At 61.5% G+C, this 56,586-nt stretch carries 56 protein-coding genes, 1 tRNA gene and 1 pseudogene (2 of these 58 running past the window's edge); 14 read left to right on the top strand and 44 right to left on the bottom strand.

Going from position 1 to position 56,586, the window contains the following annotated elements:
• The 4 genes in view from KTJ78_RS07720 to metG are tightly spaced (at most 33 nt apart) and all read right to left on the bottom strand, a layout consistent with a single transcriptional unit that may run on beyond the window.
• Positions 1–855 carry the 5' portion of a GHMP family kinase ATP-binding protein gene (locus KTJ78_RS07720; protein WP_217134241.1) on the bottom strand. The gene continues 102 nt to the left of window position 1, outside the view, so the window shows 855 of its 957 coding nt (coding positions 1–855); the start codon lies at positions 853–855; the stop codon falls past the left edge of the window.
• A 33-nt stretch (positions 856–888) separates the two neighbouring features.
• Entirely contained in the window at positions 889–1,767 is an 879-nt protein-coding gene (gene rsmA / locus KTJ78_RS07715) for a 16S rRNA (adenine(1518)-N(6)/adenine(1519)-N(6))-dimethyltransferase RsmA (protein WP_217134239.1), read from the bottom strand.
• The gene (locus tag KTJ78_RS07710) at positions 1,751–2,638 is read right to left on the bottom strand and encodes a TatD family hydrolase (RefSeq protein WP_217134237.1); all 888 of its coding nucleotides are present in this window, start codon (positions 2,636–2,638) and stop codon (positions 1,751–1,753) included. The genes rsmA and KTJ78_RS07710 overlap by 17 nt, the downstream gene beginning before the upstream one ends.
• Before the next feature lie 14 nt (positions 2,639–2,652).
• Positions 2,653–4,227: a methionine--tRNA ligase gene (gene metG, locus KTJ78_RS07705; RefSeq protein WP_217134235.1), complete on the bottom strand. Its 1,575-nt coding sequence runs from the start codon at positions 4,225–4,227 to the stop codon at positions 2,653–2,655.
• 65 nt (positions 4,228–4,292) lie between these two features.
• On the opposite strand from metG, the gene KTJ78_RS07700 reads away from it, so the two are divergent.
• Both KTJ78_RS07700 and KTJ78_RS07695 read left to right on the top strand, forming a co-directional pair.
• Complete coding sequence (locus tag KTJ78_RS07700) at positions 4,293–5,636, top strand: aminotransferase class III-fold pyridoxal phosphate-dependent enzyme (protein ID WP_217134233.1); 1,344 nt, start codon at positions 4,293–4,295, stop codon at positions 5,634–5,636.
• A complete protein-coding gene (locus KTJ78_RS07695) occupies positions 5,633–6,631 on the top strand; it encodes an asparaginase (protein ID WP_217134231.1) in 999 nt (332 codons plus the stop codon). Before KTJ78_RS07700 ends, KTJ78_RS07695 begins: the two co-directional genes overlap by 4 nt.
• A gap of 15 nt (positions 6,632–6,646) precedes the next feature.
• Here the strand turns inward: KTJ78_RS07695 and KTJ78_RS07690 are convergent, their stop codons facing one another.
• The 15 genes from KTJ78_RS07690 to prmC all read right to left on the bottom strand — a co-directional run bounded on the left by KTJ78_RS07690 (position 6,647) and on the right by prmC (position 19,348).
• On the bottom strand, positions 6,647–7,264 hold the full coding sequence (locus KTJ78_RS07690; protein WP_217134229.1) for a phosphoribosylanthranilate isomerase: 618 nt from the start codon (positions 7,262–7,264) through the stop codon (positions 6,647–6,649).
• A 22-nt stretch (positions 7,265–7,286) separates the two neighbouring features.
• A complete protein-coding gene (locus tag KTJ78_RS07685) occupies positions 7,287–8,147 on the bottom strand; it encodes a PP2C family protein-serine/threonine phosphatase (protein WP_217134228.1) in 861 nt (286 codons plus the stop codon).
• Positions 8,148–8,189: 42 nt separating this feature from the next.
• Positions 8,190–8,969 carry a YaaA family protein gene (locus tag KTJ78_RS07680; protein WP_217134225.1) on the bottom strand — a complete coding sequence of 260 codons (780 nt, stop codon included), beginning with the start codon at positions 8,967–8,969 and terminating at the stop codon, positions 8,190–8,192.
• Positions 8,970–8,987: 18 nt separating this feature from the next.
• On the bottom strand, positions 8,988–9,251 hold the full coding sequence (locus tag KTJ78_RS07675; RefSeq protein ID WP_217134224.1) for a F0F1 ATP synthase subunit epsilon: 264 nt from the start codon (positions 9,249–9,251) through the stop codon (positions 8,988–8,990).
• Between the two features lie 2 nt (positions 9,252–9,253).
• Entirely contained in the window at positions 9,254–10,708 is a 1,455-nt protein-coding gene (gene atpD / locus KTJ78_RS07670; protein WP_217134222.1) for a F0F1 ATP synthase subunit beta, read from the bottom strand.
• Positions 10,709–10,734: 26 nt separating this feature from the next.
• Positions 10,735–11,625 carry a F0F1 ATP synthase subunit gamma gene (locus KTJ78_RS07665; protein WP_217134220.1) on the bottom strand — a complete coding sequence of 297 codons (891 nt, stop codon included), beginning with the start codon at positions 11,623–11,625 and terminating at the stop codon, positions 10,735–10,737.
• A gap of 71 nt (positions 11,626–11,696) precedes the next feature.
• Positions 11,697–13,325, bottom strand: coding sequence for a F0F1 ATP synthase subunit alpha (gene atpA, locus KTJ78_RS07660; protein WP_217134218.1), 1,629 nt, complete (start codon positions 13,323–13,325; stop codon positions 11,697–11,699).
• 48 nt (positions 13,326–13,373) lie between these two features.
• Positions 13,374–14,150 (bottom strand): F0F1 ATP synthase subunit delta, encoded by a 777-nt coding sequence (locus KTJ78_RS07655; RefSeq protein WP_217134217.1) that lies wholly within the window; start codon positions 14,148–14,150, stop codon positions 13,374–13,376.
• A complete protein-coding gene (locus tag KTJ78_RS07650; RefSeq protein WP_217134215.1) occupies positions 14,151–14,693 on the bottom strand; it encodes a F0F1 ATP synthase subunit B in 543 nt (180 codons plus the stop codon).
• Between the two features lie 37 nt (positions 14,694–14,730).
• Positions 14,731–14,964 carry an ATP synthase F0 subunit C gene (gene atpE / locus KTJ78_RS07645; RefSeq protein WP_217134833.1) on the bottom strand — a complete coding sequence of 78 codons (234 nt, stop codon included), beginning with the start codon at positions 14,962–14,964 and terminating at the stop codon, positions 14,731–14,733.
• 42 nt (positions 14,965–15,006) lie between these two features.
• The gene (gene atpB, locus KTJ78_RS07640) at positions 15,007–15,807 is read right to left on the bottom strand and encodes a F0F1 ATP synthase subunit A (RefSeq protein ID WP_217134214.1); all 801 of its coding nucleotides are present in this window, start codon (positions 15,805–15,807) and stop codon (positions 15,007–15,009) included.
• 171 nt (positions 15,808–15,978) lie between these two features.
• Positions 15,979–16,458: a Cg1360 family ATP-synthase-associated protein gene (locus tag KTJ78_RS07635; protein ID WP_254259490.1), complete on the bottom strand. Its 480-nt coding sequence runs from the start codon at positions 16,456–16,458 to the stop codon at positions 15,979–15,981.
• Positions 16,459–16,478: 20 nt separating this feature from the next.
• The gene (locus KTJ78_RS07630) at positions 16,479–17,600 is read right to left on the bottom strand and encodes an MraY family glycosyltransferase (RefSeq protein WP_217134212.1); all 1,122 of its coding nucleotides are present in this window, start codon (positions 17,598–17,600) and stop codon (positions 16,479–16,481) included.
• 3 nt (positions 17,601–17,603) lie between these two features.
• Complete coding sequence (locus tag KTJ78_RS07625; RefSeq protein ID WP_217134210.1) at positions 17,604–18,386, bottom strand: L-threonylcarbamoyladenylate synthase; 783 nt, start codon at positions 18,384–18,386, stop codon at positions 17,604–17,606.
• Positions 18,387–18,466: 80 nt separating this feature from the next.
• A complete protein-coding gene (prmC, locus tag KTJ78_RS07620) occupies positions 18,467–19,348 on the bottom strand; it encodes a peptide chain release factor N(5)-glutamine methyltransferase (RefSeq protein ID WP_254259489.1) in 882 nt (293 codons plus the stop codon).
• Positions 19,349–19,452: 104 nt separating this feature from the next.
• Here prmC and cysK point away from each other — a divergent pair, with 104 nt between their 5' ends.
• Positions 19,453–20,391, top strand: coding sequence for a cysteine synthase A (cysK, locus tag KTJ78_RS07615; protein ID WP_217134200.1), 939 nt, complete (start codon positions 19,453–19,455; stop codon positions 20,389–20,391).
• Positions 20,392–20,401: 10 nt separating this feature from the next.
• Entirely contained in the window at positions 20,402–20,971 is a 570-nt protein-coding gene (gene epsC, locus KTJ78_RS07610; protein ID WP_217134198.1) for a serine O-acetyltransferase EpsC, read from the top strand.
• Here epsC and KTJ78_RS07605 read toward each other — a convergent pair.
• The 10 genes from KTJ78_RS07605 to argS all read right to left on the bottom strand — a co-directional run bounded on the left by KTJ78_RS07605 (position 20,968) and on the right by argS (position 34,252).
• Positions 20,968–22,371 carry an MFS transporter gene (locus KTJ78_RS07605; protein ID WP_369808030.1) on the bottom strand — a complete coding sequence of 468 codons (1,404 nt, stop codon included), beginning with the start codon at positions 22,369–22,371 and terminating at the stop codon, positions 20,968–20,970. The two genes, epsC and KTJ78_RS07605, sit on opposite strands and share 4 nt — an antisense overlap.
• Positions 22,372–22,448: 77 nt before the next feature.
• Positions 22,449–22,943: a hypothetical protein gene (locus tag KTJ78_RS07600; protein WP_217134196.1), complete on the bottom strand. Its 495-nt coding sequence runs from the start codon at positions 22,941–22,943 to the stop codon at positions 22,449–22,451.
• 33 nt (positions 22,944–22,976) lie between these two features.
• Positions 22,977–24,203, bottom strand: a complete 1,227-nt coding sequence (locus tag KTJ78_RS07595) for a pyridoxal phosphate-dependent aminotransferase (protein ID WP_369808029.1) — start codon at positions 24,201–24,203, stop codon at positions 22,977–22,979.
• Positions 24,204–24,329: 126 nt separating this feature from the next.
• Entirely contained in the window at positions 24,330–25,406 is a 1,077-nt protein-coding gene (gene prfA / locus KTJ78_RS07590; protein WP_217134192.1) for a peptide chain release factor 1, read from the bottom strand.
• A gap of 47 nt (positions 25,407–25,453) precedes the next feature.
• Positions 25,454–27,733, bottom strand: coding sequence for a transcription termination factor Rho (gene rho / locus KTJ78_RS07585; RefSeq protein WP_217134190.1), 2,280 nt, complete (start codon positions 27,731–27,733; stop codon positions 25,454–25,456).
• 166 nt (positions 27,734–27,899) lie between these two features.
• Positions 27,900–28,805 (bottom strand): homoserine kinase, encoded by a 906-nt coding sequence (gene thrB, locus KTJ78_RS07580; RefSeq protein ID WP_369808028.1) that lies wholly within the window; start codon positions 28,803–28,805, stop codon positions 27,900–27,902.
• Positions 28,806–28,907: 102 nt separating this feature from the next.
• Complete coding sequence (locus KTJ78_RS07575; RefSeq protein ID WP_217134186.1) at positions 28,908–30,230, bottom strand: homoserine dehydrogenase; 1,323 nt, start codon at positions 30,228–30,230, stop codon at positions 28,908–28,910.
• A 31-nt stretch (positions 30,231–30,261) separates the two neighbouring features.
• Positions 30,262–31,671, bottom strand: coding sequence for a diaminopimelate decarboxylase (gene lysA / locus KTJ78_RS07570; protein ID WP_369808027.1), 1,410 nt, complete (start codon positions 31,669–31,671; stop codon positions 30,262–30,264).
• 155 nt (positions 31,672–31,826) lie between these two features.
• The gene (locus tag KTJ78_RS07565; protein ID WP_217134184.1) at positions 31,827–32,591 is read right to left on the bottom strand and encodes an LmeA family phospholipid-binding protein; all 765 of its coding nucleotides are present in this window, start codon (positions 32,589–32,591) and stop codon (positions 31,827–31,829) included.
• Positions 32,591–34,252: an arginine--tRNA ligase gene (gene argS, locus KTJ78_RS07560; RefSeq protein ID WP_217134182.1), complete on the bottom strand. Its 1,662-nt coding sequence runs from the start codon at positions 34,250–34,252 to the stop codon at positions 32,591–32,593. The genes KTJ78_RS07565 and argS overlap by 1 nt, the downstream gene beginning before the upstream one ends.
• 118 nt (positions 34,253–34,370) lie before the next feature.
• Here argS and KTJ78_RS07555 point away from each other — a divergent pair.
• A tRNA-Arg gene (locus KTJ78_RS07555) sits at positions 34,371–34,443 on the top strand.
• A gap of 627 nt (positions 34,444–35,070) precedes the next feature.
• Here KTJ78_RS07555 and KTJ78_RS13925 read toward each other — a convergent pair.
• The 3 genes and pseudogenes from KTJ78_RS13925 to KTJ78_RS07535 form a co-directional block, all read right to left on the bottom strand.
• Positions 35,071–36,063, bottom strand: a pseudogene (locus tag KTJ78_RS13925) (recombinase family protein); the annotation flags it as partial.
• 332 nt (positions 36,064–36,395) lie between these two features.
• Complete coding sequence (locus KTJ78_RS07540; protein WP_369808026.1) at positions 36,396–37,046, bottom strand: hypothetical protein; 651 nt, start codon at positions 37,044–37,046, stop codon at positions 36,396–36,398.
• A 126-nt stretch (positions 37,047–37,172) separates the two neighbouring features.
• Positions 37,173–37,664 carry a single-stranded DNA-binding protein gene (locus KTJ78_RS07535; protein WP_217134180.1) on the bottom strand — a complete coding sequence of 164 codons (492 nt, stop codon included), beginning with the start codon at positions 37,662–37,664 and terminating at the stop codon, positions 37,173–37,175.
• Between the two features lie 116 nt (positions 37,665–37,780).
• On the opposite strand from KTJ78_RS07535, the gene KTJ78_RS07530 reads away from it, so the two are divergent.
• Genes KTJ78_RS07530 through KTJ78_RS07515 form a run of 4 tightly spaced genes read left to right on the top strand, consistent with a single transcriptional unit; the run spans position 37,781 to position 40,173 of the window.
• Complete coding sequence (locus KTJ78_RS07530) at positions 37,781–38,206, top strand: hypothetical protein (RefSeq protein WP_217134179.1); 426 nt, start codon at positions 37,781–37,783, stop codon at positions 38,204–38,206.
• A complete protein-coding gene (locus KTJ78_RS07525; protein WP_369808025.1) occupies positions 38,179–38,586 on the top strand; it encodes a transcriptional regulator in 408 nt (135 codons plus the stop codon). Before KTJ78_RS07530 ends, KTJ78_RS07525 begins: the two co-directional genes overlap by 28 nt.
• Positions 38,567–39,553, top strand: a complete 987-nt coding sequence (locus KTJ78_RS07520) for a GNAT family N-acetyltransferase (protein ID WP_217134175.1) — start codon at positions 38,567–38,569, stop codon at positions 39,551–39,553. The genes KTJ78_RS07525 and KTJ78_RS07520 overlap by 20 nt, the downstream gene beginning before the upstream one ends.
• A complete protein-coding gene (locus KTJ78_RS07515; RefSeq protein WP_217134166.1) occupies positions 39,550–40,173 on the top strand; it encodes a histidine phosphatase family protein in 624 nt (207 codons plus the stop codon). The genes KTJ78_RS07520 and KTJ78_RS07515 overlap by 4 nt, the downstream gene beginning before the upstream one ends.
• A 22-nt stretch (positions 40,174–40,195) precedes the next feature.
• On the opposite strand, the gene KTJ78_RS07510 is transcribed toward KTJ78_RS07515, so the two are convergent.
• From KTJ78_RS07510 to KTJ78_RS07495, 4 genes are all read right to left on the bottom strand, one after another.
• Positions 40,196–41,962 carry a TraM recognition domain-containing protein gene (locus KTJ78_RS07510; protein WP_217134165.1) on the bottom strand — a complete coding sequence of 589 codons (1,767 nt, stop codon included), beginning with the start codon at positions 41,960–41,962 and terminating at the stop codon, positions 40,196–40,198.
• 66 nt (positions 41,963–42,028) lie between these two features.
• The gene (locus KTJ78_RS07505) at positions 42,029–42,574 is read right to left on the bottom strand and encodes a hypothetical protein (protein ID WP_217134162.1); all 546 of its coding nucleotides are present in this window, start codon (positions 42,572–42,574) and stop codon (positions 42,029–42,031) included.
• Positions 42,571–43,086 (bottom strand): hypothetical protein, encoded by a 516-nt coding sequence (locus KTJ78_RS07500; RefSeq protein WP_217134160.1) that lies wholly within the window; start codon positions 43,084–43,086, stop codon positions 42,571–42,573. The genes KTJ78_RS07505 and KTJ78_RS07500 overlap by 4 nt, the downstream gene beginning before the upstream one ends.
• A gap of 2 nt (positions 43,087–43,088) precedes the next feature.
• Complete coding sequence (locus tag KTJ78_RS07495) at positions 43,089–44,606, bottom strand: putative type IV secretion/conjugal transfer ATPase (protein ID WP_217134158.1); 1,518 nt, start codon at positions 44,604–44,606, stop codon at positions 43,089–43,091.
• 131 nt (positions 44,607–44,737) lie between these two features.
• Between KTJ78_RS07495 and KTJ78_RS07490 the strand changes: the two genes are divergently transcribed.
• On the top strand, positions 44,738–45,997 hold the full coding sequence (locus tag KTJ78_RS07490; RefSeq protein ID WP_217134156.1) for an MFS transporter: 1,260 nt from the start codon (positions 44,738–44,740) through the stop codon (positions 45,995–45,997).
• Positions 45,990–46,784 carry a MerR family transcriptional regulator gene (locus tag KTJ78_RS07485; RefSeq protein ID WP_217134155.1) on the top strand — a complete coding sequence of 265 codons (795 nt, stop codon included), beginning with the start codon at positions 45,990–45,992 and terminating at the stop codon, positions 46,782–46,784. The genes KTJ78_RS07490 and KTJ78_RS07485 overlap by 8 nt, the downstream gene beginning before the upstream one ends.
• 22 nt (positions 46,785–46,806) lie before the next feature.
• Here the strand turns inward: KTJ78_RS07485 and KTJ78_RS07480 are convergent, their stop codons facing one another.
• The 4 genes from KTJ78_RS07480 to KTJ78_RS07465 form a co-directional block, all read right to left on the bottom strand.
• Entirely contained in the window at positions 46,807–48,267 is a 1,461-nt protein-coding gene (locus KTJ78_RS07480; RefSeq protein ID WP_217134153.1) for an SCO6880 family protein, read from the bottom strand.
• A 138-nt stretch (positions 48,268–48,405) separates the two neighbouring features.
• On the bottom strand, positions 48,406–49,857 hold the full coding sequence (locus tag KTJ78_RS07475) for a type IV secretion system protein (RefSeq protein ID WP_217134149.1): 1,452 nt from the start codon (positions 49,855–49,857) through the stop codon (positions 48,406–48,408).
• Positions 49,858–49,893: 36 nt separating this feature from the next.
• Positions 49,894–50,217, bottom strand: coding sequence for a DUF6112 family protein (locus tag KTJ78_RS07470; RefSeq protein ID WP_217134148.1), 324 nt, complete (start codon positions 50,215–50,217; stop codon positions 49,894–49,896).
• A gap of 104 nt (positions 50,218–50,321) precedes the next feature.
• On the bottom strand, positions 50,322–50,627 hold the full coding sequence (locus tag KTJ78_RS07465) for a DUF6112 family protein (RefSeq protein WP_217134147.1): 306 nt from the start codon (positions 50,625–50,627) through the stop codon (positions 50,322–50,324).
• A gap of 92 nt (positions 50,628–50,719) precedes the next feature.
• On the opposite strand from KTJ78_RS07465, the gene KTJ78_RS07460 reads away from it, so the two are divergent.
• The 3 genes from KTJ78_RS07460 (at position 50,720) to KTJ78_RS07450 (ending at position 53,148) form a co-directional block, all read left to right on the top strand.
• The gene (locus tag KTJ78_RS07460) at positions 50,720–51,754 is read left to right on the top strand and encodes a hypothetical protein (protein ID WP_217134146.1); all 1,035 of its coding nucleotides are present in this window, start codon (positions 50,720–50,722) and stop codon (positions 51,752–51,754) included.
• Entirely contained in the window at positions 51,735–52,574 is an 840-nt protein-coding gene (locus KTJ78_RS07455) for a TIGR02391 family protein (RefSeq protein WP_217134145.1), read from the top strand. Before KTJ78_RS07460 ends, KTJ78_RS07455 begins: the two co-directional genes overlap by 20 nt.
• Positions 52,575–52,668: 94 nt before the next feature.
• Positions 52,669–53,148: a GNAT family N-acetyltransferase gene (locus KTJ78_RS07450; RefSeq protein WP_217134144.1), complete on the top strand. Its 480-nt coding sequence runs from the start codon at positions 52,669–52,671 to the stop codon at positions 53,146–53,148.
• 32 nt (positions 53,149–53,180) lie between these two features.
• Here the strand turns inward: KTJ78_RS07450 and KTJ78_RS07445 are convergent, their stop codons facing one another.
• The 4 genes from KTJ78_RS07445 to KTJ78_RS07430 form a co-directional block, all read right to left on the bottom strand.
• Positions 53,181–54,350 (bottom strand): M23 family metallopeptidase, encoded by a 1,170-nt coding sequence (locus KTJ78_RS07445; protein WP_369808024.1) that lies wholly within the window; start codon positions 54,348–54,350, stop codon positions 53,181–53,183.
• A 17-nt stretch (positions 54,351–54,367) separates the two neighbouring features.
• Complete coding sequence (locus KTJ78_RS07440; protein WP_217134143.1) at positions 54,368–55,057, bottom strand: hypothetical protein; 690 nt, start codon at positions 55,055–55,057, stop codon at positions 54,368–54,370.
• Between the two features lie 83 nt (positions 55,058–55,140).
• Positions 55,141–56,253 (bottom strand): ParB/RepB/Spo0J family partition protein, encoded by a 1,113-nt coding sequence (locus KTJ78_RS07435; RefSeq protein WP_217134142.1) that lies wholly within the window; start codon positions 56,251–56,253, stop codon positions 55,141–55,143.
• A protein-coding gene (locus KTJ78_RS07430) for a hypothetical protein (RefSeq protein WP_217134141.1) crosses the window boundary here: on the bottom strand, positions 56,250–56,586 show its end. The gene runs 503 nt beyond the window's last position; only the last 337 of its 840 coding nucleotides appear in the window; its start codon lies beyond the right edge, outside the window; it ends in the stop codon at positions 56,250–56,252. Before KTJ78_RS07430 ends, KTJ78_RS07435 begins: the two co-directional genes overlap by 4 nt.

Here is a 56,586-nt window from a genome sequence, read left to right as displayed (position 1 = left end):
CGAGTGCAGGTGCTCCGCCGCACTGCGGTCTTCAGCGAGAAGCGCCACCGCCGAGGTCGTCGCGAGCGTGATACCCGCAAGCGCCCCATCGGCTTCGCCCATCTCCAGGTGCAGAAGTGCGTCAGACGAAAGCTTCAGCGAGGCCATCTGCAAATCGTTCTGCATGACTTCGGCAAGCTGTCGTGTACCGCCAGAGCGCACCGCGTGCAACACCGCCGTGTCAACCGTCGGGTGCTCGGTTCCCTGCCCCAGCTCGCTTCGGTGCTTATCACGGTGCTTCGTGAGCGCTGTCACGACCTCGTCTTCACGTAACCGGTCACGGCTCGGCACAATGACCCAGTGGTACGTGCCGATACTGAGTGCCTGCGTGAACTCGTCGCCGTGTCCCGTGCCCACCGCGGTGCCGCCCCCAAGGGCAAAAGCGACGTCGGCGCCGAGATCGAGCCCGATCTTCTTGAGGGTGTAGCGATCATAGCCAAGACGCCAGAGTTCGTTGCAGGCTACGAGTGCGGCAGCCGCGTCAGCCGATCCGCCGCTCATGCCAGACCCGCGCGGGATCTGCTTGTCGATCTCGAGGTGCACAGCCCCCGAATAGTTGCTCACGCGAGCCAGCAGTTTTGCGGCGCGCATGGCTAAGTTACGCTCGCCGCCGGGAATCTCATGGTGAGTGCCAAGCATCGTCAAGCTGAAGGTGTCACTCGGGTAAGCAAACACCGTGTCAAACAGTGAGACAGCCTGGTACAGCGTCGCGATGACATGTGAACCATCGGGTCGCTCTTCGCCAACCCGAAAGCAAACGTTCACCTTGCCAGGCGCACGCGCTACCACTCTGTCGCTACGTCGCGGACCGATCATATATACAAGGTACCGCGACAAGGTGTCGAATTCCTAAACGAGCACCCGGGTAATTCGCAGGTAATCACTGATCGAGAGCGATTCTGCACGAGCTTGCGGATCAAGTCCAGCCCGTTGCACGAGTTCACTCACACTCTCGGTGGTTGAGCCAGGGATCGCCGCCTGCAGCGACTGCCGAATCATTTTGCGCCTGCCCGCAAAAGCTGCATTCACGAGCGCAAAGGTGGTCGCGCGCTCAGCCTCGGTTCCAATCGGCTCTGCGTGCTTCGCGAAGCCAACGAGCACCGAATCGACACCGGGAATCGGCCAAAAAATCTTGCGGCTCACGGTTCCCGCGATACTCCAGTCGCCGTACCAGGCGGCCTTAGCCGAGGGCGAGCCGTACTCTTTCGAGCCTGGGCCCGCGGCGATCCGGTACCCTACCTCGGCCTGCACCATGACGAGACCGCTCTGCAACTCGGGAATGAGCTCGAGCAAGTGCATGAGAATGGGCACCGAGACGTTGTACGGCAGGTTTGCGACGAGCACCGTCGGAGCCGGCTGCCCCTCGAGGTGTGAGCGATCAAGGTCGAGGGCGTCGCTGAGCACCACCCGCAGCTTGGCGTTCGGCTGCATCTGCGCCTGGGTTTGCGGCAGCTGGGCGGCGAGCCTCGGGTCAATCTCAATCGCGGTAACCGAGGCCCCCACCTCGGTCAGGCCCAGCGTGAGCGAGCCGAGCCCAGGGCCGATCTCGATGACCTCATCGTGTTCGGTAACGCCAGCGAGCCGCACGATCTTGCGCACCGTGTTGGGGTCGTGAACGAAGTTTTGCCCGAGCTTCTTCGTCGGGGTCACATCGAGCCGCGCTGCGAGCTCGCGCACCTCGGCGGGGCCGAGCAGCGTGGCAACGGCGTCGCTATGCTCCTGGCTCATCGTTCTCCCATTCGCCATACACGTTCTCGGTGTTTTGCGCGAGGCGCACGCACAGCGCTTCGAGGTCAGTCTCGAGCACCTCGGCCATACGGCGCACGGTGTTCGGCATGAGGTACGGCGCGTTCGGGCGACCACGGTGCGGCTCTGGGGTGAGAAACGGTGCGTCGGTTTCGACGAGCATGCGTGATGCCGGCGTGACCGTGAGCGCCTCGCGAAGCGCCGGCGCGTTCTTGAACGTCACGGTGCCTGCAAACGAGAGGTACCAACCATTTTCGGCACAGAGTTTCGCGAATTCGGCGTCGCCAGAGAAGCAGTGGAACACGGTGCGCTCGGGCGCTCCGACACGGAGGAGCGTCTGCACGACGGCCTCGTGGGCATCGCGATCGTGAATTTGCAGCGCGAGGCCATGACTCTTGGCAATGTCAATATGCGCTTCGAACGATTCGATCTGTGCGTCACGACCTTCTTCGCCCGTGCGAAAGAAGTCGAGCCCGGTCTCGCCGATCGCGCGAACGCGCGGCTGGGCCGCAAGACGTGCGATCTCTGAGAGGTGCTCACTCAGAAGCCCGGCCTCTGCGAGGCGCGGAGCCTCGTTCGGGTGCAGCGCAACCGCGGCAAGCACGCGTTCGTCTTGCGCGGCAAACGCAGCACCCCAGCGGCTGGTTTCAAGGTCGGTGCCGACCTGCACGACTCCGCGCACCCCGACGGCCTCGGCTTTTGCGAGCGAGGTCTCGGGGTCGAGCACCTCGGTCCCGTCTTCAAACTCGAGGTGGGTGTGGTTGTCGTAGAGCGGAATGGGAAGCGGCTCGGGCTGCTCAGGCCAAGAAAGGTCTCGGCCGTCGCGCCCCGTGCGTTTTCTGATCATATTCATGAAGGGTGTTTCACCTAGTCCTGTTCAACGCGCGGAAAGAGCACCGCGAGTGAGCTCTGCGGGGTTCCCGCTGGCAACTGGCCCCACGCTCCCGCGTCACGAAGCGGCTGCTCACGCAGCTCGCCGAGCGTTTCTTTGGCCCCGAGCGCCACCCAGAGCTTCTCGGTCGCCTCAGGAATAACGGGTGAGAGCAGCACCGCCAGGGCGCGAAGGCCCTCGGTCACCGTGGCGAGAACCGTGCCAAGGCGGGCGCGCTTGGCCTCGTCTTTTGCGAGCACCCAGGGCTCCATCTCGGTGATGTAGCCATTCAGCGCATCGACAACCTCCCAGATCACCGAGAGCGCCTCGTGAATCTCGAATGCGTTCACGTGCGCGTCGGCCTCTGTCGCGGCACGCGCAACAAGATCAACGATCGCCTGGTCAGCGTCGCTGAGTTCTGCCGTCTCAGGCTGCACGCCATCGAAGTACTTGGCGTTCATCGCGAGCGTGCGGCTCGCGAGGTTGCCGAAGCCGTTTGCAAGCTCGGCGTGGTACCGGGCCGTAAGGTCTTCCCAGCTGAACGAACCGTCGTGCCCGAACGAGACGGCACGCATGAAGTAGTAGCGAAACGCGTCGGCGCCAAACACGTCGATGATCTCGTTCGGGGCAATGCCCGTGAGCTTCGACTTTGACATCTTCTCGCCGCCCACGAGAAGCCAGCCGTGGGCGAAGACATGCTTGGGCACCTCGAGCCCCGCCGCCATGAGCATCGCTGGCCAGATGACCGCGTGAAAACGCAGAATGTCTTTACCGACGATGTGAACGCCGGGCCAGCGGCGCGCGAACGTCTCAGGATCGTTCGGGTAACCGGTAGCCGTCACGTAGTTCAAAAGCGCGTCAAACCAGACATAGGTGACGTGCTCCTGGTCCCAGGGAATCGGGATGCCCCAGTCAAACGATGAGCGCGAGATCGAAAGATCTTCAAGGCCCTGCTGAACGAAGGCGACAACCTCGTTGCGAGCCGACGCTGGCTGCACGAAGTCGGGGCGTTCTTCGTAGAGCTTGAGCAGCGCGTCGCCGAATGCGCTCATCTTGAAGAAGTAGTTCTTCTCTTTGAGCAGCTCGAGCGGCTTCGAGTGGATCGAGCACACCTTCTCGCCTTCAAACGCTCCCTCGCCGTCAACGATCTCGCTCTTCGGTTTGAATTCTTCACACCCGACACAGTAGAGCGCTTCGAACTCGCCCGCATACACGTGACCGTCGTCGTAGAGCTTCTGGAGGAACGCTTGAACACCCTCTTCGTGGCGCGGCTCGGTCGTGCGAATAAAGTCGTCGTTTGACATGTTCACGGTATCGAGCAGTGGGATCCACTCATTCTTCACGAGACGATCAGCCCACTCTTTGGGCTCGGCACCGTTTGCGGTCGCGGTGCGCAGAATCTTCTGGCCGTGCTCATCGGTGCCCGTGAGCAGCCAAGTATCGTCGCCTGCCTGGCGATGCCAGCGAGCGAGCACGTCGGCGGCCACCTCGGTGTAGGCGTGACCAATGTGCGGGGCATCATTCACGTAAAAAATAGGGGTCGTGATAAAAAACGAATCGGGCTTCGGCATACGTTCTATTCTAGGAGACTTCAGCCCACCGAGTTCTCTCTGTTTCAAGGAGTAGACTTTACGACATGAGTAACCACGAATCCCATGCAACTCAGTCACTCTCGCGCAAGGTCGTTACCGAGGTTCCCGGCCCGAAATCACGCGAGCTCCACGAACGCCGCACGAAGGTGATCCCTCCCGGCGTCATGGCTCTTCTTCCCGTCTACATTGAGCACGCACACGATGCCATTCTCGTCGATGTTGACGGCAATCAGTTCATCGACTGCGGTGCCGGCATCGGCGTCACCACCGTTGGCCACACGAACGACGCGGTTGTCGAGGCTGCTCGCGAAGCCATGGGCAAGGTCACCCATACGCTCTTTACCGTGACCCCGTACGAGGGCTACGTTCAGGTCGCCGAGTACCTTGCGAAGACCGCTCCCATCTCGGGCGAGAAGCGCACGATGCTCGTGAACTCGGGCGCCGAGGCCGTTGAAAACGCCGTCAAGATCGCCCGCATGTACACGGGCCGTCCCGGCGTTGCCGTGCTCGAGTACGCCTACCACGGCCGCACGATGCTCACCTCGACGATGAACCACAAGGGCTCGCCCTACGCTACGGGCTTTGGCCCCCGCGCTGGCGACGTGTACCGCGCCCCCAACTCGTTCCCGCTGCACGACGGTCTGACCGGCGAAGAGGCTGCCAAGCGCACCATCCAGTGGCTTGAGAAAACCGCTGGCGCTGCCGACCTCGCGTGCCTCGTTGCTGAGCCCATTCAGGGTGAGGGCGGCTTCGTTGTTCCCGCCGAGGGCTACCTGCCTACGCTGGCCGCATGGTGCCGCGAAAAGGGCATTGTTTTCATCGCCGATGAGATTCAGTCGGGCATCGCCCGCTCGGGCAAGGTCTTCGCGACCGAGCACTTCGGTTTCGAGCCCGACATGGTGCTCACCGCCAAGGGTATCGCGGGCGGCCTGCCGCTCGCCGGCGTCACGGGACGTGCAGAGATCATGGATGTTGCTCCGGCCGGCGGCCTCGGCGGCACCTTCGGTGGCAACCCCGTCGCCTGTGCAGCAGCCGTTGCCGTTTTCGAACAGCTCGAAGAGGGTACCCCGCTGCGCGAGGCACAGCGTGTTGGCCGCGTGCTCGGTGCCGCTCTTGAAGATCTCAAGGCTCGTCACGAGGAGATCGCAGAGGTTCGTGGCCACGGTGCGATGCTCGCGATCGAGCTCACTGAGCCCGGCACGCTGAACCCGCTGCCAGAGCTCGTGAACCACATCACGCAAACTGCCGCTCAGAACGGCGTGCTGCTGCTCAACGCAGGCCTGCACGGCAACGTGCTGCGCTTCCTGCCCCCGGTTACCATTACCGACGAGCAGATCGCTGAGGTCGCCGAGGTCATCGACCAGGCCATCACTTCATACCAGGCATGACCAAACCCCTCGAAACGGCGTCATTCGCCGAATCGGCAGAGCTCGCGGTCGTGACTCGCGGTGATTTCATCGAGTCACGGCACGCGGGCTCTGCAGTCGTGCTCTCGCCCGAGGGTGAAACCCTCGTGGCGATGGGCGCGCCTGAAACCCCCTTCTTTACGCGATCAGCGCTGAAACCGCTTCAGTCGCTCGCGATGCACTCGGTGGGGCTCAGCCTCGCCAGTGACGAAGAGCGCGCATTGTCACTTGCAAGCCACGACGGCTTCAAACGCCACGCAGAGGTTGTGTGGCGCATGCTCAGCGCCGGTGGCCTGAGCGACAAAGCACTGCTCTGCCCTCCCTCTTGGCCGTCGAACGCAGCCGAAGCGCGTGCCCACGCAAGCCGTGGCGGATCGCGTGAGCGTATGCTGCACTGCTGCTCGGGCAAGCACGCCGCAATGCTGCGCACCTGCCAGGTCAACGGCTGGGATCTCGGGACGTACCTCTCGCCCACTCACCCACTTCAGACGACCATCAAAGAGACCGTGCAGCGCTTCACCGGCGAGGTGCCCTACGTTGCCGTCGACGGCTGCGGAGCACCAACCCACGCGGTATCACTGACCGGATTTGCGCGCGCGATGCGCCGCATGGCTACGAGCGAGCCCCAGTCGCCCTTCCCGTTGCACCGCCATGCCTATGAGCTTCTTCGCTCTGCACGGGCTGAGGGCTGGGCTGTGTGCGGCCCTGGCACGAATGACACAACGCTCATCGACCGTCTCGGGGTGTTCTCAAAACTCGGCGCCGAGGGCAGTGTCGTTGTCATCACGCCCTCTGGATACGTTGCGGTCGTAAAAACGCTCGATGGCTCGCAGCGGCCGCTGCACCTCGTTGCCGGCGAGCTCCTGACCCGGGTTGGCGCAATCTCGCAGGAGGCCTTCGAAGCGGTCAAACCAGAGTTACACCTGCGTGTCTCTGGCGGCGGGGCACCCGTCGGCGAGATTCGTGTGGCGTTCTAGGCGCACACCGCCCAGCTACTGCCTGAGCGCTGCCTTCGCGAACGCACGAATGCGTTCGATCGACTTCACCCCACGCGTCGATTCAACGCCGCTCGAAACGTCAACGCCCGTAGGCTGCAGCACGCTCATGCAATCGGCCACATTGCCGGGTGTGAGCCCGCCTGCAAGCAGCCACCAGCCCGTCGGGCGCGCGTCGCCGAGCTGAGCCGGGTCAAAGGGAATGCCTCCCCCGGGCTCGACCGCGTCGATGAGCAGCCGCTCCTCGTTCCAACGCTCCCGCTCAGCTGTGCCGAGTGCGAGATACTCGTCAATAGCGAAGGCCCTCAGGGTCTGAAAGCCAGCCTTCTGTGCGGCTACAACGTCGCTCAGCGGCTCGTACCCATGAAACTGGACCGTGGTGAGCCCCGCGGCATTTGCGGTCGCGAGCACCTCGCTCAGGGGCTGTTTGCGAAACACACCAACCGTTTCAATGCCCTCGGGAACACGCTCGATAAGCACCCGAGCACGATTTGCCGTCACGAGCCTCGGACTCGGCGCGAAGACAAAGCCGACCGCGCTCGCTCCCGCGGCAACCGCAGCGTCGACGGTCTCCTCAGTCGAGAGGCCGCAAATCTTCACGAAGGGGGTATGCATGGGTTCCATGGTACCGCCAGGCCTAAATTCGAGGAACTTCTTCGGTGTCTGAGGGATCGTTGAGCGGCAAGCGCGTGCGAGACAGGTCGCCCGTCTCTCGCATATCACCAACGGCGTGCACGTCGATGACCACGACCGTCACGTTGTCGCGCCCTGAGTTTTGGAGGGCCTGCTGCAGAAGTTCCTCTGCGGCGTCTTTCGCGGTGCGTGCCGTTGAGAGGAAGTGACGAATACCGAAATCAGTGAGCTCTTTGGTGAGCCCGTCAGAGCAAATGAGCATGCGCTGTCCAGGAATGAGCGCGAGCTCGGTGTAGTCAGGAATCGGCTCCTCGTTGAAGCCGACGGCCCTCGTAATAACATTTGCGTGCGGGTGCGTCTCGGCCTCTTCCGGGGTAATTGCCCCGGTATCAATGAGGTGCTGCACGACCGAATGATCGGTCGTCACCTGACTAAGCGAACCACGGAAGAACTGGTATACCCGTGAGTCACCAATATTGAGCACAAGCCACGAGGCACGGTCGTCATTTTTCACGAGGGCGAGCCCCGTTACCGTCGTACCAGCGCCGAGATCAGTCTCGCCGACGCGCTCTTGAATATCGAAAACCGACTCCCTGAGCACACGATCGATGTGTTCAGGAGTGAGGTCTTGGAGGTCTTGCAGTTCTGAGAGGCGTGTCGCGACCGCGTCAGAGGCAATCTCGCCTGCGGTGTGACCGCCCATGCCGTCGGCCACTGCAAAGATCGGAGGAACAACCGTGTAGCTATCTTGGTTGTTTTCACGCCTCAGTCCAGTATCGGTAATTGCGTGCCAGGACAGTTCAATGACGAGATGGTCTGACAGGGCAACGCGTTCGTATGAACCGTTACGGCCTACTTCAGTCAAGCTTCTCTCCGCTCATCGTTCCCCACCCACCCATGGTACACGCTAGCGGGCAGAGACAGCGCCGAGCGCCGTCACGAGTGTCGCGTGATGCGGTTCACCACTCTCGGTGATTTCGAGGCCCTCGTCATTCGCCCACGCCAGGAATTCGGCCTGCGACGTGATGCTCGCCTGCGAGCGGGCGAGACGCTTCACGAGGTCTCCCTTTGCTCGCTTATTGAAGTGATTGAGCGCCCGCACTCCCCCATCATCGGTTCGCTGAGCGATGTCGAGCGTAAGCCACTCGACCGTGTCAGGCAGGGGCGCGAGTGCGGCATAGTCTTTCGACCGGAGGTCAAGCATGAACGCCTCTGGCCATTCAAAGTCGGCAAACGCTTCGAGCCAGGTTTTCTTTAACGTTGCCCCGAGCTCATCGGTGAGTCGTGACGATGCTGAAAGCCGGTAAGGCGGAATCTCATCTGAGGCACTCACGAGACCGAAGAGAGCCGATTGGATGAAGACGTGGTCTGCGATCCACCCACGCGATGCTTCGTCGAGCTCATCAATGTCGATCTCGTCAAAGAGCACCCCGACGTAGCGCTCAATCGCAGCGAGTCCCTGGGCATCGCTCAGATGCAGGTTGTGCTGTAGTTCGTTGGCGGCCTTCGCGCCGAGCTTGAAGGCCTTCTGTGCGCGCTGGGTGTCGGCGCTTACCGCTACGACCGCCTCGAGAACGCGTTTCCTGGTCTCACCCAGGTCTGCTTGGAAGAGCAGTTTTTCTGCGCTAAAAATGGCGTTGCCGCCGTCAGGTCGCTTGGACTCTGACGGCGGCAACAGCACACGCATGAGAATAGTGTTTCGCCGTTAGGCGACGAGGGAAGCCTGCCCGGCAACAACCTCAACTGAGTTGCGGTTAACCGAGAAGAAACCACCCTCTGCGTTCACAACCACGACAGAGCCGTCGGTGGTGGTGATGCGAACTGCACCATCACCGAGCACTGCGAGGAGCGGTTCGTGACCGGCAAGAATACCGATCTCGCCCTCGACCGTTTTTGCGACGATCTGGGTTGCTTCGCCTGACCAGACCTGACGGTCGGCCGACACGATGTTGACGCTGAGGGTAGCCATGACTAGCTTTCCTTCTGAATGCGAGCCCAGTTTTCCTCGACGTCAGAGATACCACCGACGTTGAAGAATGCCTGCTCTGCGACGTGGTCGAGCTCGCCCTTGCAGATCGCGTCGAACGACTCGATGGTCTCCTTGAGGGGAACAGTCGAGCCCTCGACACCGGTGAACTTCTTCGCCATGTAGGTGTTCTGCGACAGGAACTGCTGGATGCGACGTGCGCGTGCAACGGTGATCTTGTCTTCTTCTGAGAGCTCGTCAACACCGAGAATCGCGATGATTTCTTGGAGTTCCTTGTTCTTCTGAAGAATCGCCTTCACGGTGGTTGCCACGCGGTAGTGGTCTTCACCCAAGTAACGCGGATCCATAATACGTGACGATGAGGTCAGCGGATCAATTGCCGGGTACAGACCCTGTGATGCAATCTCACGTGAGAGCTCGGTCGTCGCGTCAAGGTGCGCGAAGGTCGTTGCCGGGGCCGGGTCGGTGTAGTCATCGGCAGGAACGTAAATAGCCTGCAGTGACGTAATCGAGTGGCCGCGCGTTGACGTAATGCGCTCCTGGAGGATACCCATTTCGTCGGCGAGGTTCGGCTGGTAGCCCACGGCTGAAGGCATACGGCCGAGCAGGGTTGAAACCTCTGAACCAGCCTGCGTGAAGCGGAAGATGTTGTCGATGAAGAGCAGCACGTCCTGCTTCTGCACGTCACGGAAGTACTCAGCCATGGTGAGGGCTGAGAGCGCGACGCGAAGACGGGTCCCGGGTGGCTCATCCATCTGGCCGAAGACCAGTGCGGTCTTGTCGAACACACCAGCTTCATCCATCTCGTGAATGAGGTCGTTACCCTCACGGGTACGCTCGCCAACACCGGCGAACACCGACACACCACCGTGATCCTGCGCAACACGCTGGATCATCTCTTGAATCAGAACGGTCTTACCAACACCGGCACCACCGAAGAGGCCGATCTTACCGCCCTGTACGTAGGGGGTCAGAAGGTCAATTGACTTGATGCCCGTTTCGAAGAGCTGAGTCTTCGACTCGAGCTGATCGAATGCGGGAGGCGTGCGGTGGATGCTCCAGCGCTCGTTGACCTCGATGGTCTCGCCCTCGGGAAGGTTGAGCACGTTGCCGGCTACGTCGAACACCTTGCCCTTGGTGATGTCACCAACGGGAACGGTGATCGAATCGCCAGTGTCGATGACTTCCTGGCCACGAACGAGGCCGTCAGTCGGCTTCAGCGCGATGGCACGAACAAGGTTGTCACCGAGGTGCTGGGCGACCTCGAGCACGAGGGTGAAGGCTTCGCTCTCTTCACCAAAGTTGACACGGGTTTCGAGTGCGTTGTACACGGCCGGAATGGCATCGTGCGGGAACTCGATGTCGACAACAGGGCCGGTGACTCGGGCGATACGCCCGACAACCTTGGCCTCAGTCGCCTGAACAGCGGTTTCGGTCATTGCTTTCTCTTTCTCTGTTGCGTGTGTTAGCCGGCAAGCGCGTCAGCGCCGCCCACAATCTCTGAAATCTGCTGGGTAATCTCAGCCTGGCGCGCGTTGTTCGCGAGGCGCGTGTAGTCGTTGATCAACTTATCTGCGTTGTCACTTGCCGACTTCATGGCCTTCTGCGTTGCGGCGTGCTTTGCGGCCGCCGACTGCAGCATCGCGTTGAAGATACGTGACTCGATGTATGCGGGAAGCACGGTGTCGAGTACGTTCTCTGGGCTGGGCTCAAACTCATACAGCGGCTCGATGTCGCTCGTCGGTGCAGCAACACCCTCGACGATCTCGAGTGGCAGCAGGCGGTTCACCTGAGCAACCTGGCTGACCATGCTCACGAGGCGGTTGTACACGAGGTGAATCTCTTGTACACCACCCTCGGCAGATTCACGGCTGAATCGCTCGAGCAAGACATCACTGATCTCTTTTGCCGTCGAGAACTCTGGTGCCTCGGTACCACCGATCCACGAGCGTTCTGCTGCACGGTTTCTGAAGTTGAAGTAGCCCTGAGCCTTGCGGCCAATGAGGTAGTAAACGACCTCTTTGCCCTCGCCACGAAGGTGCTCGCTCAGCTGCTCGGCTTCACGAAGAACCTGTGAGTTAAAGGCACCGGCAAGGCCACGGTCTGAGGTAAAGACCACAACCGCTGCTCGATCAACCGTCTCAGCCTCGGTAATGAGGGGGTGGCTGATGTTCGAGTAGTTTGCGACGGCTGAAACAGCACGCGTGAGGGCACGGGTATACGGATCAGATGCTTCAACCCGAGCCTTTGCCTTCTGAATGCGTGATGCCGCAATCAGCTCCATCGCACGGGTGATCTTCTTGGTCGTCTGGGCAGACTTAATTTTCTGCCGGTAGACCCGAAGTTGCGCTCCCATGTCTCTCCTGTGTCTAGAGGTACTGATCGAGAAGTGTGGTGCGGGGCAGCCTCGGCTACCCCGCTGACCAACTACTTCTTGTTAACGACCAGCTGCTCCTGGTTGATGTCTTCGTCTGCGAGTGCGTCAAACTGCTCGTTGAGCGCCTTGCCCTCTGAAGTGCGGAACTCAAGCTTGAACTTCTCGATGAGAGCCGTCAGCGTTGCAACGGTTTCGTCATCGAGCACGTTCGTCTCACGAAGGGTCGTGAGTGCCTGCGAGTTGTTCGCAACGTAGTCGAGGAACTCACGCTCGAAGCGCAGAACGTCTACAACTGGAACATCGTCGAAGTAACCCTTGGTACCAGCCCAGATCGACACGGTCTGATCTTCAACCGGGTACGGGGTGTACTGAGGCTGCTTGAGCAGCTCGGTGAGGCGTGCACCACGGTCAAGCTGACGGCGGCTTGCAGCGTCGAGGTCTGATGCGAACATCGAGAATGCCTCAAGCGCACGGTACTGAGCGAGCTCAAGCTTCAACGTACCTGAGACCTTCTTGATCGACTTCACCTGGGCGTCGCCACCAACACGTGAAACCGAGATACCAACGTCAACCGCTGGGCGCTGGTTTGCGTTGAAGAGGTCTGACTGCAGGAAGATCTGACCATCGGTAATCGAGATTACGTTGGTCGGAATGTATGCCGAGACGTCGTTCGCCTTGGTCTCAATGATCGGAAGACCGGTCATCGAGCCTGCGCCGAGGTCGTCAGAAAGCTTTGCACAACGCTCGAGCAGGCGTGAGTGCAAGTAGAAAACGTCACCGGGGTATGCCTCGCGGCCCGGTGGGCGACGCAGCAAGAGTGACACGGCACGGTAGGCTTCAGCCTGCTTCGAGAGGTCATCGAACACGATGAGTACGTGCTTGCCATCGTACATCCAGTGCTGGCCGATAGCCGAACCGGTGTACGGCGCAAGGTACTTGAAGCCTGCGGGGTCTGAAGCTGGTGAAGCAACGATGGTGGTGTACTCCATCGCGCCTGCGTCTTCGAGTGCACCCTTCACCGAGGCGATGGTTGAACCCTTCTGACCGATTGCGACGTAGATGCAACGAACCTGCTTCGTGGGGTCACCCGACTCCCAGTTTGCACGCTGGTTGATGATCGTATCGATCGCGAGAGCGGTCTTACCGGTCTGGCGGTCGCCAATGATGAGCTGACGCTGGCCACGGCCAACGGGGATCATCGCGTCGATTGCCTTCATACCGGTCTGCAGCGGCTCGTGAACCGATTTACGCTGCATAACGCCGGGAGCCTGGAGCTCGAGTGCACGACGACCCTCGATACCGGTGATTTCACCGAGTCCGTCGATGGGCTTGCCGAGTGGGTCAACCACGCGACCAAGGTAGCCCTCGCCAACCGGAACCGAGAGCACCTCACCGGTGCGGGTTACTGGCTGTCCCTCTGCGATCTCGGTGAACTCACCGAGCACAACGACACCAATTTCGTTCTCTTCAAGGTTCTGGGCGAGGCCCAGGGTGCCATCGGCAAAGCGAACAAGCTCGTTAGCCATAACGCCGGGAAGGCCCTCGACGTGTGCAATACCGTCGGCTGCGTCAATAACCGTTCCAACTTCGGTGCTCTCAGCACCAGCGGGCTCGTACGAGGCCGCAAAATCCTTCAAGGCGCCGCGAATTTCATCGGGGCTGATGGTGATTTCTGCCATTGTTTTTCCTCTAGTCAACCGGCCAAGCCGGAAAAGATGTAGTACCCGCTAGCCTGCGAGCTGGAGTCGAAGATCGTCGAGACGTGCTTTGACGCTGCCGTCAATCACGTTGTCGCCAATCTGAATTCGCACACCGCCCACGAGAGACGGATCGATGACGGTCGTCAGCTTCACCGCACGACCCGACTGGGCCGAGAGTAGTGTCTGCAGGCGCTCGAGACGAGCTGCATCAAGGGGTGCGGCGAGCGTTACCGTAGCAAGTTCGGCGCCTCCCTGGTCTGCGATGATCTTTGCGAAGTCACGAAGAACACGACCAATGCGACGGCCACGCGGCTGAGCCACGGTGTGCTCAACAACCTCAAGTGCGGTTGCCGAGACCTTGCCGTTGAACAGTTCGTGAACGACCTTGACCTTCTGCTCAGCTACACCCAGCTTGCTTCCGAGTGTGAGCTCAAGCTCGTGGTTTCCGCTGATCACTGTTTCGATGGCGAGAAGCTCTTCATCAAGACCGGGCTGAACCGAAGCAGCAGCACGAATTCCGAGCTCTTCAACACCTGCAACGAACTCGTCGGTGTTCGACCAGCGTTCGCCAGCTGCGGCGTTCAGTACGGCCTGAGTGCCCGCACCCGCCTCGGCGAAGACCTTTGCAACGAGTTCTTTTTTACTCTGCGCATCACCCGCGGGGTCGGTGAGCCCACCGACCAGGGCTGGCGAGCCCTCGAGCACAGCCGAGGCCTGCAGTAGCTCGCTACCGAGCCCTGCCTGCGACTGTGAGTCGAGAACGCTGCGAGCCGCCGCTAGAGCGCTCCGTGAAGCACTGCCCATTTAGCCCACTGCCTTCGTGTTCTCAAGGTCCGCGATAAAGCGGTCGACGAGGGCGGTAGCCTTTGCGTCTTCGCTGAGTGATTCACCAACGACGCCTGAGGCGAGGTCAATTGCGAGAGTGCCAACTTCCTTCTGGAGTGACACATACGCGGTCTGACGCTCGGCTTCGATCTGTGCCTGAGCCGACTGAACAATGCGAGCCTGTTCGGTCGTTGCGTCTTCCTTCGCCTTGGCAACAATCTTGGTTGCATCCTGACGAGCTGAATCGCGAATCTCAGCTGCTTCCTCGCGGGCGCCAGCAAGCTGGGCGTTGTATTCCTGCAGAGCGGCTTCGGCCTTGGCCTGAGCTTCGTCAGCCTTTGCAATGTTTCCCTCAATGGCCTCGGCGCGAGCGTCGAGCATTGCGGTGAACTTAGGAAGGAAGACCTTCCAGAATGCAATAAGGATGATGACGAAGATGATTGCCGACCAGAAGATGTCGTAATCCGCAGGAAGCAGTGGGTTTGGTTTACCCTCTGCAGCAGCAAGTACTGCGTTATTCATCGAGCCTCCCTTTCGAGACTAGGAAAAGTTGGAAGACTTACTGGAAGATGAAGTGGGTTGCGATACCGATGAGCGCGAGCGCCTCGGTAAACGCGATACCGATCCACATGAGCACCTGGAGGCGGCCTGCGAGCTCTGGCTGGCGAGCAACGCCTTCAATGGTCTTGCCAACAACGATGCCAAGGCCAATTGCGGGGCCGATTGCAGCGAGGCCGTAGCCTACGGTTGAGATGCTGCCCGAGATTTCTGCGAGAACAGTCACGTGAGTGATTTCCTTCCTTGAAGAGAACTACGCCGGTTGACGTAGCCCGAATTAGTGTTCTTCAGCCAGCGCGAGCTGGATGTAGACGCCAGTGAGAATGGTGAAGATGTATGCCTGGAGGAATGCCACCAGGATTTCGAAGAGGGTGAAAGCAAAGCCCACGACGAAAGTGCCAACACCGAAGAGCTTCATGAAGCCATCAGCGTTGAAGATGAAGAAGTTCGTTGCCGAGAAGAACAGCACGAGCAGCAAGTGGCCTACGAGCATGTTCATGAGCAGACGCAGCGTGAGCGTTGCTGGGCGAAGAACGAAGGTCGAGAAGAACTCGATCGGGGTAACAATGATGTACAGGGGCTTGGGAACGCCTGCCGGGAAGAGCGAGTTCTTGAAGAAGTTCTTCGGGCTCTTCTTAACACCCGCGTAAATGAAGGTGATGTAGGTCACAACCGCAAGCACGAGCGGAACGCCGATCACCGACGAGACACCAATGTTGAGGAACGGAATGATGCCGGTGATGTTGAAGGCCAGAATCATGAAGAAGATCGAGGCGAGAATAGGCATGAAGCGCTTTGCATCGGCTTTACCGAGCAGGTCTTCAGCAATGTTCACGCGTACGAAGTCGAGTGCCATCTCAGTGATCGACTGACCACGGGTCGGGATCACGCGCATGTTGCGGGTACCGAGCCAGAAGAGAACGAGCAGAACGACCATCATGAGAACACGAATCATCATGATGCGGTTCATCGCGAAGATGGTGCCTTCGAAGAGTACGACGTCTGGGAAGAACTCGTCGATCGTCGGCGGGTGGAAGCCTCCCTCAAAGGGAAGAGCTGCCAAGGTCACGAGGTGCATAGCGGTTGCGGACAGCGCCAGTCTCCTGTTTCTCGGTGCGAGTACCTACTCACACAACTGCGATCATGGGACGAGATTCTTCATACCTGCTGATAATGCGCACACTTGAAGAACCTCGCCCATACTATCAACTTCTCGCCGCGAGCGAAACCTGTACGGGTAATAGGTTGTCTAGCGGCCAGAAACGAGTGGAATTCTTGATTTCAAGACAACAAAAGCGTCGATTGCCAGCGAGACAAGCACGCCGACAATGACGGCGATGAACAAGATCGTTGGGTCAAGCCACGGCTGAGATTTGAGCAGTAGAGCCGCAACAATGAAGAGAACGAACTTCAACAGCCAGCCCCCAACCACGATGCCAAAGAACATTGGCACGTACAGGTCGCTCTCAACAAAGCGGTTGGCAAATGCGATACTACCGAGCGTCAGCGCAAAGAAGACCCCTGCCCCAGCTGCGCCGAGCACCCCACCGATGAGCCCGCGCTCCTCGCTCACCAGCCAGCCGATAAGTCCAAACACGATGATCATGAGCACGGTCGCGACGACTGACCATTTGAGGGCCTTAACGAATACAGGCTGCGAGACCGGCATTTCGCGCTCGATCGGTTCTGGTTCTGGCTGCGGCATGGCGTTTGGCGTGGGTTCAGTCATGTCGGGGTTCCTCTCAGGGGTTACGAGTGCAACCGTAGCAATGTCTTTGCCCGCGATGCTGGCACGAGGGTGACAACAAGGCACAGCCCACAGCCAATCACGAGAACAAGAATGGGAATCGTATACCCCTCGAGCGTAAAGGTAAGCAGGCATGCGAGTGAGATCACGAGGGTCCACAGGTGAAAAATCATTGCCGCCTGCGTGTGCGAGTGCCCAAGGTCGATGAGCTTGTGGTGCAGGTGATGTCTATCGGCACTGAATGGGCTCTTCCCTGCCCTCAGCCGGCGTGCAACAGCCAGCAACAGATCAGCGAGAGGCAACGCAAGCACAGCGAAGGGCAGGATGATCGGAATCCACGAGGCAATCACCACGTCGGTACTGAGCGAAGCGGGGTTCAGCTGACCGGTGACCATGATCGTTGACGTCGCCATGAGCAGCCCGATCATCAAGGCGCCCGCATCGCCCATGAACATTTTTGCGCGGTGCCAATTGAACGGCAAGAAGCCGACGCACACCCCCACGAGCAGCGCCGCGATGAGACTTGCGAAGCTCACCGATTCAGCGCTCCCAAGATCGCGCGCCAGCAACATCGTGTAGACAAAGAATGTCAGGTTTGCAATCAGGGCAACACCCGCGACGAGCCCGTCAAGCCCATCGATGAAGTTCATCGCGTTCATCACCGTCACCATAAGAAAAACGGTGAGCACCATGTTGATATATGGCGAGGCAACGATGAGCGTGTTGCCAAGTGGCAGCGAAAGAATCTGTACACCCTGCCATGCGAGCAAACCGGCGGCGACCAGTTGAGCTCCGAGCTTCAGCATCCAGTCAAGGTCGATGAGGTCATCGATAACGCCTACGACAACGATAATCGTGACGGCAATGAGTAGCGCCCACAGTTGGCTTGTATTTTGCAAGACAACCGCGAAGTCATTGCCCCCGAACCACACAACACCGAGCATTCCGGCGAGCAGCCCGATATACATCGCGACCCCACCAAGGCGTGGCGTCGGGTTCTGATGCATATCGCGTTCGCGAACCTCCGGGGCAAGCTGGTATTTGCGGCTCACCCACAGCACCGCGATCGAGGCCACCGCGGTTACCGCCGCCGCAAGCGCACCCACCCATAGATACGGAATCACGAATTAGTTGCCCGTTGCCTCGGCTGCCGGCGCTTCCTCGGTCGGCTGAGCTTCGGTTGGCTGAGCTTCAGTCGGCTCTGCTTCGGCCGCCCCTGGCTCTGGCGCTGCTGGCACGGCGGGGCGTTTCGGGGCGACACTAACTTCGAGTTCGGGGCACACTTCAACGAGGTCTGCGATGCTGACGGGGCCCTGCCTCAGAATACGAAGCTTGCCCTCGCTCACGCGAGTTGCGTCAACAATGGTCGACGATTCACCCGTGGGCACCTCGCCCGCGTCGAGCACTGCGGCAACCGAATCGCCGAGCATCTCGTCTGCTTCGGCCGCGTTCTTTGCCGCGGGAACGCCGTGCTTATTGGCGCTCGAGACCGCGAGCGGGCCTGTTTCCCGGAGAATCTCAAGGGTGACGTCTTGCGCGGGAATGCGCAACGCGACGGTTCCCCCGGTATCACCGAGATCCCAGCTCAGCGAGGGTTGCGCCGGCAAAACAATCGTGAGTGGCCCAGGCCAGAACGCAGCCGCGAGTCGTTCCACACACTCGGGAACGCTCTCTGCGAGGGCTCCAACCGCTGCCATATCGGCAACCATGACGGGAGGCGGTGACTGCCTGCCCCGCCCCTTCGCTTCGAGAAGTTTCGTCACGGCCTGTGGGCTAAAAGCGTCGGCCGCAACACCGTAAACGGTGTCGGTTGGTAGCACGATAAGCTCGCCGCGCCCAATCGCCTGGCGCGCCGTACGGGCGCCGATGAGCAGCTGTGAGGCATCTGAGCAGTCATAGAGTTCGGCCATGGGTCAAGAGTTTACTCCCAGTGCCTGAACTCAAGCTTTTGATGCGTGGGCGCGTTGCCGTCACGCAGGCGGCTGTGCGCTCACGCCCTCGCGGTTGTCGCCCGGTCACGAAAGGTAAGATCACGGTGGGTCGCCGCCGAGTTCCATCCGTCGGCAGCCAAAATATCGCGCACCGCGCTGCCCTGCATCTCAGCGTGTTCAATGACGATGAGCCCTCCAGGCCGCAGGTACTCGCGGTAGGTTCGGCTGATCACGCGAATGAGCGAGAGCCCGTCTTCGCCGCTATAGAGAGCCAGCTGCGGATCATGATCACGCACCTCTGGATCTCGCGGAATAGCCCCGGAAGGAACGTAGGGAGGGTTTGTCGCGATGACCGACAGCCTACCCTTGAGCTGTTGGATCTCGGCTGGTGGCGAAGTGACATCGCCCGCCAGAAGCGTCACTCTTCCGTCACCCAGACGCGCAACGTTGCGTTCTGCCCACGCCCTGGCGTGGTCGTCTTTCTCCACGGCCCACACTCGACTTCGCTGCACCTCGCTTGCCATCGCGAGTGCAATAGCGCCGCTGCCCGTACACAGGTCAAGCGCGAGCGGCTCAGGCGCCATGTCGGCCTGCAACTCATCAATGGCAAATTGCACAACCGTTTCGGTTTCTGGCCTGGGAACAAAAACGCCTGGCCCCACGTCAAGCTCAAAATGACGAAAAGGAGCCTTGCCCGTGAGGTGCTGCAGGGGCACCCGTTGCGCACGCTCACTCGCAAGCGATTCAATACGCTCTCGCTGTGCAGGCTCGAGTGTCCCTCCCATAATCGCGAGCGACTGCACCCTTCCCCGGCTTTCACCCAGCACAGACCCTACGATGAGCTCAGCATCTGTCTGGGGATCGGGAATACCAGCGGTCTCGAACGCGTTGCTCAGTGACAGGAGCGTTTCATGAATGAGAAGCGAGTGTTCAGATGACAATATGTGACACCATCCATAAGTTTACATTTGGCCTTCAATAACATTTCGCTATGATGGTTTCGTGCCATTCGGCGCTCAATGTATCGCACAACGAAAGGTAACCCATGTCGCGGGTATACAACAATATTACCGAGGCCTTCGGTAACACTCCCCTCGTGAAGCTCAATCGCGTCGCTGAAGACGCGGGAGCAGAGATCTACGCGAAGCTCGAATTTTATAACCCCGCCGGCAGCGTCAAAGACCGTATCGGCATCGCCATCATCGACGCCGCTGAGCAGTCAGGTGCACTGAAGCCCGGCGGCACCATCGTTGAGGGCACGAGCGGCAACACCGGCATCGCACTCGCTTTTGTCGGCGCCGCACGCGGTTACCGCGTCATTCTCACCATGCCCGAGACCATGAGCATCGAGCGCCGTAAGCTCCTTCGCGCATACGGCGCAGAGATTGTGCTTACTGAGGGACCACTCGGCATGAAGGGCGCCGTCGCTAAGGCCGAAGAGATCGTCGCCGAGACCGAAGGTGCTGTGCTCGCCAACCAGTTCGGCAATGCGGCGAACCCCGCGATCCACCGCTCAACCACCGGCCCCGAGATTTGGAACGACACCGACGGCAGCGTCGATATTTTTATCGCTGGCATCGGCACAGGCGGAACCATCACCGGCGCAGGCGGCTACCTGAAAGAGCAGAACCCCGAAGTCAAGGTCATCGCAGTTGAGCCGATCGACTCGCCACTGCTCAGTGAGGGCAAAGCAGGGCCGCACAAGATTCAGGGCCTCGGCGCGAATTTCGTTCCCGAGGTGCTCGACCGAGAGGTTTATGACGAGGTATTCGACGTGACCCTCGACGACTCGATCCGCACCGCTCGCGCGCTCGGCGCATCAGAGGGCGTTCTTGCCGGCATCTCGGGCGGCGCCGCGGTCTATGCGGCGACCGAGGTCGCAAAACGCCCCGAGAACCAGGGCAAGAAGATCGTCGTGGTTATTCCCGACTTCGGTGAGCGGTACTTCTCGACCGTATTGTTTGAGGATCTCAACCAGGAGTAAGACAGTAAACGTGGGTATGTTCAGTCGCATTCGCGAGGATATTACAGCGGCCAAACAGCATGACCCGGCGGCCCGAGGAAGCGTAGAAATCTTCTGCGTCTACTCGGGCCTTCATGCCGTTTGGTGGCACCGCGCTGCCAACGCGCTCTGGCGCAGAGGCATGCGTTTTGTGCCGCGCGTCATCTCGCAAATCGTGCGATGGTTCACGGGCATCGAAATTCACCCGGGAGCCACCATCGGTCGACGTCTCTTCATTGACCACGGCATGGGCGTGGTCATTGGCGAAACGGCCGTGGTCGGCGACGATGTGCACCTGTACCACCAGGTCACCCTGGGCGGCACCGGTCATGAGAAGGGCAAGCGTCACCCGACCATTGGCGACCGGGTCACGATCGGCGCTGGCGCAAAGGTACTCGGCAATATCAGCATCGGTCACGATAGCGCCATTGGCAGTAACGCCGTTGTCGTGCACGATAGCGAACCTTGGACAACGCTCGTGGGCATTCCCGCGAAGCCGAGGCCGCGCCGGGGTGCACCCCTTGCAGAGATGCCAGACACGGCCGACTTTTACGTCATCTAGCGGCCCGAGCCGCGGTTCTTTTCGTTCCACCGAAGCGTTTTGCGCAGCTCAATGACGAGCAGGCAGAGCGCCGGGATCCACACCAGGTACTGTGTCGCGAATGCCCAGCGGAAGGCATCCATCGTGAAGGTCTCGGGCGACCCCGCACCCTGCGCGTCGAGCACAATGCCAACGAGCAGCATCGCTATGAGCGCCGCAATAAAGCCGCCCATGTTCGCTGTGCCCGTCGAGAGCCCGATGAAGCGTCGCGGGGAGTGTGACCGCACGATCTCGAAAGCGATCATTGAGGCGGCGCCGCCCATCGAGGTAATCGTCGTCACTGTCAACACAAGCCACAGCGGCGGGGTACCTGGCCACAGCAACAGCACACCCCACGCAACGGCGATGACGCACATGACGCTCATCGCGATGTGCACACGATGCTCGAGGTACCGAGAGGTGGCCCGGCCAAGGACGAGGCCCGCGAGACCGCCCGTAATCGCCATGCCGAACAGAACCGTCGATGCTGCGGTCGGGGTCATACCGATGCCGTATACGAGCAACGGAGTGCCCCAGAGCAGCAGCATCAAGTGCTGTGAAAAGGGCGTCGAAAAGTGCACCCAGAACGCGAGACGCACCCCTGGAATGCCGAGCACAACGCGCATGTTTGCAAAGAACCGCTTGAACGCGTTCGCTCCAGGGGCAACCGGAAGGGCGATGAGCCCGGTATTCGAAGGCAGTGAGGCGAGACCAATGCTGCCGTCGGCGAGCAAGAGTTCGGCGCGCTCAGACAGGTTGCCCCGCTTGCCACGGATTCGCTCGACCGTCGTGGGCTCACCCGGCGTATCGCGTAGCGTCATCGCACCGACGAGCACGACGAACAGGCAGGCAACCGCGATTCCGGTAAAGCCTGCAGCCCAGCCGAACACCCCAACAGCGAGCGAGAGTGGAAAGAGCGAGACAACCTGGCCAAGCGTGCCAAGCATGCCCGTCAGCTGGCCGAGCATTGGCAGCTTGCGAGCCGGGAACCAATCGGGCAGAAGTCTCATGAGACTCGTAAAGATAAACGCGTCGCCGGCGCCGACAAGCATCCGGGCGACAATCGCGATCCACACTTCTCCTGCAAATGCCATGCCAAACTGGCCGATAGCCATCAGCAAGCCGCCCGAGAGCACCACGCGGGTCACGCCAAAACGGTCGAGCAAGAGGCCTACCGGGATTTGCATTACCGCGTACACGACGAGCTGCAGCACAGCGAAAATCGAGAGGGTCGCAGCACCGATCGAAAACTGATCTTGCGCCGTCGGGCCTAGGGCCGAGAGCGAGGTGCGATTGATGATCGCGATGATGTACATGAGCTCTGCGACGCCCCACACGAGCCAGGGGAGAAACCTTGGGGCGGTATCTTTACGGCGACTCACAGTATTGAGTCTAACTCTCGACACGTGCCGCTCTGTGCAGGCGCGGCGATACGGTCCCGAGATTTTCGGTCAAACCGTCACTCACGAGTGTTTAGAACGCTTGTTCCCCGCACTCCGCCGACGACAAAAGCCTCGGCATCGTCAACCGCGCTCACGCTCAGGCTCACGAGGCCGATCGCTTCGGTGGCCTCGTCGAGTTCGATGGTCTTTTGCGTCCCATCGCACGCAATCTCAACCGGCCCATTCGACACGGTAGAGCCGTCGGCGTCGACCAAGGAGAGCACAAACTCGGCGTTCCCTTTACCGAAGCATGCAACGACGCCCTGCGTTGGCCACACCTTTGCGTCGAGGGTCACGTTAAAGTTCGCGTCGTCGTCTTCAGGAGCGGTATTCGACGTAACCCTGGACGAAAATGACCCCAGATTATCTTCGTCAGCAGAGAGTTCTTGCATGAAAGCTTCGGCCTTTGCTTCCGCCTCAGGCAGGGTGTCCTGGTGCGGCTGAGCACAGCCCGTAAGCACCGCAGCGGCGCCGAGCATCGTGCAGGTCATCATCATCATTCGAGTGCCCATGCTATGAAGCCTAGTGCGAGTCCCGCTCGAGATCTAGTGGTCGACGCGCACCGTATCGAGGTACCCGGCAATGCGCGAAATGGCTTCGGTGAGCACAACAGTGTCGGGCAGCGTCACAAAGCGTACGTGATCTGGCGTCGGGTAGTTGAAGCCGCGACCGTTCGTGATGAGCACGTTCGTTGCCCGCAACAAATCGATGACAAACGCGCGGTCGTCTTCAATGAGATACCGCTCTGGGTCGAGCTTGGGAAAGAGATAGAGGGCACCATCTGGTTTCACGCACGTCACACCCGGAATCTCGGTGAGCAGCTGGTGCGCGAGCTCCGACTGCTCAAGCAGTCGCCCGCCTGGAGCCGTGAGGGCGCGGATCGAACTATCGTCGCTGAGGGCCGCGGGAATCGCGTACTGCGCGGGAACGTTGGCACACATACGCATGTTGGAAAGCAGCGTGATGCCCTCGATCAGCTCCTGCGCCCGCTCCTGATTGCCTGAAAGCACCATCCAGCCGCTTCGGAAGCCTGCGATGAGGTATGCCTTCGAGAGGCCACCAAAGGTGATGCAGAGCGTCGATTCGACAAACTTCGCGGCGTGCACGTGCTGCGCCCCGCGGTAGAGGATCTTCTCGTAGATCTCGTCAGCGAGTAGCACGAGGCCGTACCGCTCGGCCAGCTGGGCAAACTTGCGCACCAGCTCTTCTGAGTAGACGGCGCCGGTGGGGTTGTTCGGGTTGATGAGCACGAGTGCCCGAGTCTTCGGAGTAATGAGCGACTCAATCTCTTCGAGATTGGGCTGCCAGTTATCAGCCTCATCGCACACGTAGTGCACGGCACGGCCACCTGAGAGCGTTACCTGCGCTGTCCACAACGGATAGTCGGGCGCAGGAATGAGCACTTCATCGCCGGGGCCCAGCATAGCCTGGAGCACGATCGAGATGAGTTCGCTCACGCCATTACCGATAAACACGTCATCAGGCGAGACGCTCGTGAGCCCCTCACCCGCCATGAACTCGGCGACCGCTTCGCGGGCCGCAGGAATGCCGCGTGAGTCGCTGTAGCCCTCGGCGATCGAGAGCGCATTCGTCACCGCATCACGCACCGCCTCAGGCGCTTCGAAACCGAAGGGTGCCGGGTTACCGATGTTGAGCCGAAGCACTTTCTCGCCGGCGCGTTCAAGACGCTCAGCCTCTTGCAGAATCGGGCCACGAACGTCGTAGCGAACACCTCGAAGTTTCGGCGACTGGCCGATGCGCTGCTCATTCACACAGGCCATTCTAGCCCGCGGTGCTCCGGGTGGCGATTCAGCTCGTTTTTTGGCAAAGAAAAGGGCACCGGAGGTATTCCCTCAGGCGCCCTTTCGCTCCCAGAGATAAGCCTGGGTGTTAACGTTCTAGTCGTTGCCGAGCTCTGCGAGTCGCGACTCTTCGTCGGCTCGAATACACGAATCGACCACAGCATCGAGCGCACCATTCATCACGTGATCAAGGTTGTAGGCCTTGAAACCCGTGCGGTGATCGGCAATACGGTTCTCAGGAAAGTTATATGTACGAATGCGCTCTGAACGATCCATCGTACGAATCTGGCCAGCACGGTAGGCACTTGCCTCGGCAGCGGCTTCTTCCTGCTTGCGAGCGAGCAGTCGTGCGCGAAGCACACGCATGCCCGCCTCACGGTTTTGCAGCTGGCTTTTCTCGTTCTGCATTGCAACGACGATGCCGGTCGGAATGTGCGTGATGCGCACGGCCGAGTCAGTCGTGTTCACCGACTGACCGCCAGGGCCTGATGAGCGGTACACATCGATTTTCAGGTCGTTCTGCTGAATGTCGACCTCTTCAGGTTCATCAACCTCGGGGTACACGAGCACGCCCGTCGTTGAGGTGTGAATGCGGCCCTGCGACTCGGTCACGGGAACGCGCTGCACGCGGTGCACGCCACCCTCGTACTTGAGGTGTGCCCACACCCCCTGCGAGGGGTCTTGAGCGTTGCCCTTGATGGCAACCTGCACGTTCTTGTAACCGCCGAGATCGTTCTCGTCTTTCTCAAGAATCTCGGTCTTCCAGCCCTTCGACTCTGCGTAGTGCATGTACATGCGCAGCAGATCGGCACCGAAGAGCGCCGACTCAGCGCCGCCCTCACCACCTTTGATCTCAAGAATGACATCGCGAGCGTCGTCGGGGTCACGCGGAATCAGCAGGCGACGAACCTTCTCCTGAGCCACCGCGAGCTGCTCTTCGAGCACGGGCACCTCTTCGGCGAACATGTCGTCTTCTTTCGCAAGTTCGCGAGCCGCTTCGAGATCGTCACCGAGCTGTTGCCACTGTTCATAGGCTGCCTTAATTTTCGACAGCTCTGCGTAGCGACGGTTCACGCGCTTGGCGCGCGCCTGGTCGCTGTGCAGCTCTGGGTCAGCGAGCTGCGTTTGCAGGTCTTGGTGCTCTTCGAGAAGCGTATGCACCTGATCAAACATGATTCTCCTTGAATTCTCTCTCGGTGTGCTGTCGGGGCGGGCCTACGCTACAGCGCACCCTGCGACTTCTGCAGCAGTGTGAGAAACTCAGCGTTTGACTGGGTCTTCTGCATGTTCGAGAGAATGGCCTCGCTCGCCTGGCTCTCTGGCTGCGCGCCGAGCGCACGGCGAAGCTTCCAGGTCGCATCAACCTCCTGGCTGGTCAGGAGCGTCTCCTCGTGACGCGTCGCCGAACCGTTGAGGTTCAGTGCGGGGTACATGCGACGCTCAGCGAGCTCGCGCGAGAGGCGAAGTTCGCTGTTTGCCGCGGTGCGCAGTTCCTCGCAAATGACCTCGTCGGCACGTGAGCCGGTCTCGGTCAGTACCGTCGCGATAATCGTGAGCGATCCGCCGTGTTCGACGTTGCGTGCTGAACCGAAGAGCTTTTTTGGTGCTGCGAGCTGTGAAGCGTCGATGTGGTTCGAGTGGCCGCGGCCCGAGCTCTGCGTCGAAGCGTTGTAGGCGCGGCTCAGTCGCGTGAGTGAGTCGAGCAGCACGACCACGTCGTGGCCAAGCTCAACGAGACGCTTTGCTCGTTCGATGGCGAGTTCGGCGACCGTGGTGTGGTCGTCAGCGGCACGGTCGAAGGTCGAGGCGATGACCTCACCCTTCACCGTGCGCTGCATCTCGGTGATCTCTTCGGGGCGCTCGTCAACGAGCACCATCATGAGGTGGGCATCGGGGTGGTTCGCCGACACCGAAGCCGCGATCTCTTGCAGTGCGACCGACTTGCCAGAGCGCTGTGCGCCAGCAACCAAAACACGCTGGCCCTTGCCGATCGGTGCCACGAGGTCGATGACTCTCGGGGTGACCTTGTCAGCGGTGGTCTCGAGACGCAGGCGGTCGACAGGGTGCAGCGGCGTGAGCTCGGCGAAGTCAATACGCTGCATGTCTTCGGTCAGGGCCGCACCGTTCACCGAGTCAATCTTGACGATTGCGTTGTACTTCTGGCGCCCGCCGTTGTCATTCTCGGCTGGTTTGCGGATCGAGCCAACGATCGCGTCACCTTTGCGCAGGCCGTAGCGCTTCACCTGACCGAGCGAGACGTACACGTCTGAGGGCCCAGGTAGGTAACCCGAGGTGCGCACGAAAGCGTAGTTATCGAGCACGTCAAGAATGCCTGCGATCTGCAGCAGCACGTCTTCGTCAGTGAGCTCGGGATCGATGAGATCTTCGTTCTGCTGGCCGCGGCGCTTGCGGTCGCGCTGGCGAGTACGGCTGCGTGACGACTGCTGGTCGTCGCGGTCCTGACGCTGACCCTGGCCCTCGCCCGGCTGCTCGTTCTTTTCGCTCTGCTCCGACTTGTCGTTCTTGTCGTTCTTCGCGTCGTTCTTATTGCCACGACCGTTCTGCTGGCCGTTGTTCTGCTGACCGCCGTTCTGCTGCGCGTCGCCCTTCTCGGCGTCATCCTGTGACTTAGCGCGACTGCGCGAACGAGTGTTGCGACGGTTATCGCTCTTTGCCTGCTCGTCGGCGTTTGCCTGCTCGCCCTCAGCCTTGGCATCGGCCTTAGCGGCCTCGGCGGCTTCAGGGGCCTCGGCGGTATCGGCGTCGCCCTTTTGCGCGGCGTTCTTTGCCGCGGCGCCCTTAGCGGCTGCACTCTTCGTGGCCGCACCCTTCGTGGTCGAAGCGCGGCGTGACGAGGTCTTGGTCGCGGCTACCGCTTCCTGGCTCTCTGCCTCTGGGGTTCCCTCTGCCGCTGCCGCGGCGTCCTGTGCCTCAGCCTTCGCAGTCGCGGTTGTAGCACGGCGCGTGCGTTTGCGGGGAGCTTCTGCCTCGGCAGCTGCCACAGCCGGCTCCTCAGCCTTGTCTGCTGCTGGCGCCTCAGCAGTTGCCTCAGTCACGGCCTCTGCCTTCGCGGCTGGCTTGCGCCGGCGTGTCGCGGGCTTCTTCGCCTCAGGCTCGGCCTGAGTCTCGGTGCTTTCAGGCGCTGCCGGGGTCACTGCTGCCACGGTTTCCGTCGCGGCAGCATCGGCTGCGGGGGCTTCAGCTGCTGGTTCGGCAGCCTTCTTACGCGCACGAGAAACCCGCTTCGGGGCTTCTTTCACTGCGTCTTCGGCAGCTTCAGGAGCTTCGGCCTTCGCGGCCGCAGCTTTCGTCGTCTTAGCCGGAGCGGCTTCGACAGCGGCTGCTTCGTCGGCCTTCGGCTGCTCTGCTTCAGCGACCGTCACTTTCTTCGAGGTAGCCCGACGCGGTGCGCGCTTCGGGGCCGTTACGCCGTCGCCAGTCTCGGGCGTTGCTGAAGATTCTGGCGTTTCCGGTGATGTTTCGTTGGAGTTCTGCTCCACGGTGATCCTTTCGGGGGTGCATGCTGGGGAGATCGCTGTGTTCGATCTGCAACTACCATGTGCATGCGCTGTTTGCCCTATATGCTGGGCGGGCATGACACCGCAACGCGTTCTTCGCGTGATGCGATGGGGAAATGGTTGTTCCGGTGAGCGAGTGCTCTCAGTACTAAACCTGTTCTACTGTAGCACCCAACGTGTCAACCGCAAGAAGCTTTCGTTCCCAGGTTGCGTCATGTGCTTTCACGAGGGCCGCTGCCTCAAGTCGTTCAGCTGGCCCATTGCACAGCACGAGGATCGACGGGCCAGCACCCGAGACCACGGCAGCGTGGCCCGCGGCACGCAGAGTGTCAACGAGAGCTTTCGTGCGCGGCATCGCGACACCGCGGTAGTCCTGGTGCAGTCGATCTTCGGTCGCTTCAAAGAGCAGTTCCGGGCTCTGCGTGAGGGCTGCGACAAGCAATGACGAACGTGAGAGGTTAAACACCGCATCGGCGTAAGGCACCTGCTCAGGCTGCAAACTGCGGGCGAGTTCGGTCGACATTGTGAACTCTGGCACGAGCACGAGTGGCGACACTCCCCTGTGCACCGAAAGCTTCTTCGATCGAGGGCCTTGCTCGTTCGTCCAAGCGATGGTGAGGCCACCGAACAGGGCTGGAGCGACATTGTCGGGGTGCCCTTCGAGCTCGGTCGCGAAGGTGAGCAGATCGTCGGCGCTCAGCTCGACGGAACCTTCCAGTAAACCGGCCGCGGCCATGACTCCAGCAACGATGGCTGAGCCCGAAGAACCCATGCCCCGGCTGTGCGGAATACGGTTTACCGTCGTGAGGGCCATACCGGGCATGTCGCGCCCAAGGCGCTGATAGACGTGGGCAATTGAGCGCACGATGAGGTGCGACTCGTCGGTCGGGATGCTCTCAGCGCCAATACCCGTGACCGTTACCTGAAGCCCGGGCTCGCTGAGCTGTTCAACGGTGAGCTCGTCGCCAACAGACAACGCGATGCCCATGGTGTCAAAGCCTGGCCCAAGGTTCGCGCTCGTTGCGGGAACCCTCACGTGAATGCGTTTGGTCACTGGCACGTGTCTCTTCTTTCAAGTCTTGAGGCCGTTTCACTGAACGGCCGTACTGGTCATGACCCACCGCAAGCATCACTCGCAGCGGCGAGTCACAACTGCTTAGTTGCCCTCCATGCGCAGCACGCTTGTGACGTGCCGCACAACGTCGCTCGCGTCAAGCGCGCGCACGGTTGCAGCGAGTGCCGCTTCGCGCGCGGTGTGGGTACCAATGACCAGCGTAGCGTTTCTTGGCCCATCACCGTCACGTGAAGATTTACTGGGGGCCTGCTCCACGCTCGCGGCGCTGACGCCCTGCTCGGCAAGAATACCTGCGACAGAGGCGAGCACGCCTGGCTCATCGGCGACCTCGAGCATGATGAGGTACCGGGTGTAGACGTCTTCGACCGGCAAAATCTCATACTGCGCATGGTTCGACATCTGAATGCCCGGCCCTCCCGCGACGTGCCGTTTCGCGGTCGAAACGAGGTCGCCCAGCACCGCACTCGCGGTTTCAACCCCGCCAGCACCCGCACCATAGAACATGAGTTCTCCCGCGGCCTCTGCCTCGACGAAGACCGCGTTCTTGCCCTCATGCACTGCGGCAAGCGGGTGGTCACGGTTGATGAGGGCTGGGTATACCCGTGCAGAAACTCCGAGGCTCCCGTCGGGCGCTTCGACTCGCTCAGCAATTGCGAGCAGCTTGATGACCTGGCCGGCATGCTTTGCCGTCTCGATCTGTTCTGCCGTGATCGCCGTAATGCCCTCGCGGTGCACGGCATCGACCGGCACGTTCGTGTGAAAGGCCATCGAGGCAAGAATTGTTGCCTTCTGTGCGGCGTCGTACCCCTCAACATCGAGTGTTGGGTCGGCCTCAAGAAAACCGAGCTCAGCAGCGACCTTCATCGCGTCCTCGGCGCTGTCGCCAAAGCGATCCATGCGGTCAAGAATGTAGTTCGTCGATCCGTTCACAATGCCGAGCACACGCGTGATGTGATCACCAGCGAGGCTCTCGCGAAGCGGCCTCAGAATAGGAATGGCGCCGGCGACGGCGGCCTCATACGTGAGCTGCGCACCAACGCGCTCAGTTGCTTCTGCGAGCTCTGCGCCACACTCGGCGATGAGCGCCTTGTTCGCGGTCACCACGTCGGCTCCAGCCTCGATGGCCTGCAAAATCAGCGTACGAGCGGGCTCGACCCCTCCCATGAGCTCAACAACAATGTCGGCACCGAGCACGAGCGTTTCGGCATCGGTTGTGAAGAGTTCACGCGGCAGCTCGACGTCTCGATGAGCATCGATGTCACGCACGGCAATACCTGCAAGCGTGAGGCGCGCGCCCACGCGTGCGGCAAGCTCATCGCCCTGCTCAATAATGAGCCTGGCTACCTGCGATCCAACCGATCCTGCTCCGAGCAATGCCACTCGAAGGTCTCTGTACCCGTTCACTGGGGCTCCATTTCTGTCACGTAAGGGGAGGTTAGGAGATCACGCTCTGCGCAACGAGGTCGGCCTCTGTTTGGCCTCGCACGATGAGCCGTGATGCTCCGTTGTGCACGGCGACCACGGGTGGCCTCGGCACATAGTTGTAGTTACTTGAGAGCGCCCAGCAGTACGCGCCCGTTGCCGGTACCGCAAGTACGTCGCCCGGCTGCACATCGCCCGGCAGCCATTCGCGCTCGATGAGCACGTCGCCTGCCTCGCAGTGTTTGCCAACCACTCTCGTGAGGATCGGTTCTGCCGTGCTGAGACGCGAAGCAATACGTGCGACGTACACCGAGTCGTAGAGCGCGGGCCGAGCGTTGTCGCTCATACCGCCATCGACGCTCACGTAGAGGCGCTCTGCTGCGCCCTCGTCTTGAGGGTCTGCGTCGGTCAGCGTCACGGGTTTCGTGGTGCCGACCGTGTACAGGGTCACCCCAGCCGGGCCGATGATCGACCTTCCCGGTTCGAATGACATGTGAGGAATCTTGAGGCCGTATTCGGCGCAGGTCACGGCCACCGCATCAGCGATGAGGGCCGCGAGCGCACCAATCTCAGGCGCCTCTTCAGCTTCTTCAGAGGTGTAGGCGATGCCAAAGCCCCCGCCAAGGTTGAGCTCAGCAACCGTGCCTCCGGCTTCGAGCTCGGCATACACGCTGAGCAAGCGTCTTGCCGATTCGGCAAAACCGTCGGTCGCAAAAATCTGCGACCCGATGTGGCAGTGCAGTCCTCGAAAATCGAGTGAAGCATACGAACGAATCTCAGTGGCGAGCGCGGCGGCCTGAGTAAGCGGCACACCAAATTTTTGATCTTCGTGGCTCGTCGCGAGGTAACTGTGGGTCGAGGCGTGAACACCGCTGTTCACGCGCAAAAAAACAGCCTGCCTCGTCTTGGCCGCCTCGGCCGCCTTCGCGACGCGTGCGATTTCTTGGGGACTATCGATCACGATCGATCCGACGCCAGCTTCGACGGCGCGTCGAATTTCGGCGTCAGACTTGTTGTTGCCGTGAACGCCGATACGTGACGCGTCGACTCCCGCAGCAAGCGCGACCGCGAGCTCTCCCCCCGTCGCAACGTCAACGCCGAGGCCTTCTTCGGTAACCCACTCGGCGATAGCGACAGCCAACATCGCTTTCGATGCGTAGTACACCGAAACCTCTGCCCCATGACGCCCAAACGCACGTTCGAACGCCTCGCGGGTCTCACGGGCCCGGGTGCGTATTTCGTACTCATCGATCACGTAGAGTGGCGAGCCGTACTGCTCAACGAGCTCGCCTGCTTTCACTCCTTGGAGTTTGAGCTGACCGCACTGGCTGCCGCGACGCGCGGTTGAAGGAAAAACGCGGGTATCAATGTCTACGCGGGTTTCAGCGGTCATCAAGAGGCCTCTCGCTCGATAATGAGTCATGAATAAGGTTCTATCGAGCCGCCAGAGAATGGTGAGTTCTTCTGGCGAGCGAGCCCGGATTGACCCCTGAAGCCATTCGAACGAGGTTTGCGCCTCGAAACAACTTGATAAGGCTACCAAATTCCCAAAGCCCCGCGGGAATGTGTGACAGATCGTTAGTTACAGCTGCCTGGTTCTTGGAGCGTTTCGTCGACTCCGATTCGTGGGTCGGCAGAGAGCGTGACCGAGAGCTTTTTGGTCGTCGAGAGCGAGAGCCCTTCGAGTTGAACCCCCGCGGGCATATAGCTCGCAACACAAACATCGAGCCCATTGGCGAAATCAGCAAAGAGCGGAAAGTCTGCGAGCTGGTCGACACCGAGCGACAAAATGCCCGCCGCGTCGACCGCGATCGGTTCAATATGGAGCTGATGATCGACCACAGAGGGTGCAAATGTTACAGAAACCGGAACTTTTTGCCCGAAGAGCGAGAGCTCATTATCAATCGAAAGCTGGTCACCATCAATGACGAGCCGCTGCCCCACGCCCTTACTCAGCGTCTTCAACACTTCGGTCAACTCTTGCTCGGTAAACGTTGCCGTGAGCGTCGTTTCACCGAGTTCGTGCTGCGTGACATCTCTCGGGAGTTCACGAGCGTTCGCGGTGACCGAGGCACGAATGCCCTCGGCGAACGGGACGTTCTCGGCGCTCATCTGAACCTTCGAAAAAGTTCCGAAGATGACCTGGGGCGTCAGATACCCCGAGACCTCAACGTCAACGGGATGGTCTTCGCTCAGCCCCACAGCCTCACGAGCAAGATCGGCCATCGTCTTCGGCACGACCTGGCGCATTACCAGCTCGGTTCCTCCGAGAAGGAGGGCGAGGATCGAGACCGTCGTGACGGCCGCGATCCACCCCCTCTTTTTGGTACGCTTCGTGGTCATCACATGCGCTCTGGCGCGCTCACGCCAAGCAGGTCGAGACCGTTGCGCAGCACGATACCGGTGGCGTCGTTGAGCCAGAGGCGCGTACGATGCAGATCTTCAACGGGAGCATCGGCGAGGGGGATCACGCGGCAGCTGTCATACCAGCGGTTAAACGACGCGGCAAGCTCTTCGAGGTAGCGTGCGATGCGGTGCGGTTCGCGCAACTCGGCCGACCAGGCCACGATGCGCGGGTACTCCTGCAGCTTGCCGAGCAGGTCGTTCTCGGTGTCGTGCACGAGCATCTCTGGCGCGAAGGCGCTGCGATCGATGCCAGCTGCCGCCGCGTTACGGGCAACGGCCTGTGAACGAGCATGCGCGTACTGCACGTAGAAGACAGGGTTGTCGTTCGTGCGACTGCGCAACTGCTCACCGTCGAGCGCGAGTGGCGAATCAGCTGGGTAGCGCGCAAGCCAGTAGCGCAGCGCGTCAGAGCCAAGCCATTCGAGCAGGTCGTCGAGCTCAATAATGTTACCTGCGCGCTTCGAAAGGCGTGCGCCGTTGAGATTAACAAGCTGACCGATGAGCACCGTGATGTCGGTCTCGGGGTTATCGCCAGCGGCACCCGCGATCGCCTTGAGACGACCAATGTAGCCGTGGTGATCGGCGCCGAGCAGGTAAATCTTCTCGCCGAAACCGCGATCCATCTTCGACAGATAGTAGGCAGCATCGGCGGCAAAGTACGTGAAGATTCCGTTGCCGCGGGTAAACACGCGGTCTTTGTCATCACCGAAGGCCGTCGTGCGCACCCAGGTCGCGTCGTCTGCTTCGTAGACGTGGCCCTGCTCACGCAGGCGCTCCATCGCGTTTTCGATCGCGCTCGGCGCACCATTCTCGCCCGGCGCGTGCATCGTGCGCTCTGAGAAGAACACGTCGAAGTGCACGTTGAACCGCTCGAGTGAGTCTTTGATCTCGGCGAGCTGCAGCTGGTAGCCGATCTCGCTCGCTTCGGCGAGTGCCTCGTCACGCGGCAGGTCGCCGAGGTCGGGGCGCACCTCGATGATGCGCTTGCCGAGGTTTGTGATGTATTCGCCCGGGTAAGCGTCTTCGGGGGCCGGCTCACCGAGGGCTGCTGCGAGAACCGAGCGGCCGAACTTATCCATCTGGGCACCGGCGTCGTTGATGTAGTACTCGTTCGTCACCTCGGCACCCGCGGCACGGAGCACCCGAGCAATCGAGTCACCGAGCGCCGCCCAGCGGGTGTGCCCCATGTGCAGCGGACCGGTCGGGTTCGCCGAGACGAACTCCATGTTGATGTTGTGGCCAGCGAGCACGTTGCTGCGGCCGTACGCTTCGCCCTGTTCGACGACAAGCTTGGCGGTTGCGCCCGCGCTCGCCGCGTCAAACGTCATATTGATAAAGCCGGGGCCGGCAACCTCTGCCTTGGCAATACCGTCGAGCTCCGCGAGCTTTGCGGCGATACCCTCGGCGAGTTCACGCGGATTCGTGCCAAGACGCTTCGCGAACTTCATCGCCACGTTTGAGGCCCAGTCACCGTGATCGCGGCTCTTCGGTCGCTCGAGCTGCACGTCGGCCTCGGTTACCTGGATGTCACTGCCTCGTGAGGCAATGACATCGGTCACGATGGTGAGAAGTGCTGCTTGAAGATCTTTCGGTGTCATAGCTCAATAGTCTACTTCGATTCGGGAACCCGCGGCGCTCAGCTCGCAAGCAGCAGCCGTGCCGAGCATTACGCACCGGCCACTGCGGTGCGCTAAGCTTGAAAAGTTGTAACGACTTGCCTCCGTAGCTCAGGGGATAGAGCGCCGGTTTCCGGTACCGTAGGTCGGGGGTTCGAATCCCTCCGGGGGCACGCAATGAGCGATGTTGTAACCCGGGCCTGAAGAAACAGGTCTTGGGTTACAACATCGCTCTTCTTATTGGCGGCGGCGAGCTGGTCGGCCCAGGTGATGGCCTGCTGCTTCGTGGTCTCGTCGAGGATGGTCTCAAACGGTGCGGCGGTGTCCACACTGAGGGTGTCGTCTTCATTCAGGTAGATGCGGGTAAAGAAGGTCTGGTTCGCGAGGCGCTTGTTCTGGTCGTCGCAGCGCTCGTACACAGCGGCGAAATCTCGTGCGAGATCAAGGGCTCCGTCGATGAGGTCTCGGGCTCCCTGGTAGTCGTTGTGGTGCTCAGCGATCTGAGCCTCGATCCCGTCAAGTTCTGCTCGCAGCCTGGTCTGGAACTTCTTCAACTGGTCCAGCGTGAGCGCCTCGGCCAGGTGTGCTTCCAGGAGCTTGTCCTGCTCAGCAAGGATCTGCTTGCGCCGATCAGTGAGGTCTCGGACGGACTGGTTAGTGCCCGCGGTCAGTTGGTCGAACTCGTGCATCAGCATGCCCCGCAATGCGTCGGTCATCGCTGGCGTGAGGGTGATGCGCTGGTAGTAGTCAGAGACGAGCTTCTCAACCCGGTCCATCGGCGCATACGGCATGTCACAGGTCGTGCGCTTGTTGTTGCGGCCCAGACAGATGAAATACGGGTAGATGTTGCCGTGCCGGTTCTTGGCGTGGATGATCGTCATCCGCTGACGACACCTTCCACAGAACAAGGTGCCCTTCAGGTAGTGGTCATGCTTTTGCGTGCGGACCCCGGACTGGGCGTGGGAGCGCAGAACGGACTGCACTTGATACCAGACTTCTGGCTCAACGAGCCGTTCGTGTGCCCCGTCATATCGGACACCCCGGTAGACGACATCTCCCTTGTAGTACGGGTTTTGCAGCATTCGATGCACGCTCGAAAGCCCCAAAGGTCTCGCAGGGCGTTTCGGGGTTGGCACAGAGCGCAGGCCCTTGTTCGTGAGTTCGATGCGAAGCTTGGCGAGGCTGTAGTTTCCCGATGCGTAGGCGGTGAACGCCCACTTCACCAGGCGCGCCCGGTCGGGGTCTTGTTTGATGCCACGCACTTCGCGGCCGAGTTCGTCGCGGTGCAGGGTGTTGAGGTAGCCGATCGGGGCGCGCATCGGGGTGCCGCCGGTGGATGCCTTCTGCACGAGGCCCTTCATCACCTCGTTGGCGAGGTTGACGGAGTAGAACTCCGCGATCGAGGACATGATGCCGTGAAGCAGCATCCCGGATGGGGTTTCGTCGATGTTCTCTGTCGCGGAGACAAGTATGACGCCTGCTTCGCGCAGGGCGAGGTGAATCTCGACGTCGTCGGCGCGGTTGCGGGCGAGCCGGTCAACCTTGTGGACGATGCAGTAAGCGACTTTGTGTCGTTTGACGTAGGCGATCATCTCCCGCAGCGCTGGCCGGTCTGCTTTTTTCGCGGACTCGCCTGCGTCAACGAACTCTTTGATGATCGAAGCGCCTAACGATTCGGCCTTGGAGTGGTTTGCTGCTCGTTGCGCGGGGATCGAGAAGCCTTCGTCGCGGCCGCCCTTGGTGGCCTGCTCTTTGGTGGAGACCCGCAGATACGTGACTGCCGGAGCAAGCATGCTCTCGGCGACCGGACTCGATACAGGGGTGAATGTGTCTGTTACATAGGTCATGGCGGGGATCCCTGATTCCTTTCTCCCCGCCACCAGGCATTCTGGGCGGGTTGCGATGTTACCTTCCTTCGCCAGTGCGTTCCCAGTCAGCATCCTGCTTCAGCACCTCCGGACGTACCCGCATAGGAATGGGCTGCGTATCCCGGCGGGCGTGTGCTTCTGCCAGGGTGAACCGCACGAATAGCTCCGTCAGTGCAGTCATGTTCGGGCGGTCGCGATGCACCGCCTGGATTCCGAAGGACCGTTCCGAAGCTGGTGGTTTCCGCTTCGCGGGCTGCTCACCCATCACGGCCACGCTGCTCATCGGCGATCACCTGACGGATCACTGCGTCCTGCTCCGCAGTTCTGGAGGCGACCTGCTCGTCTACGAACGCAAGGAAGTCCTCAATCCGAGCAGTCACGGCACGCTCAGCAGTGTCAGGCTCCTCCCACCCTTCTGATTCGCCTCCCGGCCAGGCGGTGATGCGGGTGGGGCGGTCACGGTCCAGGCGTGTCCCGGAAATCGTGACCCAGTCGCGGAGGCGTTCGCGGGCGATAGCGAAGTCGTGGTGCCAGGCGAGGGCCTGGTTGCCTTTGGCTTGTGGGTCGAAGCAGAACAGCCAGTGTTGCCTGAGCGCTGACAGCTCCCACAAGAGTTCCGGGTGGCGGTGCCACATCGGAGGGATCACCTGTGCGGGGAGACCGTAGGTGTGGCGGAGCCAGTCCACCCATTCGTTGAGTTCGAGGAGTTCGTGTTCGAGGTCGCTGGGTGGGAGGGTGCGCCAGTTGATCGGGCGTGGCACTTGCCCGAGGGCTGCCGCGAGGTCGCTGACGTAGGCCTGTTTCGCGAGCTCGCGCATCTTTTCCTCCACGCCGGGTGGGAGGTCGCCGAGATCCGTCCCGTCGAAGTCTGGCCCCGGCGCATCCGGGGTCGGTTGTCCACTGTTCATCGTCTACTCCTGAGTGTGAAAGACGCGCCGTCGCTGCTGCGGCGCGAGAGAGCGAAGAGAGGTGGGTGCGGCGACCTGGCGGAGGTGTGAGGATGGTCGCCGCACCCGGCGTGGAAACCCCACGGGTTAGCGGGCAACGGCCTCGCGCTCCGTCGAGCCCGTGGCGGATGCGGCGGGTGGTTCAGGGTCCAGGTCTGCTTCACGCTGCGCGAGCACCTGCTGCATCTGTTCCCGGCCAGGGGCTTCGTGCTGCGGTGCCTCGCGTTCGGGTGCTCCGCGGTCGACGGTGTAGCGGGTGATGTTGTTGTCGTGCCCGATCCGGGAAGCGACGAACTGCTCCCGCTCCATGCCGTCGTCGCCGGTGTAGGTGCGGGTTTCGCCTTCGGCGATGAAGTTGTCGCCCTTGCGGAACTGCTCGTGTGCGAGCTCAGCGGACTTGCGGAACATCACCAGGTCGGTGAACTCCGGGTCGAGCTGGGTGAACGTGCCGTCCTGTTCGAACCGGGCCTGAGGCTGCCCGACGCGCATGTAGACGCGCGCGTCGCCGCTGCTGGTGAACGTCAGCTCCGGATCGGTGGCGACGAACCCTGCGAGGGACTGTTTGGTGCGGATGCTCATCAGCGGGTACTCCTATCGGTTCACCCCTGCACAGGACATGAGGGGGCTACCGGATAGGTACGGGCCGTGATCGTGTCGACTGGACACCACGACTTTAGGATTAATAAAGTAGTTGCATGAGTGAAAACAAGTTCTCTGTTGAAGATGCAACTCGTCTGGTCGCCGTGGGTGAGAAGGCTGCGCAGGATGCGCGGAGAGCCACGCGATGGTTCCGTGTCTTCGTAGTCATGCAGGCCGCGTATGCGCTGGCCTTTACGCTTTCGCTTGACATTGTCAAGGTGAACTATTGGAAGGCGTTCGCACCGTTCCTGCTCGTCACGCTCTGTATCTGGATGATCGCGTTCCGCTATCGCGAGTCGATCCCGCGCCACGGCCTGCGGAACATGGGCATCGCGGTGGCGACTTGGTTCGCGCTTTACACCCTCATGCTTGACCCCGCGCTGCAATTGTTTGGTCTGTCTTCGCCGTGGTGGTGGGTGCTCGCCGGAGTCGTGTCGATCACCCCGATCTTGGCATGCCTGTTTGCGAGCTCTCGCCGATGAGTCATCCCCGCAAAGACCTCGACACCCTCATCCACTCCCCCGTGCGGTTCTCGTTACTGGCCGCGCTGCGGAACCTGGAAGATGTGGATTTCAGATTCCTCGCAAACCTCCTGGAGGTGAGTGACTCCACACTCTCGCAAGCCATCACCGTGCTCGCAGATGCTGACCTGGTGACCGTGCGTAAAGAAACCGTGGGCAGACGCACGCGCACCTGGGTTGGCATCACCACGACCGGGCGTACCGCGTTCGAACGGCACCTTGCCACGCTGCAGGCCATTGTCGGCTCAGGTATCCCCGGCTCTTCAGGCAATAAAGGCAACGGCGGACAAGCCGCGCCTCTGGACAACCAGGAGATTCCCAATGACACCCCGCTTAGCTAGCGCCGACGACCTCCCCACGAGCGCAATCAGTCTTGCTGCTGCGTTTGAACATTATCCGTGGACGCGCCACGTGATTCCTGAAGAGAACTATCATCAGCGGCTACACGATCTACAGTTGCTGTATCTCGAGTATGCGCACATGCATGGGATCGTCGCCGTGGTGGGCAACGGCGAGGGCGTGATCGCGCTCCTGCCGCCCGATGCTCCCGAACCCGACCCAGGGATGATCGACGAGATCGTGCGCTTGCACGGCGACCGGATCGACAGACTCGACCACGCTGACTTACCTACTGATCCACCGACAGGAGCATGGCGGCTCGAAACTCTTGGCGTGCTTCCCAACTCCCAAGGCAGCGGGATCGCGTCTGCCCTGTTGTCGTTCGCGCTGGCTGAAGCGGCCCGGCGAGGCGGTGCATCAGTGGAGCTGGACACCTCTGATCCTCGCAACGTCCGCCTGTATGAGCGGCACGGATTTCAAACCATCACCCATACCGGCGTGGGCGGAGGACCTCCGGTGTGGAAGATGAGGGCGAACTTCCCTCATGCGCCAGGCAAGGGGTGTTCACCAGAAACAACGGCTGCCGAAGCTCTGAGTGCGTATCTGGCGGCTACGAATACGCACGACTTTGACCAGGTCGAGAAACTTCTCTCCTCTGATGCCGTCTATTTCTTCGGTGACGCAACCTGCATCGGCCTCACACAGGTGCGCGACTACTTTGAACGCACCTGGGCGATGATCCCCGATGAGCACTATTGGGCCGAAAAAATCCAATGGGTTACAGACGCCGATCAAGCAGCTGTGGCGACCTATACCTACCACTGGAAAGGCGCCATAGAAGGCGAGATGCGCTCCGGTGCCGGGCGTGCCACGAACGTCTTCATGCGAACCGAGCACGGGTGGCTACTCACGCACGAACATCTCAGTTCCCTGCCATCCGGAGATCTACGTCAGGAAACAGACGCATGAGGACGCTGTATGTGGTCACCCACCCCGAAGCCACACACCACGTCAACGGTTTAGTCGGAGGCTGGTACCACTCCGAGCTCACCGACCAAGGGCTACAAGCGGCTGACCGGATCGGTGCCGCACTCGCAGCACGAATCCCACCCGGGGAAACTGTCGAGTTGTATTCATCAGACCTGCGGCGCACCGCGCAGACCGCCCAGGCCATCACCAACTATCTGGGCATCCCAGCGGTGGTCGATGCGCGGCTGCGGGAGAAATCTTACGGAATCGCGGAAGGGAAACCGCAGTCATGGCTCAATGTACGCTTCCGCACGCCACCTCGTACCGGTGAACGGCTCTGCCACAATGAGGGGATTGCAGGAGCAGAAACCATGCACGGGTTCGCAACCCGCATCTACGAAGCCATGGACGAGATCCTCGACAAGCCGTGCGAACACCAGGTCATCTCCACTCACGGTGGAGCACTCACCTTTGTCGCAGCCGCGTTCTTGCGCCTGCCCATCGACGCTCTCCAGCACATGCGGTTGCGCGCGGAGCCAGGAGGCATCACCGTGCTGCGAGAAGACGATTATTTCCACAACCGCACCCTCGTCGAACTGAACTCAGCGCTACTGCAGTAACCCTGAGAAAGAGGGCTTCCCGTCACCGTGATCCGCCCTGCAATGCCTGTTCGACGCTCTTGCGATCGGCTCGTAGTTGTTTCCCGTCGGGGCGTGCTGGCCATGGGCGGAGGTTGGTGATGATGGGGCGTGCGGTGCGGAGCATCACGACACCGGTCCCGAACGGGAGGGTCCGCAGTACGTCGGGTGGAAGGATCGGGACTCGACGGATTGAACGCTGCCTGGAATGCGCACCGTACGCGTCGGTGGTGATGGAGTCCGTGGTTTCGTCGCGGTCGCCGATGAGGGTGGCGAGGTCCTGGAGATCGCGACTGTTGGATGCTCCGCCGAGGATGATCTTCACGATCGAGGCGTCCCAGATCGCGTTCGCTTGGTTCTCGCCCCACTTCTCCCGCGCCTGCGCGAGCGACTGCAGCACGGGAAGGGGCGTGATGCCGGTGCCGCCACCTTCCGCCATCAACGTCGGCAGTGACGGGAGCGGGGCGAGGTTTCCGATCTCATCCAAAGCCAGAAGCAACGGTGGGTCCATGCGTGCGCCTGGTGAGCGTGCGGCGATCTTCCTCGCGGTCTCGACGAGGTCTTCGATGAATGCTGCCACCAGCGCAGACGATGCGCCCGCCCCAGCGCCGGTAGCAAGGAGATAGAGCGTCCCATTGCCGAGGAGGAAACTTTCGGGATCGAATTCCTCACCCGGTGCGGGGCTGACGGCATCGAGAACGCGGGGGTCTGCGAGGGCGGAGAACGCGAGGGAAACTCCCTGCCAGATGGAGTCGCGGGTGCGAGGATCGGCCTGCACCATCGCATCCAGCGAGTCTGCCCACCCTTCCGCTGCCCCCGCATGCGACGAGAGGACCCGGACTGCGTCTGCTGCGAGGGTGGGGTTGAGCGCCCATTGATAGAGGGTCTTCGCATCGCGTCCGTCGAGGGCTGCCGCGTGGAGGAGGCCTTGGATTGCGGCGGTGGTTTTTCCTTCCCAGAAGCCCGCGTCTTGGACCCCGCCGAATCCGGTCGCGGTGGCGAGGCCTTTCGCGCGGATCATCGCCGTCAGCGGGTCCTGACAGCCCCGCACGGGAGACCACCGCATCCCTGAGGGCAGGCCAGGGGCGAGTTGCTGCGGGTCGAACACTGCCACTGGCCCTTTCCGTTCCCTGGCCTTCATCGTGGCGGTGAGGTTGTCGGGACGAGTGCTGGTGGTGATGACGGCTCCTGGTGCGTCGAGGATCGCGTTGATCACCACATGTAGGCCCTTTCCGGAACGGGGCGGGCCGATGAGAAGGATTGAGTCTTCGACCGTTGCCCACACCTGCCCGCCTTTCGCCGTCCCGAGCAGATACCCGACCTCCTCTGGCCTGGGCTTCTCGGTGAGTGACGGGCGCAGTGTGGCGGATTTCTTCACGAGAGCTTTCGCGGAGGCGACCTGTGCGACTTCACCCGCAGTTGCCGTTCCCGCGAGACGGTGCGGATCCGTCTTCGACCGAGACCGGTAGATCGCCCGCGCGACGAAGAACCCTGCCGCACCCAACAGGCCAAGGAACACGAACACGACCATCCAATAGAGAACGGGGTTGAGCCCCTCAGCGCCGAGCGCCGCCCCCGGATCTGTCGGGTGCGCGAGCACCGCGAGCCCGGAGGTGAACCCACAGGTTGGCTCCGGCAGGCCGGTCAGGAACGCAGTTACGGAGCCTGCGATACGCAGGAGCCCGGTGAACGCGGCGGCAGTGACGAGCGCACCGAGTGCGAGGTTGATGAAGAGATCGTTGGCGGGTTTCGCCTGTACAGGTCCAGACACGACACAGCACCTTCCCGACCCCAGAGGCGGAAGAAGCGGGGTCAAGAGAACAGGTACGGGCCAGAGTTAGTCGATGGTTTGGACCGACGTCGTGCCCGAGATGCGCCCCAACAGGACAATCTCGTCCCTCACAGTGAACTTTTCGCCTTGATCGATCAGGGCACGGGCATTCCCGGTGTGATCTGCTGATGAGTGACGAAGTACGATCGCTACGGCGACATCCTCACCGGGGACGAACCCTTCTGCTGTGAACTCCAACAAGCTCGGAACCGACACTGGTGCTCCGGCTGTTTCGGGCGGAGCGAACGGAGATCGAGGCTGCGGAGCGGGTGGCGTGAGGATGTCAGCTCGGATACTGCCATCGAGTTCCCGCACCTCCACCCTCGTCCGCGTAGCAAACCGGGCGACGAGCTCGGTCACTGTTGCAGCGATCTCACTACGGGTGATCGGGGTGGCGGCAAGTTTGTCGCCGTTGACCGTCACGACCAGGCTCGTGTCAGAAACCGCTTCGAGAAGGATCTGCGGCAACACCGCAGGCACGACCCGCGGAAGGCTCTCGCTGAAGGTCGGGGTGTCGGGTTTGCGTGCGCGGAGGCGTCGTCGAAGGTTCATGCCAGGAAGGTGCGATCTGGCCCCGACCGGCCCACGTCTCCGCGATCGACCGCTTCCATCGCTAGGGCTTCTGCGCGCTCGGCTAACTGGTATGTGTTCTTCGCCCAGTTTTCGGTCACGCGCAGCAGTTGCTCGTAGTCATCGGACGCGATCTCGCCCTCACCGATGGTCATCCACGGGTACGAACCATCCGTACTCGGCACGTGGACTTCTGATTCCCACGACCAGGAGGTCGGAGCCCTTTCGTCGTCTCGCCAGTCGGTGCCGGTGTACAGCTCGGTGACCGCGAACCTCGACGCGTGTCCCTCGAGCGGGTAGAAGACGTAGTGGCCAGCACCGAACGTCACCGGGTCTTCGAACGCGAGAAAGACATGCTTGTCGTACCGGGTACCGAGGCCACTCATTCCGTCGTGCAGAGCCATCATGTTCCGGGACAGCTCCTCTTCGGTGAGCCTGCCCGGTGCACCCACGACTGCTGGGGAGCTTTGCTGCGACTCGAACTCCTCGTCCACGATCACGCCTCGCCAACCGCATCCGCTACCTGCGTGCGTGGCGCTTGTGTCATTCGCTGGGTGGTGTCGAAGGCCCTCAGCTCCTCGGGATGGAGCTGATGCTGCACGACGTAACTGGACTCCTTGATCCGCCACAGGCCCTGGCCCGTTCCCAGGGACGGGAGGAGCTTCTGCTCGGTACCGGTGAGCCCGAGAGTCTTGCCAGTGGTTCCGATCTGGTCGGACTCTTGCCGATAGATGATCCGTGATTCCGCGTTCGCGAGCAGGCTGCCCGCGAGTGCTCGCATGGCAGAGCCTTGATCGCCGACATTGTCGAGGTCGGTGAGCTTGTGAAAGATGAGCAGGTTCGCGATCCCGTAATGGCGGGCAAGTCGCCAGTGTGCATCCATTCGTTTCAACAAGGCAGGGTGTGACATCAGCCGCCATGCCTCGTCGTACACAACCCACCGCTGACCACCGTTCGGATCCAGCAGAGCGGATTCCATCCACGCCGACGAACAGGTCATCAGCACCGAGATCAGAGTCGAGTTCTCCACCACCCGCGACAGGTCGAGGGTGATCATCGGCAACGTCGGATCGAACGTCACCGTCGACGGCCCATCGAACAGGCCTGCGAGGTCACCGGAGACCAGGCGGCGCAACGCATGCCCGACCATCCGACCGTCCTCAGCGAGCCGCTCATCATCACCACTGTCAGGGCGGAGGATGCGGTCGACGACCATCGGCAGGATCGGAACCGACGCAGACGATACCACCGCCTGCAGCGCGATATCAATCACCGTGTGCTCCAACGGAGACAGCGACCGCTCCAACACGGTCTCAGCAAGCGCGCCGATCAGATCCCGACGACGCGACGCGACCGTGGATGCCCACTCACTGTCGGAGAGCCCAGCGGGACGGTAGCCCTCATCGAGTGGGTTCAGACGGTTCTTCAACCCGTGCCCGAGAACGATCGCTTGCCCGCCGACCGCTTCTGCGACGGCGGTGTGTTCGCCTTTCGGATCACCGGGAACGTAGACGCGTCTGCCGAACGGGATCGACCTGGTGTACAGGCTCTTCGCGAGCGATGACTTCCCCGAGCCGACGATGCCCGCGAGGACGAGGTTCGGGGCGGTGATGATGCCCCGCTGATACAGCACCCACGGGTCGTACACGAATGACCCACCGGAGTATATGTCCTGCCCAACGAACACCCCCTGCGACCCGAGCCCGCCCTCAGCGAGAAACGGGTACGCGCCCTGCAGTGCCGCGGACGTGTCCTGATGCGCGGGCACCCGGAACCGTCGATACGAACGCAATCCCGCAGGCCCCGGCTCGCCGCTTTTGGGGAGGTAGTTCGTGGAACGCGCTTCCGCGCGCTCCGCCGTGAGCTTCGCTTTCTCTGTGGCGCGCTGCTCGGCATGCTCGCGGGCGATGACCTGGCGGGCCGCGCGCTCACGCGCCTTGCGGTGTTTACGTCCGGTGCCGTCTTCGACGAGGACGGTGGAGTAGAGCTTCTTCGGTGAACGGTTCTGGGACACAGTGGCTACCTCTCAGAGCTGGTGTTTGAGAGGTACGAACCTTGCTGCTGTGTCGACTTGCTCCGCGGGACGCTAGGCATGCTCCCTCCCACGCTTGACTCCGCCCCTACGTCATAGTTTTTGCTTGAGGTATGAACAGAATCTCTTTCGCGTATCTCGCCTCATATCTACTGTCGTTACTGGGCAACTCGATAGCGGGTATCGCGTTGCCGCTGATCGTGCTGCAAATTACTGGAAGCGCCCTGGGGGCCGGTACCGTCGCAGCCGCTACCGCGATTCCAGCTGTTATTGCGGGGCTCACCATGGGTGTGGTCATCGACCGGATCAACCGGCGCACCTCATCGGTGGTCACTGACCTCATCTCTGCTGCCGCGATTGCAGCACTGCCTCTGATCGACATGATTTCTGGACTGAACATTGGCTGGTTCATTTTGTTCGGCATCCTTGGCTCGGTCGGTGACGTGCCAGGGCTCACCGCACGCGACGCGCTTCTTCCCGCAATTCTTCGACACGGCCAAATCACTTCAGAACGACTCATGGGAATTCGCGAAGCCCTCGGAGCTGTCGCGATCCTTCTTGGCCCTGCGGCAGCTGGCACCCTGATGGTGCTCTTTGACGGCTCGACAGTGCTGTGGATTACCGCAGCCACCTCGCTTGGCGCGGCTCTACTCACCTTGCTGATACCGCGCGAAGTTGGCAAGATTCTGCCGGGCGAAACGGATGAGACCACTGCGAGTTCCTGGACCCAACTTCGTACGGGCTGGCGCACACTATTCACCAACCCGTTCCTGATCGTCACAACCACACTGAGCCTATTTTCTGTGCTCGTGTTGGGGGCTCTCCAAGGACTGGTTCTGCCGGTGTACTTCACCGAAATCAACCAGCCAGGATTGCTCGGCTTCGTACTCACCGCTCTCGCAATAGGCATGCTCGTCGGCGGCAGCATCTACGCGGTGGCAGGCACGAAAACACCACGACGCATCTGGCTTGTTGTGGGGCTGATCGGCACCGCTATTGGGTTCGGGATCATCGCTTCGCTGATCACTGTTTGGGTGATCTTCGTTGGCGCATTCGTCATCGGTGCTGCAAGTGGCCTCTTCGGTGCCCTGATTGGGGTGCTGATGATCGAACGCATCCCGGAAGAAATGCGTGGCCGCATTATGGGTACCCAGAATGCCATCATGACCGCAGCACCCCCGCTGGGCATTATGGCCGCAGCAATCTTGACCGAGTATTTCAATGTGCAGGTCGCTTCGATCGCACTGTCAAGTATGTGGCTGCTCGCACTCATTCTTGGCTTGACCGCGCGGTCTTTGCGTAACCTGGAACCACAAGAAGCAGATACTGCAACAGGCACGAACAAGACTTCAGAGGAGGTGACAGATGCGTAGCAGCGAACTAGCGAGGCTCGCTGGGGTGACAGTTCGAGCACTCCGCCACTACCACCAGGTCGGCGTCCTTGAAGAACCTGAACGTGGGGCCAACGGGTACCGTGACTACACGGTGCATGATCTTATCCGCGTGCTGCGCATCAAACGGCTCAGCTCGCTGGGCATTGCGCTCGAGCAGATGCCAGATCTTCTCGACCAACCAGAAACCCCAATCAGTGACCCTCAAACAGGCACTCAAGAACTGTTAGCGCAACTTGACGAGGAACTTGTATCTGAGATCGAACGTTTGCAGCAACAGCGAGCACTCATCGAACAACTCCGTTCTCACCTAGCTGCTCCTGACACGCCCCCAGAAATAGCGCCATTCCTTACCGCGCTCACTACCGAAGACCTGCCCGCCTGGTATGGAAGCTTCGATCGGGACCAGGCCGTTCTTCTTGCTCATTTCGCGGGCGAGGGAGGCATGAACCACCTTGTTGAGCTCTACCGGCAACTCAGCAGCGAAGAGTTCGCTCCTGCAGTTAGCTCAATGAACAGGCGGTTTGCTGAACTCGGCGACAACACCAGCGAAGACGAAATCTCTGACCTGGTGGAGCATTTCTTGAAAGTGTTTGCACCATTGATCACCAGCTATGCAGCGCATGAATCTCCGTTCGAGGCAACTGGTGCCGCTGATCTTTTGGCTCAACACTCAGCCGACGTGCTGAATAGACAACAACGCGCAGTGTTGCTCCAACTTGAAACACGGCTGAGTGAACTAATTTCACTGCCCGAGCAAACGCCGTAACGGGACACAGGTAGCCATACGCTTATAGTCCCCGGCACAGGGGCAACGCTGCCGCGACGAACGCTTGAGCTTGCTGGCCGACGAGCCGCCTGGTCTCGCAGGATGCTTGGATTGCTGCTTGTTCGATCGCGGATACCGCGGCCTCGAGTTCGTCAGCGGTAGGGGCGGAGATGGCGAGGAGGCCGGTGTAGCGGAGGACGCCGTGGCCGCTGGTGAGGTCTGCTTCCTGTTGGAGGACGTCTTGGTATTCGGCTGTCTGCTGTGCGTCTTCGATTTGTCCGACTTTTTGTCGCTGGGCCGCGTCGGAGATGTATTCGGTTTTCTTCTTGCGGATGTCGCGGGCTGCCTGGTCGGAGCGGATCGGGTCACACAGCAGGGTGAATGCGCGCCTAATCCCGGAGGACAGCAGGACGGGTGCGAGGAAGCCTGGGTAGACGAGGGAGCGTGGCCACTCGCTGATCCACAGCACTGCGTGATGGGCGCTGTCAGAGCGAAGCCCGTCCCAGGTTTCTTCGACCGCGACGGGGCCTGCGGCGGCGAGGTCTTGCCCGATCTCGCCTGAGCGTTCCAGGGTCGCGGCGATTGCCGGGTCGTAGGCGGAGCGGAGCATGATGGCGAGTTGACCGGGGGTGTACCAGGCGGTGGGTTTGAGATCTGCGGTGCGCAGCGCGGTGGTGAGGGTGTCCATCTCCTGTCTCAGGACGACGGCTGCTCCTTTGAGGCTGCCGCCTGCGGTGCGGATCGCGCGGGACGCTGCCCGCATATCAAGGGACAGCGAAATGGTGGAGATGTGCCGTTCACCAGCGGGGCCTGCCCGGTCGATGAGCTCCCGGTAGGTGCGAGCGACCCAGGAGTCGTCGTCGTTGCCCTGTTCGGCCCACCACTGTGCGAGCCCGGAACCTGAGTCGGGGACGGTGCGCTCGAGCACCTGCAGGCGGGCGATGCGGGTGGAGCGGCAGGCGGTGGACAGGACGCGTCCCCAGGCGTGCACGCGGCGTTCCTGCTCTCCGGGGTCGAGGAGGATGAACGACGGATGGGTCACCTCCACCAGCGCAGTCAACGTCTGTGCGTGCGGATCGTGCACCATGACCGCCCCGGTCTCGGGGTCCTCGTACTGGCGAAGCGGTGCCGCATCCCCCGGGAGCGCGAGCGTCCCAGCGGGCCGGGGCTTGACGACGCGCCGCCGGTACCTGGTCTGCCCCAGTGCCTGGCGGAGGAGCCAGTGCAGGGTGATCGGTACCCATTCGACGAGTTTCCTGCCGCTGATGGGAACCCAGGTGAGGGCGATCGCGGTGCCCCAGATGGGTGCGGTGTAGAGCGCCGCGGGTCCACCGGTGTACAGGGAGGCGATGAAGACGGCGACTGCGATCGAGAGCGCAATAACTTGTGGGAGGGAGAGGCCGAGGATGATTCCGCGTTTGGTGAGACGGGAGAACTTCACCGGGGACAGTTCGAACTCGTTCTGCGTGGATGCGGTACTCATCTGTGGCTCCTCCTGAAGACGACGTCGGGTACGTGCAGGTCAGGTACGGACACGAAGAAGCGGGCGGCAACCCGGTGCTGGGTTACCGCCCGCGTGACGGATGTGCGTCTTCTCTCTCCTTTCAGGTGCGAAGTCGGTTCAGGACTTCGGTGCGGGCTTCGGCGGTGGCGGTGCGTCCCCACCCGCAGGTTTCGCCGGAGGCGTCTTCGGTACAGCTTCCGAGGGCGGTGCGCTCGGCTGGGCGGGCGGCGTGGAGCGATCCGGCGGTGGTGGTGGGGTCTGTGCTTCGCTTGCGGCCCCGGCGTGGTTGTCCGCGGTGCGACCAATAGCGCCGCCGAGCTTCGGTCCTGCTTCCGCGGCTCCCTTGGCGATCTTCGCCCCAGCAACCGCGGCGATCCCGATCGGCCCTGCCGCAGCTCCCGCTCCGGCACCGCCCGCGGCTGCAGCACCGCCCCCGGATCCTACTGCCGCGCCACCGGATCCAGCAGCGCCCGCGGAGCCGGACGCCGCACCAGCACCTGCGGAACCTGCACCACCGCCCGCAGGCGCAGATGGCTTCCCGCTCGGTGGCGGCGGTGCATTGCCGCCTCCACCGTTTCCGCCACCCTTGTTGTCACCGCCGTCGAGGACCTTCTGCGGGCCTGCACCGTCGGGTTTCCCTGGCAGCGGCATGGGCCGGTTCATGGCTTGCTTGGATTCTTGTTCGGCGGACATGACGTGGTACATGTCGAAGCCGACGAAGCTGATGAACTTGTACACCATGTACGGGGCGAACGCGGCGATGAACATCAGCACGATCCCCGCGATCGGATCCGCGATCGAGGACAGGTCCAGATCGATGGGGGCGTTGACCTGGTTGATGGCGACGAGAAACACCACCACGATCACCAGCTTGGAGAAGATCAGCGCGAGCACGAACGATGCCCACTTCCCGAACCATCCCTTCGTCGCATCCCACGACGCTCCCGACAAAGCGATCGGTGCCATGACGACCGCGACGAGGATCAAAGCCTTCCGGATGAGGAGTGAGAACCAGACGATCGCAGCGGCACAGATCGCGAGGAAGCTGAGGAAGATCGTGATGATTGCCCCGGCTCCTGGTGCGGTGAGGTTGATCGCGGTGAGCCCGGCAACGAGAACACCGATCTTCCCGCCCATTTCCTCCAACGTTGTGCCGGTGGCTTGGATGATGCCGATGCTCAGCTGGTCGACGACCTCGAGGAGAGTTGCGGTGAGGGTGATCACCAGGAACGACCCCAACACGCTCTTTGCGAGCCCGAGAGCTGCGCGGGACAGGGCGGTGGGGTCGCGGCGGATGAGGCCGGTGATGAGTTGGAGGCAGAAGAAGATCAGCATGATGAAGATCGCGATCCCGAAGATCACGTTGTACACGCCGATGTAGCCCGCCCCGGTGACATCGACCAGGGTGGTGGAGTCGAACAGTGCCCACACGCCCTGGAAGATCCAGGACGCGGCCTGCCCGATGGCTTGTGCGAGCCAGTCGAAAGGGGCTGCCACGAGGGTGGCGGCCCCTTCACCGACGGCGTCGCAGACGTTGCTAATGATGGGGACGTCGCAGATTCCAGCCACTGGGTTCCCCTCCCTTCTTCGGGTAGAGGTCGTGGGTTAGGAGACGGTCTGGCCGACGTTCCAGAAGAAGTTGATGAGCGTGACTGATGCGCCGGTGATGATCGCCGCGCCGCAGGAGATCAGCACCCCGACCTTTCCCCTGGAAGCCAGGTGGGGGTTGGAGGAGTTTGACCCGAAGCCCCACACCACCGCGGAGACGATGAGGGCGAGCACGGACAGGATCAGCCCGATCGTCATCACTGCACCGACGACGGTGCGAAGGGCACCGATTCCGGGGAGGCCGGAGTCGTTCGGGGTGATGTTGATGTTCGCGGGCAGGACTGCGGCGGCGGCGGTGAGGGTGTCGAGGACGGCAAGCATGGTGGGGCTCCTTCACAGGCTTCGGCCCGCAACGAGATAGCTGCGGGGTCACCCGTCAGGTGCGACCCCGAAACACCCGACTCGAAGCCCGGGGATACGGGGTGTTAGAGGGCATCGCCGAGGTTCAGGAGGAAGTTCATCCAGGCGACTCCGGCTCCGGCGAGGACGGCGGCACCGAGGGCGACGAAGACCCCGACTTTGCCTTTCGCTGCGACACCGGGGTTGCCGTTCGAGGACGAGATTGCCCAGATGATCGCGGAGACCACGAGCATGAGCACGGACACGATGAGCACGATCGTGAGCAGTGCGCCGACGATGGAGATCAGGGTGCTGCGACCTCCCACCCCGGACAGATCCGGGTAGACGTTCTCCGCAGGGAGCACGGTCAGTAGTAGTGCGATGGTGGGCATGTGGGTCTCCAAACATGAGCGGTGCGGGTGGGCACCTCTCAGGTGCGGCGCGGCATCTTCAGTCCCATGCGCGTCACGGAATAGAATGGAGCATGAGCACCAGAAGCGCAGCTGCGAACGCCTCCGAGAGCTGGCGTCCTCGGGCGCTGATCTTGAGCGTCACCGCACTCGTCGGATTGGGGCTGGCGTTCGGTTCGTGGCTCTTGCAGCATGCTGATGCGTGGTGGAGCAACCTCTTGGCGAACATGGCCGTCGTCGTATTGCTTTTGATCCCAGGCGAGCTCTTGCTGGCTGGGATGCGCCGCAGCTTCGAGCGTGTCGAGCGCACCGCCTCTCGCGCGGAGAGCGTCGCTGAACAGGCAAAGCAAACCGCGGATACGGCCGCCCACTCTCTAGATGACATCCATCAGTCGCTGGTCGATCGGCAGCTTGCGGAATTGGAGGATGAGCTCGACGTCTACCGCAACATAGTGAACGTCACAACCCGCGATTCCTTGATCGGAGCCTTGCGTCAGGCGACGCAGGATCAGCTCATCACTGCGGACGGCGTTCGGGTTCCTGTGTGGGAAACCGACATTCACTACCGCTTCCTCATCGACCGTCCTTCAACGGAGACGCTCGTCGTCCAGCTTGAGGAAGATGATGGCACAGTCTTGTCGAGTACATCTTGGGATGCCTCCACGACTCCTGAGGACTTCTATCAGTCGCTCGTTTACGCCGTTCGAGATGCTGGGCGTGACCTTGGCACTGGCCTCAACGTCCCAACTCAATCGGTCGAAGAACTCGCGAGCATGCTCACAGACGTGACCAGACTGCGCTCCCAAGACCTTGCTGGAAACCGCCCGACTCTTCGGAGAATCGTCGAACGACGAAACGGCTGGTACTTCACCGAACGGCACGTCATCCCTGCGGACAATCTGCACTACTGCATCGACATTCACCGGCTCGACGAACTCGACTGGGAAGAACACCTCCGGGACAAGGGCTGGTACTCGGCCCCCGACGCGATCCAGTTCGCACGCAAGCTCTATCGAATCGACCAGCAGGCGAGTCAGCGACAGAGCTCAGACCAGCGCAACCGCCCCGATGAGGAGGATGGTGAGAGCGATGACCACCTCGAGTCGTGAACCGCGTCGGATCGACCCCTTCCCAATGTATTTCATCAAAGGCGTCGCCGATGTCCTAGCCCAGACCGAGTACCCGGGTCTGAGTAACTCCGAGATCGATGCGCTGCTCCCGATGGCAGGGATAAGTCAACGCGAGCAGGGAAGGAACAAGCGCGAGAGCCTCCACATCACCTTGAACAACAAGCAGTATCGTCAGGGTCTGGGCAACTGTGTGGCGGTCTTCATCACCAAGGCGATGTCACCGGCCCGATACACGCGAGACCCCAATCGTTTTGGGCAACTACGCGACCAACTCTCCGAGTTCATGGTGCACTACGGATACCGGATCAATGACAAGGGCCAGCTCGCTCGGGGCACGAGGGCCAGCACGCTCACCGAAGCAGCCGCCCTCGCCGGAACACTGCACATGGAGCTTCGCCGTCGCGGAACTCACGAGGAATTGTTCAAGTATTGCGCCGAGGAATTCGTTACTCGCTCGCTGTTCCACGCAATCTCGGAGGCGGCGAAGAGCATCCCAACGCGAGTTCGTGCGATCACAGGTTTCGCCGGAGAGGGTGATGCTCTCTATAACGGCGTGTTCGGAACACGTCAGGATCCGCCATTGCTTTACATCAACCGGTACGAGAATGACTCTGACGTCAGCGAGCATCGCGGGTTCAAGAATCTGGTTCTTGGCATCCACGGTCATTACCGAAACCCCCGTGCTCACTCCAACCGCATCGACAACGTCGAAGTCATGCCTGATTTCTACGACGCGTTCAGCCTGTTCTCATACGTCCACCGCAGACTCGACACGGCCGCTCGACAACCCCTCCGATAGCCAGCCAGTTCGACAGCCCCGTTTGGCAGTGCAGAACAACGCAGTAGTCTCGCGTGCGATCGACTCCGATGTGGTCCACTGGAGTATGGACGCAATGCACGTTGAGACACTCCGAGGGCGAGATCGGGCTGCGCTGTGTCAGATGCTCGAAGGCTCTGGCGACTTCCCCCAGAACCTCGTCTACCTCTACCGGCGCACAGCGAGCCGCTACGTGACTCTTGTGGCCTGGTGTGAGGGAGAGATCAGCGGTGTGTTGACCGGATCGTTCGACTCGGACTTCACCGGTAACAGCGCCTTCGAAGCCTTTGAACTCCCGCGGCCACCCCACGCGTTTCTCGAGAGAATCCATGTCCGGGAGTCCGTGAGATCTCGCGGAGTAGGTCGAGCGCTGCTGGAAGCATATGCATCCGAGGCGAGTGAGCGTGGATGCACCTTCATCGGCGGATCCATCGACCTCTCCACCGATCCCAGGCTGCGGCGTAAATTCTTCGTAGGGGTCGGGTTCACGATCCGCGCGCACGATAACTTCGGTGCCTCTCCGATCGACATCATCACCGCTACCACGCAGCACTGACTACAACGGCCTGACGGCGACCGCGTAAAGTTCTACACCGCGCAGCTGGGGCCGCCGCCTGCGGCGGCGTCGATGCCCTCGACGCCGCGCTCAGCGAGCCACGGCTCGGCATCGACCGCGGGCGATCCGGCTCCGCCGGGGTGGACTTGGAAGTGCAGATGCGGACCGGTCGAATGGCCGCTGCTGCCAACATCGCCAACGTGTTGGCCCGCGATGACGCGGTCACCTGCGGTGACATGGATACCGTGCTCCCACATGTGGATGTACTTCGTGGCGACTCTCTCCCCGCCGATGGTGTGCTCGATCGTGATCTGCCCCGAATACCCATCGACCATGCCCGCATACGTCACGACCCCGTCCGCGAGAGCGAAGATCGCCGTACCATCGGACGCGGCCCAGTCGGTTCCGGAGTGGAAACTCGCCTCACCGGTGATCGGGTCGGTGCGCGGGCCGAATGTCGATGTGCGCACGTAGGTGCCGGTCGGCAGCGGAAACACCAACCGGCTCGTCTCCGGGATATCCGCATCCCCAGGCGCGCCGCTGCCATTCCCGCCGCCGCGAACGGTGAGGGCATCGAGGATGGTGCGGGCTACGGGCTCATAGTTCTGGTAGCGGTCCGGGTAGGCGGACACTTCGACGGCTTGGGCGGCTTCACCCTTGTCCATCTGCTGCCACCCAGGAATGTCCAGCAGCCCCCGCGGTGAGGGATAGTTCGGCCCGTCTGGGCCGCCGTAGAACGCCTTCGCTTGGTAGGTGGTGTCCATGAGCTCGGCGACGGTGCCCCACCCGGCCTGGGGGCGCATCTGGAACAGGCCCAGACTGTCGTGATCGGACCCGTTGCCGTCATTCGGGTAGTTACCGGACTCGGGGTAGGTGCCGGTGTTCGCGAGCTGGCGGAGCGTGGACTCCGTTAGCGCCGCCATGAGCGCGATGAGGATCCCATCACGCCCCACCTCAGGAGTGTTCGCGCCGGTGGTGATGATGGTTCCGGCGTGGGTGAGCTGCTGTTTGTTCAGCGTGAACGTGTACCCGTCTTTCATCGTCACTTCCAGCGAATCCGGGATCGGCCCGAGCATCACATCGGAGGCGACACAGTTCGCCTGATTCGTGACCGCAGGGTTCATGACCACCCCGATACCCAGGAGCCCGAGCATCGGCGCGAGCAGAACAAACACGAGCGCGGCGATGGCTGCTTTCTTCACGACTGGTCCCTCTCGTTCTATCGGAGGGGGTTGTCGAGCTCAGACAGGCGCAGCAGATAGCAGCGGTCGAACACCGGCTCGCAGGAGACGAACACCGTGAACGCCACCGCATGCGCACTGTCGACGGGATCGTCGTACCAGACGCCCTCCCGCACCCTGGTGCCCTCGACCGTGTAGGCGTAGGTGCCTTCTGCGATTTGCCCGCCGGAGGCGGTGACGGCTTCGTCCCACTGGGTGGGGATGAAGATGCGGTCGATCTTGATCGACTGCCTGGTGCGGTACTCCGCCAGAACACGCCACGTCGACGCGGACGGGAAGTAGCCGTCGAGATCAGCGATCAGCCCCGGAGTTTCGGTGCCCGAGGGGTCCGCGTCCTCGACCAACACCGCCCGGTGATCCGACGCGGTCAGCAGCGTGAACGTGTCCCACGTGAACAGCGCTTCAGCGACCGAACGAACATAGACCTCCGGGTCATTCGTCCGGGCAAGTCTCGGCAGTTTCGGTTCTCCGGGCTTCTCGCTCGGGGGCGGGGATGTCGAGGCCGAGCCCGGCAGTGTGGTCTCAGATGGGGCGTGTGGTGTGGGGCCGGTGATGAGGCCGTAGATACCGATCCCGGCGAGGATCGCGATGACCAGGCTGGTGGCGGTGAAGGCGATGATCAGGCGACGCTTGCGGCGCTGCTGATCATCCAGAACGGGTGCAGACATGAGAAGCCTCCAAACACGAAAGAAGGGCGGGCAGAGTCACCCATCAGGTGCGCTGCCCACCCAGAAACCCCCGGACCGCTCGGCTACCCGTCCGCGGCGTCAACGCTCTCTTCGGGAACCTCGGAGCCCTGGCCCTGAGCGGTATCGCGGGTCTCTTGTGCCTGCTCGAGAAAGCTCGAGGCTGACGTGATGTAGGTGGCGACGAGGTCCCACTGCTCGTCGTCGGCGTACTGGCCGAACTCGGCCGGGTCGTAGCCGTCCCACCAGCCGTGCTCCCGTCGCAGCAGATCGACGAGCTTGCGGATCGCATGCTTCTCCCGCAGCAACGGATCCACGTCCTTCCACCCCAGCGAGGTCTCGTCGGTGGCGGCTTTCTGGATCTCGCGCACGCGGGCAAGCGCAAGCCCGGACTCTTTCATCGCCTCCGCCGGGGAGTCGATCCCAGAAAGCCCTCGCAGCTCAGCAACAGCCGCACGGCGGGCTGCCTCTGGGATATCGGGGTCCTCAGCGGTGCGGGTGAGGTGTGCGAGGTGTTGACGGGTCTTCACTGCCTGGTAGCGACCGTTGACCTTGCGGTCCTCGTTGATCTCGAGAAGCGCTTCCGCGGCGTGCTGGCGCACATAGGGGTCTTCGGTGTCGTCGGCGGCGATGTGTTTGAGCTGATTGATCTGTTCCAGCATGGTCCGAGAATCCCGACCCGTCACCGCACGGGCTGCCTGTACTCGTGCTTTCCGGTCGTTGACGTTGACGGGGTCTTGCGGTGGTGCCGAATCGGCACCACCGCTCTGTTCCTGCTTTCGCCCGCCCTCACCGAACAGCGAACCTGCTTTCGCACGAGCCGTATCCTCCGCATACAGGCGTTTGAGTTCTTCGTAGAGTTCTGCTTGCTCGAGCGGTTTCAGCGCTTTGTGCAGGGTCTGCTCGTCACGGATTGCGAGGACGTAGGAGAGCTTGTCCGAGACGCCGGGAACGACCCAGATCGGGGTGACGCGCATCCCGATCCGCTCCATCGCGGCGACCCGGCGGTTCCCGGTGATGATGACGTAGTCCTCGGTGACCGCGGGCGGGTTCAGCACTCCCACCCGGCGGATCGAGTCACACAGCTCGTCGAGGTCTTCATCGGGGTCGCGGCGATACTGCGACCCTTTCTTCAGCTGATCGATGGCGTGTTCCAGTACCAGATGCCCGCGACTCATGCTGCACCCCCTTGCCCGTCCTGCAGGTCAGGTACGGACGCCATCCGGCGGGATGCTTCCACGAGCGTTTCATCGCGGAGGAGGTCGGCGACATCGTCACCGAGGAGCACACGAGCGAAGAGGCCATAGTCGCCGCTTTTTCGCCTCCCAGTTTTGGTGCCGACGACAAGACGCACCAGGCCCGCCCAAGCTTCTGGGGTGTAGCCGAGCCGGATCGCGATGTGCAGCTCTTTCGACACGATCTCCAGCGCCGAGCTGGATGACGATAATCCGGTGATGCGGTGGGCGATGTAGTCCACGGCCTGTTCGACGGGGCGGGCAGGCCAGTCGGTG

The organism is Leucobacter chinensis, assembly GCF_019049105.1.
Taxonomy (GTDB): Bacteria; Actinomycetota; Actinomycetes; order Actinomycetales; family Microbacteriaceae; genus Leucobacter_A; species Leucobacter_A chinensis.
Note: the sequence above shows the minus strand (reverse complement) of the source record. Positions and strands in the feature narration are given on the sequence as shown.

Bases quoted from the DNA above. Each gene is read 5' to 3' on its own strand.
- rsmA (WP_217134239.1), bottom strand. From the start codon at position 1,767: ATGAGCCAGGAGCATAGCGACGCCGTTGCCACGCTGCTCGGCCCCGCC.
- KTJ78_RS07710 (WP_217134237.1), bottom strand. From the start codon at position 2,638: ATGAATATGATCAGAAAACGCACGGGGCGCGACGGCCGAGACCTTTCT.
- metG (WP_217134235.1), bottom strand. From the start codon at position 4,227: ATGCCGAAGCCCGATTCGTTTTTTATCACGACCCCTATTTTTTACGTG.
- KTJ78_RS07700 (WP_217134233.1), top strand. From the start codon at position 4,293: ATGAGTAACCACGAATCCCATGCAACTCAGTCACTCTCGCGCAAGGTC.
- KTJ78_RS07695 (WP_217134231.1), top strand. From the start codon at position 5,633: ATGACCAAACCCCTCGAAACGGCGTCATTCGCCGAATCGGCAGAGCTC.
- KTJ78_RS07690 (WP_217134229.1), bottom strand. From the start codon at position 7,264: ATGCATACCCCCTTCGTGAAGATTTGCGGCCTCTCGACTGAGGAGACC.
- KTJ78_RS07680 (WP_217134225.1), bottom strand. From the start codon at position 8,969: ATGCGTGTGCTGTTGCCGCCGTCAGAGTCCAAGCGACCTGACGGCGGC.
- KTJ78_RS07675 (WP_217134224.1), bottom strand. From the start codon at position 9,251: ATGGCTACCCTCAGCGTCAACATCGTGTCGGCCGACCGTCAGGTCTGG.
- atpD (WP_217134222.1), bottom strand. From the start codon at position 10,708: ATGACCGAAACCGCTGTTCAGGCGACTGAGGCCAAGGTTGTCGGGCGT.
- KTJ78_RS07665 (WP_217134220.1), bottom strand. From the start codon at position 11,625: ATGGGAGCGCAACTTCGGGTCTACCGGCAGAAAATTAAGTCTGCCCAG.
- atpA (WP_217134218.1), bottom strand. From the start codon at position 13,325: ATGGCAGAAATCACCATCAGCCCCGATGAAATTCGCGGCGCCTTGAAG.
- KTJ78_RS07655 (WP_217134217.1), bottom strand. From the start codon at position 14,150: ATGGGCAGTGCTTCACGGAGCGCTCTAGCGGCGGCTCGCAGCGTTCTC.
- KTJ78_RS07650 (WP_217134215.1), bottom strand. From the start codon at position 14,693: ATGAATAACGCAGTACTTGCTGCTGCAGAGGGTAAACCAAACCCACTG.
- atpB (WP_217134214.1), bottom strand. From the start codon at position 15,807: ATGCACCTCGTGACCTTGGCAGCTCTTCCCTTTGAGGGAGGCTTCCAC.
- KTJ78_RS07635 (WP_254259490.1), bottom strand. From the start codon at position 16,458: ATGACTGAACCCACGCCAAACGCCATGCCGCAGCCAGAACCAGAACCG.
- KTJ78_RS07625 (WP_217134210.1), bottom strand. From the start codon at position 18,386: ATGGCCGAACTCTATGACTGCTCAGATGCCTCACAGCTGCTCATCGGC.
- cysK (WP_217134200.1), top strand. From the start codon at position 19,453: ATGTCGCGGGTATACAACAATATTACCGAGGCCTTCGGTAACACTCCC.
- KTJ78_RS07600 (WP_217134196.1), bottom strand. From the start codon at position 22,943: ATGGGCACTCGAATGATGATGATGACCTGCACGATGCTCGGCGCCGCT.
- prfA (WP_217134192.1), bottom strand. From the start codon at position 25,406: ATGTTTGATCAGGTGCATACGCTTCTCGAAGAGCACCAAGACCTGCAA.
- lysA (WP_369808027.1), bottom strand. From the start codon at position 31,671: ATGACTCATTATCGAGCGAGAGGCCTCTTGATGACCGCTGAAACCCGC.
- KTJ78_RS07565 (WP_217134184.1), bottom strand. From the start codon at position 32,591: ATGACCACGAAGCGTACCAAAAAGAGGGGGTGGATCGCGGCCGTCACG.
- argS (WP_217134182.1), bottom strand. From the start codon at position 34,252: ATGACACCGAAAGATCTTCAAGCAGCACTTCTCACCATCGTGACCGAT.
- KTJ78_RS07540 (WP_369808026.1), bottom strand. From the start codon at position 37,046: ATGAACAGTGGACAACCGACCCCGGATGCGCCGGGGCCAGACTTCGAC.
- KTJ78_RS07535 (WP_217134180.1), bottom strand. From the start codon at position 37,664: ATGAGCATCCGCACCAAACAGTCCCTCGCAGGGTTCGTCGCCACCGAT.
- KTJ78_RS07530 (WP_217134179.1), top strand. From the start codon at position 37,781: ATGAGTGAAAACAAGTTCTCTGTTGAAGATGCAACTCGTCTGGTCGCC.
- KTJ78_RS07525 (WP_369808025.1), top strand. From the start codon at position 38,179: ATGCCTGTTTGCGAGCTCTCGCCGATGAGTCATCCCCGCAAAGACCTC.
- KTJ78_RS07520 (WP_217134175.1), top strand. From the start codon at position 38,567: ATGACACCCCGCTTAGCTAGCGCCGACGACCTCCCCACGAGCGCAATC.
- KTJ78_RS07515 (WP_217134166.1), top strand. From the start codon at position 39,550: ATGAGGACGCTGTATGTGGTCACCCACCCCGAAGCCACACACCACGTC.
- KTJ78_RS07505 (WP_217134162.1), bottom strand. From the start codon at position 42,574: ATGAACCTTCGACGACGCCTCCGCGCACGCAAACCCGACACCCCGACC.
- KTJ78_RS07490 (WP_217134156.1), top strand. From the start codon at position 44,738: ATGAACAGAATCTCTTTCGCGTATCTCGCCTCATATCTACTGTCGTTA.
- KTJ78_RS07485 (WP_217134155.1), top strand. From the start codon at position 45,990: ATGCGTAGCAGCGAACTAGCGAGGCTCGCTGGGGTGACAGTTCGAGCA.
- KTJ78_RS07480 (WP_217134153.1), bottom strand. From the start codon at position 48,267: ATGAGTACCGCATCCACGCAGAACGAGTTCGAACTGTCCCCGGTGAAG.
- KTJ78_RS07470 (WP_217134148.1), bottom strand. From the start codon at position 50,217: ATGCTTGCCGTCCTCGACACCCTCACCGCCGCCGCCGCAGTCCTGCCC.
- KTJ78_RS07465 (WP_217134147.1), bottom strand. From the start codon at position 50,627: ATGCCCACCATCGCACTACTACTGACCGTGCTCCCTGCGGAGAACGTC.
- KTJ78_RS07460 (WP_217134146.1), top strand. From the start codon at position 50,720: ATGAGCACCAGAAGCGCAGCTGCGAACGCCTCCGAGAGCTGGCGTCCT.
- KTJ78_RS07455 (WP_217134145.1), top strand. From the start codon at position 51,735: ATGACCACCTCGAGTCGTGAACCGCGTCGGATCGACCCCTTCCCAATG.
- KTJ78_RS07450 (WP_217134144.1), top strand. From the start codon at position 52,669: ATGCACGTTGAGACACTCCGAGGGCGAGATCGGGCTGCGCTGTGTCAG.
- KTJ78_RS07440 (WP_217134143.1), bottom strand. From the start codon at position 55,057: ATGTCTGCACCCGTTCTGGATGATCAGCAGCGCCGCAAGCGTCGCCTG.
- KTJ78_RS07435 (WP_217134142.1), bottom strand. From the start codon at position 56,253: ATGAGTCGCGGGCATCTGGTACTGGAACACGCCATCGATCAGCTGAAG.